Here is a 57671-nt window from a genome sequence, read left to right as displayed (position 1 = left end):
CCGAGGGTCTCGTCACGCTCGTCGCCAACAGCGGGGCGCGCGTGTCGTCGCTGAGCCTGCCCGAGTGCCAGGAGATCTACCGCGTCCGCGAGCGCGTCGAGCCCCTGCTCCTGCGGATGAGCGCACCGGGTCTGGATGAGTCCGAGCTCGATCACCTCGGCGCCCTCGCCGAGGAGATGGCCGAGACGGCCGACCCCGAGGAGTTCCTGGCGCTCGACCGCGCGTTCCATCTCGCCACCTACGCCGCCGCAGAGACGGTCGTACTGAGCGATCTGGTGCACCGCCTCTGGAACCGGACGCAGGCGTACCGGCGCATCTATACGGCCCTGATGGATGAACGAGCGCGGCAGACCGTGCACGACGAGCATCGGCTGATCGTCGCCGCGATCCGTGACGGCGACCTCGACAGCGCGGAGAGCCTGCTCGCCGGACATATCCGCCGCACCCGCCGCCAGCTGGCGAGTCACCCGGAGGTCTTCGCCACGCACCCCACCACGTCGAACGCATCAGCAGCGAGGAGATCAGCATGACCCACGTCGGATTCATCGGCATCGGCCGCATGGGCGCGGCGATCGCCGGCCGCCTCGCCGCGGCCGGCGTGCCGCTCACCGTGTGGAATCGCAGTCGGTCCGCCGCCGAGCACCAGCTGGTGGACGCCGGAGCCACGCGCGCCGCATCCGCCGCCGATGCGCTCGCGGCGCCGGTGTCCTTCTCGATGCTCGCCGACGATGCCGCCGTCGACACCGTGCTGAGCACGGAGAACCTGGGGCGCTCCGACGCACCGCGCATCCACGTCAACATGGCCTCGATCAGCGCAGCGATGGCCGACATCCTCGCCGCCCGGTTCGCGGATGCGGGGGTGCGCTATGTCTCGGCGCCCGTGCTCGGCCGCCCCGAGGTCGCCGCGCAGGGCAAGCTCAACGTGCTGCTCGCGGGCCCGGCCGAGGCGCTCGATGTCGTGGATCCCTACCTCGCGCACTGCAGCGTGCGGCGCTGGCGATTCGGCGACACACCGCGGCAGGCCAACGCGGTCAAGATCGCCGTGAACTTCATGATCCTGCAGTCGCTGGAATCCCTCGGCGAGTCCATCGCGCTGGTCGAGTCTCAGGACGTGGATGCCACGCAGTTCGTCGAACTCATCGGCGCGAGCCTGTTCGGCGGCGCGGTGCACACCGGGTACGGCTCGATCATCGCTGAGCGCCGCTACAGCCCTCCGGGATTCACCGTCTCCCTGGGCCGGAAGGACCTCGGCCTCGCCGAGCAGCTGGCCGCTGAGGGCCGCGTCGACGTGCCGATGGCCGCGGTGCTGCGAGACCGCTTCGAGACCGCGCTGGCAGACCCCGAACTCGCCGACCTGGACTGGTCGGCGGTGGCCGAGGTCAGCCGCCGCAGCGTGGGCGGCGCCTGAACGGAGCCGCGCGGCTCAGTCGTCCTCGTCCTGGTAGGTGTACGGGTTGGGGATCTCCTCGTCCACCGGGATCTGCGGGTGCATCCACTCGTCCCAGGCCGCGTCGCCCAGTTCGCCGCGGACGTAGTCGACGGATGCCGCCACCTTGTCGCGCACCGGCGCCAACGGCAATCCGATGCGTTTCCCGTCGTACTTCACGACCTTGCCGTTGACGACGACCGTATGCACGTCGGCCGTCCCCGCCTGATAGACGACGTGGGCATACGGGTTCAGGATGGGCGTCATCGCCGGCGACTCGTCGTTCTTCAGCAGTACGACGTCGGCCTTCTTGCCGGGGGTGAGCGAGCCGATCTTGTCGGTCATGCCGAGCGTCGTCGCGCCGCCCATCGTCGCCTGCCAGACGACGTCCTCCGCCCGTAGCCGGTTGACGTTGACGGTCTCTCCCTGAGACTGCGCCTCGAGGTGGTCGCGCGAGCGGAAGGCGCTCAGCGTCGATCGCATCGCCGAGAAGAAGTCGGCGCTCCACCACACGCTGGTGTCCATCGAGAGCGACGCCGGGATACCGAACTTGCGGATCTTCCATGTCGACGGGTAGCCCTGGCCGGCGCTCTGCTCGCTCTCGGTCGCCACCGAGACGGTCCCGCCGGTGGCCGCGATCCTCTGGTAGCTGTCGTCGCTCAGCGAGGCGGCATGCACGTAAGTGATCCGGTCGGTCATCCACCCGCCGTCGTACATCTGCCCGATGCTCATGTCGGTCGTCACGCCCCACACCCCGGCGTGCGTGGTCACCCGCAGGTCGAGTTCCCGGGCGGCGCGGAAGGCGCCCTCGGCCTGGAAGTCCGGGTCGTCGGGAACGTCGAATGCCAGCTGCAGCCCCATCATGTCGTCCGGGGCGTTGAAGTTCCGCACGACGAAGTCTCGGAACTCCGGAGAGTTGGACCACTCCCAGGGGGCACCGAGGTAGTTGCCGTAGGCCAGCACGAACCGGCCCGGGATCTCGCGCATGGCCTGCAATGCCGCCTCGCCGTACTCGGGGGTGCGCAGGCCGTGCGACCAGTCGAGGGTGGTGGTCACACCCTGGTCGACGGACTCGAGCGCGCTGAGCAGGTTGCCGGCGTAGATGTCCTCGGGGCGGAACACATGCCCCCAGGTCAGGTAGTAGAAGACGAAGTACTGGCTCAGGGCCCAGTCGCCGCCGTAGCCGCGCAGTGCGGTCTGCCACATGTGCCGGTGCGTGTCGATCATGCCGGGCATCACGATGCCCCCGCGCGCGTCGATCTCGAGGGCGCCCTCGGGTACGTCGAGCTGAGGGCCGACCGCCCGGATGGTGTCGCCGATGATCAGGACGTCGGCGTTCTCGAGCACTCCGGCGCTGTCGACCGTGATGACGGTGCCGTTTCGGAACACGATCGGCCGGTCGCCGGCGAAGTCCTCCGCGTGCGGCGTGACGGGATTGGTCATGGGGTCCTCCTCGTTGAGTGACTGGATCGTGAGGTGACGGATGCGGCTCAGGTCAGGCGCCAGCCCCTGTCGACGTGAATGCTCGTTCCCGACATGCCGTGGTTGTCGAGCAGGAACGTGGTCGCCGCGACGATGTCGCCCATGGTCGCCAGCTCTCCGCCGGGCGTCCGCGATTCGTAGCCGTCGATGGCGGCGGTCTTGCCTGCCCAGAACGGGCTGTTGCCGATGATGCCGGGATGGATGGCGTTGACGCGCATCGGTGCGAGTTCGAGCGCCATCGTACGGGTGAGTCCGTCGACGCCGCCGTTGATCGTCGAGACCGTGGTCGAGCCCGGGTACGGCGCATCCTTCGCGCGCCCTCCGAACAGCACGATGCCGGTGTCGCGCGACTCGACGAGGCGGCCGAGCAGCACGTGCACGGCCTCGGTGTACCCGATGAGCTTGAGGGTGACGAGCCGCCGCGCCCGTGCGATGTCGTAGTCGCGCACCGTGTTGGCGTCGCGCTCGACGGCGGCGAGCACGAGTCCGTTCACCTCGCCGATGCTCTGCAACTGTGCGGCGAGTCCTTCCGGCTCCGAGAGGTCGACCGCGATCCCGGACGCCCGGTCGCCGAACTCTGCGGCGACGGATGCCGCCCTGCCGGCATCCCGGCCCGACAGGATCACGCGGTCCCCGCGGGCGACGAGGGATCCCGCCAGCTCGCGCCCGATGCCGGAGGTGCCTCCGACGACGACGATGGTGCGTTCAGTCATGGCGCTCCTCATCGAGGGCTTCTTGCAGGTAGTCCCAGTCCCGGGCGAACCGGTAGGCGTGCCGCGCGGGCATCTGAGGTGACTGGGTCTCGACCCAGCGCACCGGGGCTCCGGTGGCACGGAACGAGTGCACGCATCCGGCCCCCGCCCAGGCGAAGTCGCCTGCCTGCAGGCGGTACTGCGTCCCATCGAAGGTCGCGTCGACCTCGCCCTCGGTGATCAGATACGCCTCTTCGAGCGGGTGATCATGGGGACCTGCGACGCCGTCGGGCTCGTACTGGACCATGAACATCGTGTGCAGGACGGCCCCGAGCTCGGAGTCGACCATCATCTTCAGCGATATGCCGCTGTACACCAGCAGTGCCGTCCGCATGCTGGCCGAAACGGCGAGCAGCTCTTGCGACTGACGGCCGGGATTCATGTGCTCCGCCGTGATGTTGCCGAACGAGCGGGTCCGCGGGTCACGGGGATCAACCGGCATGGGCTCTCTCGAGGGGAGCGCCGGCGCGTGATAGGTGTCCCAGTCGTGCGCGGGTCTCGGGGGTGGCGACAGCACGTCGGTCCACACCGCCTCGGCCTCGGTGCCGTGCCACGAATGCGGGACACCGATCGGGATGACGCCGTAGTCGCCGCCGACCAGACGGACGGTTGCTTCGGGGGTCGTCAGGACCACTTCGCCCCTGAGGACGTGGAACGATTCCTCGAACGAGTGCAGGTGCGAGGGGATCGTCCCGCCCGGCTGGAGCCGAGTGATACCGAAGTCGGTGTGGGACGAGCCGTCCTCGACGCCGACCGCCCGCCATCTGCCGAACCCCGTCGCACCGGGCGCTATCCCGTCGGTGGACGAGAATTCCGCGTCGTCCGCGCGGCGAACCACATATCGGGCGGTCACTGGGCCTCCATCCAACGCGAACAGCCTTGTTCACCTTGACTTAACAGACATGGTTAGTCCTGCATGACCGACTCTGTCAACCAGAAAGTGGAGGCGGCCGGTTCCCCGAGTCGCGCACCGGCCCCGTAGGATCACTCCACGGTGACTGCTGCGGCATGCACCTTCTGCGCGTGCTCCCAGAGTCGGGCACAGCACTGCCGCCCATCAGCCCACCCCGTCGGGAAGGAGACGCCCATGTCCCGTCGCATCACCGCGGCCGCACTGCTTGTGGTTGCGCTCCTCACCGGATGCGCCGCCGCCCCACCGGCCGAGGCGGGACACACCACCGCACCAACGAGCGCACCGACGGCATCGGCATCACCGACACCGTTGCCGGACGGGTTCGTCCACCTCGCCGACGCGGTCCCCGACGCGATCCAGGAGATCCGGTACGCCAGCACCTACAATTTCGTCGGCGAGCGCATCGACGGATACGAGGCGTCCGCTGCGATCCTCACGACTGAGGCTGCGGCGGCGCTCCGTGAGGCCGGCGACATCCTGCGCACGCAGGGGTATGTGCTGAAGGTCTTCGACGCGTATCGCCCGCAGCGCGCCGTCGACCACTTCGTCCGTTGGGCGGCCGACCCCGGGGACGAGGGGATGAAGCAGGCGTTCTACCCCGACGTCGACACGAGCCGACTGTTCGCCGACGGGTACATCGCGGAGCATTCGGGGCACTCGCGCGGCAGCACCGTCGACGTCACCCTGGTGGAGGCGGCCACCGGGCGCGAAATCTGGATGGGCACGCCGTTCGACTTCTTCGGCCTTCCCTCGCACCACGGCGCCGGCGACGCCGAAGGCGTCAGTGCGGATGCGGCCGCGAACCGCCTCATCCTGCGCGACGCGATGACCGCCGCCGGTTTCGTTCCACTGCCCGAGGAGTGGTGGCACTACCGGCTCGCGGACGAACCTCATCCCGAGACGTACTTCGATTTCCCGGTGCGCTGAGGCCGGGCCCCGCGGGGCGGGGGCCGTACCGCCCACGGTTCGGTGATCGTCGGCTCACACAGCGATGCTTCACGACAGCTTCATCAGGGACGGACAACACCCCGTCAATGAGCCCCAACTTCTTTGAGATGGTTTCTGCGTTCTCTAGCGCTTGTGGCAGCGCGGGAGCATCTGGGTAGCGGGCCAGTACTCGGCCGACCGTCGACCGGGGAACGTGCAGGTGATAGCCGATGCGGTGCGGTCGCTGGCGAGCACTGGAACCGTTCCGCAGCGCGGCGTACCGTCCAGCCGTCGACGACGATGAGTCGGGCCAGGCGTGCCCTGCCCTCGGGAGTAAATGGCGCGTTAGCGTGAGTCACGAAGACCTCCGTGGAAACGATCTGAGTGTGGTTACCCACATCGTTCCCGGAGGTCTTCGCTCACCTCACGTGATCACAACGTGTCGGGGAAGAACAGCTAGGCGGACGTGAGGAGTGCCGGCAGCTCGGCTTCCAGCCTCGCCGCAGCGGTTTCGAGCCGTCCGAGCAGATCGCGGACCTCGTCGGCCGTGATCACGAGCGGCGGGGAGAGGATGATCGCGCTGCTGCGCCCCGGAGCGCCGGCCGGGTAGACGATCAGCCCCGCCTCCATACACAGCTCAACGAATCGCCCGGACACGTTGGCCTCCGCCGACGGCGGGGAGATGTGGCCGGGATCCGTCGTGAACTCGAAGCCCCACAGGAGCCCCCGCCCTCGCACGTCCGCGATCATCGGATGGCGGGCTGCGATCTCTGACAGCCCGGATGCCAGTTCGGCTCCGCGCGACCGCACGTTGGCGAGCACGTCCTCGCGCTCGATGTAGTCCAGGACCGCGACGCAGACGGCCGCGCCGACGGGGTTCGCGGAGAACGTGTGGGCGAAGGGAGCAAGACCGCTGCCGCGTTTGAGCGTCTCGACGACCCGATCGCGGAAGAGGACGGCAGCGACGGGTGCATAGCCGCCGGAGAGGCCTTTTCCGCACAGCAACATGTCCGGGATGACGTCCTCGTCGAGGCTCGCGAACCAGTTCCCCGTGCGCCCCACGCCCGTGATCACTTCATCCAGGATCAGGAGGACCCCGTACCGATCGCACATCTCTCGCAGTCGAGCGAAGTATCCCCGCGGCGGCACCAGCACCCCGCCGGCGGCGCCGACGATGGGCTCCGCGATGATGGCTGCGACCGTCTCCGGTCCATTCGCCAGAATCGTGGCCTCGAAGCCCTCCGCAGCACGACGCGCGTACTCGTCCTCGCTCTCGCCCGGCCTCGCGTATCCGACGTGGACATCGGGCGCCTGCGCGAAGGGCTGGATCAGGTTCCCGTAGTCGCGGCGGCGAACAGGCTGACCCGACAAGGACAGGGACCCGAGCGTCATGCCGTGGTAACTGGTCTGGCGCCCCAGGACCTTGGTGCGCTCGGGTTCACCGCGCTCGCGCCAGTACATGACCGCTGCCCGGATCGCCATCTCGGAGGCTTCGGACCCCGACGAAACGAAGTACGCCCAATCGAGTTCGGCGGGAGCGCGCGACGTGAGCTTCGACGCCAGGATCTCAGCGGGTTCACTCGTGAACTGCGTGCGATAGACGAACGCCACCCGCCGCGCCTGCGCGCTCATCGCATCGGCGATCTCATCGAGCCCGTGACCGAGGGAAGCGGTCATCGCTCCGCTCGAGCCGTCGAGGTACTCCCTCCCCTCGGTGTCGTAGAGATACACGCCTCGTCCGTGCGTGACGGTCGGGTACGTCGATTCAATCGCCTGCTTCAGGAGTGCGCTCACGGGTGCTTCTTCTCTCGATCGATGCTCTGGATCGGGATATCGCGGAGGACCCGCCCGATCGTGGACGGGGCCCGCTCAGTGAGCGGGCCCCGCGGGGAATGCCGATGCTGCTCAGGCAGCAGCATCCTCTTCCTCGGTGAGTTGCGCGTACACGTCCGGACGGCGGGCGCGCAGCGTGAGCGCCCAGGCGGCTCCGCCGGCGATGGCGAGCGCGAGGACCACGACGAACACCCCGGCGAGCCACGCCGAACCGATGAGGAACTCGAAGTTCGCGAGAACCAGCACGAGTGCCGTGAGCAGTCCGGCAAGCGCGAGTGCCGGAGCCACGCGCGTGCGCCACACCGAGAAGCCCAGCCTGCCTTGCCTGCCGAAGAACACGAGCACCGCGAGGCTGGTCGCAGCCATCAGCACGATGAGACCGAGCGTCGCCGCGCCGGACAGCCACGTGTAGATCTCCACCACCGGGTCCAGCCCGGGGAGGGTGAACACGAGCAGCAGGACGCCGGTGAACGCCGCGGTGATCGCGGATGCCCGGTACGGCGAGGAGTACTTCGGATGCACCGCCGCGATGGACTGCGGGAGCGCACCGAATCGGCCCAACGTGAACAGATACCTCGACACGACGTTGTGGAACGTCAGCACGCACGCGAAGAAGCTCGTCGCGAGGAGTACCTGCATGGCATCGTGCACGAAGGCGCCCGCGTAGCGCGTGCCCAGGTCGGTGATGAGATTGACGGGGTCCGCGGTGGCCGCATCGACGGCCTTGTCGACCCCGAGCCCGACGATCGCCGCCCAGGACGAGAAGGCGTAGAAGAGGGCGATGATCGAAACGGCGATGTACGTCGCCCGCGGAATGGTGCGGTCCGGATCCTTCGCCTCGGACCGGAACGCGGCGGTCGCCTCGAAGCCGATGAAACCGAAGATCGCGAACATCACGCCCGTGCCGAGGTTGGCCGAGAAGACGTTCTCCGGGAAGAAGGGGTCAGCGCGCAGGCCGTTGTCGCCTCCGCTGAAGATGATCGCGAAGTCCACGATCGCCACGATCGCCAGTTCCGCGACCAGCAGGATCCCGAGCACTCGCGCGCTCATCTCGACATTGCGGTGACCCAGGAACGCGATCAGCAACAGGCCCCCGGCGGTGAAGAGCCACCAGGGCACGTCCGCCCCCGTGAACGTCTGCACGACGTTGCTGGATGCTTCACCGAAGTACGCGAAGACCGCGACCAGCAGCAGCAAGTAGGTGACGAGCGCCAGTGCTGCCGCGGACAGTCCCCCGACGCGTCCGAGGCCCTTCTGGATGTAGGCGTAGAACGCTCCGCCGTTCTTGATGTGGTGGCTCATGGTCGTGAATCCGACCGCGAACAGGATCAGGATCGCGCCGGCGAACAGGTAGTCGGCGGGCGCTCCGATGCCGTTTCCGACAAGCAGGATGAGGGGAACGATTCCGGCGACGACGGTGAGCGGTGCCGCACCCGCGATGACCATGAACACGATGCTCGTCGTGCCCAGTGTGCGTTTGAGCGGGAGCTCGGCGCGGGCACGGCGCGTGGGCGCGTGCTGTGCTTCAGTAGACACTGTGTTCCTTCGGGTAAGGGTGGGCGGGTGCGCGTGCTGCGGACTACTCGTACTCGACGACGGCGCGGATGCCGACACCGCGTGACATCTCCTCGAAGGCGTCATCGATCTCATCGAGGGTGATCCGGCGCGTGACCAGCGGGCTCAGCTGCACGCGGCCCTCCATGTGGAGATCGGCGATGCGCGGGAAATCGATCGCGGGTCGGGAGGAACCGTAGTTGGACCCCCGGAGCACCTTCTCCTGATCGGACATCTCGAACGGATCGATCGAGATCGTCACGCCCTCCGGCACCTGCCCGGCGACCGTTGCCGTGCCGCCGCGCGCGGTGGCCTGATACGCGAGCTCGATCGTCTTGCTCAGGCCGATGGCTTCGAAGGCGAACTCGACTCCGCGACCATCCGTCAGCCTCCTGACCTCATCGAGCAGATCCGTCGTTCCGCTGTTGATGGTGTGGGTTGCCCCGAGCGCACGCGCCGAATCCAGCTTCGCGTCCGAGAGGTCGGCGGCGATGACGGTCCGCGCGCCGGCGAGTGCCGCCCCCTGGATGATGTTGAGCCCGACGCCTCCGCATCCGATCACGAGCACCGTCGAACCGGCGCGCACGCCGGCCGTGTTCACCGCGGCTCCGATCCCGGTCGTCACCGCACAGCCGATGAGCGCGGCCTCAGCGAAGGGGATGTCGCGTCGCACGGCCACCGCGGCAGACTCGGGCACCATCGCGTACTCCCCGAAGGTGCCCAGTGCGACGAAGCTGAAGACCTCCTCGTTCCCGACGGTGCGCACGCGCGTGGTCCCGTCCGGGGAGCGGTGCTGGGCACCGGTCTCATTGAATCGATCGCAGAGCACCGGACGTCCCGCGATGCAGTACTGACACTTCCCGCACGACGGCGTCCAGCACAGGACGACATGGTCACCCACCTCCACCGTGGTGACGCCCTCGCCGATCGCCTCGACGATGCCCGCGCCCTCGTGTCCGAGGACCATGGGCGTCGGCATGGTCCATTCCCCGATGCGGCCGTGATAGTCGCTGTGGCAGACGCCGCTGGCTTTGAGCCTCACGAGCACCTCGCCCGGGCGCGGGTCGGCGTCGAGAACCACAGTCTCGATCCGCATCGGCTCTTGGCTGGAGCGGAGAACGGCGGCGCGGAAGGTGAGATCTGTCATGGCAACTCCAAAATGCGTTTCGGTCGATCGTCGGCGTCGCTCAGCGAGCGTCGAAGAGGGTGCGGTGCCATTCCTTGCTGGCACTGCCGGTGATGTCGGCCATGACGTGACGCACGACGGTGTACTCGTCGAGCGAGTACTTGCTCATGTCCTTGCCGAAGCCGGATGCCCCGACGCCGCCCTGCGGCATCTCGCTCGCGAGCGGCAGATGGTCGTTGATCCAGACGCAACCGGCGTTGATCTCGCGCGAAGCCCGCATCGCGCGAGTGAAGTCGGTCGTCCAGGCAGAGGCCACGAGGCCGTACGCGGTGTCGTTGGCCAGTGCGATCGCTTCGTCATCCGTCGAGAAGGGAAGCACCGCCAGCACGGGACCGAAGATCTCCGTCTGAACCAACTGCGAGTCCTGAGCAGCTCCGGTGATGAGCGTCGGCTGGAAGAAGTTCGCTCGCTCGGGAAGTCCTGGTGCGCGTCCTCCGCCGGTCACCACGGTCGCGCCGTCGGCCCGCGCGCGGTCGACCGCGTACTGGACGCTCGCGAACTGCTTCGCAGAGACGAGAGGTCCCATTTCGGTCGCAGGATCGAGCGGGTCGCCCATCCGGATCGTGGAGAGGATCGCGGCGACGCCATCGACGAACTCATCGATGCGCGACTCATGCACGTACGCGCGGGTGGCAGCGGCACAGTCCTGTCCCGCGTTCGTGATCGTTCCTGCGACCGCACCCTGAATCGCGGCATCCAGATCCGCATCGTCGAAGACGACGAAGGGCGCCTTGCCGCCGAGTTCCATGAGCACGCGCGTATTGTGGCCGGATGCAGCCCGCATCACCTCACGGCCCCCTGCGGTGGACCCCGTGAAGGACACGACCGCGACGTCGGAGTGCGACGCGAGCGCATGACCCGCCGTTCGCCCGGTTCCCGTCACGACGTTCAGGAGTCCAGCGGGCAACCCGGCCTCGATGGCGAGTTCCGCGAGCCGGAGAGTGGTGCCCGGAGTCATCTCCGAAGGCTTGAGGACGACGGCGTTGCCGGCAGCGAGCGGCGCGAACGCCTTCCAGGCCGCCATCAGGAGCGGGAAGTTCCACGGGGCGATTCCCGCGACGACGCCGACGGGGTCGCGCCGGATCCACGACGTGTAACCAGGGACATACTCCCCGCTCGCCGCACCCTCAAGGTGCCGGGCCTCTCCCGCGAAGAATCGCGCGACATCGACGACCATGGGCAGGTCGGACTCGCGCGACATACGGATCGGCTTTCCGACCTCGCGCGATTCCGCCTGTGCGAGTTCTTCCAGATTCTCCTCTACGAGGTCGGCGAGACGGTGCAGGACCGCGGCCCGCTCACCCGGGGTCGCTCGTCCCCACTCGCGCTGCGCGGACCGCGCGGACTTCACCGCCCGTTCCACGTCTTCGGGCCCCGCGAGGGGGACGTTCGCTCGTGCAACGTTACCGGTGGCCGGATCGATCAGATCGATCGTTTCGGGGCCGGTCGGTTCGTGGCGTTCGCCGTCGATGAAAAGAGACACGGATCACCTTTGGAACTCGTTGGGGGGAGGGACGCGGTCGGTGCCGCTCGGGTTCTCTCACGCTATCGGACAGTCTCGTCAAGGCATATCTGCACTTCCGACGCTTTTCGCCTCCGGAACGTTACATTGTGTAAATGGCTACGCGACTCGATGATCAGTCCCTGACGTTGAGCGAGGTCCTTGATCTCCCCGCCGTGCGCTTGGCGCAGCCCCGCGTGCTGACCAGCATGTCGCGTGTCGCCACGACGCCCGTGAGCTGGGTGCACGTGTGCGAGCAACCCGACATGACCGACTTCGTGGACGCGGACCACCTCGTGCTCACAAGCGGGATCGCTCTGGGGCGAGACGAGTCCGGGTGGGAGCACATGGTGGACGTCCTCGGCGCGAAACGCGCGAGCGGCATCGTGGTCGAACTCCGTGTTGCGATCGACGCCGTTCCCGAGACGTTGGTGGCGCGAGCGGAGGCGATGGGTCTGACGTTCATCGTTCTCGATCGCCCTGCCCGATTCGTCGATGTCACGCAGTCCGTGCACCGGGAGATCGCTCTGCGCCAAGTGCTCGAGTTGGAGCGAACCGCCGTTGCACATGAGACCTTCACCCGGCTCACGGTCGAAAGCGCAAGCAGCCAGGACATCGTGGATGCGGTCTCCCGGCTGACGGAGGCGCCGGTGGTCCTGGAGGATGTGAATCGTCGCGTGCTCGCCTTCCGCTCGTTGCACGCACCCCAGGCCTTCCTCGCGGAATGGGATCGGGCGGACAAGCCCACCGGCGGCTCGGGCCGATTCCGATCCATCTCGATCCGAGCAGACGGCGCTGCCTGGGGGCGTCTGTTCATCGGCGAGACCGCGCTTCCCGAGGCCTTCGTCTCCATGGTCGCCGAACGAGCCGCCGCCGCGATCGCCTTCTCGTACTCTCAAGCGACGGGACGCCGCCTGATGGGCCAGGACGCGCAGCAGCGATTGATGAGCGAGATCTTGGCGGGCGGTGCGCATGGCGACATCCACGCGTCCCTCGAGGCCTACGACATCCCGGTCGACGGAGCGGCGCTCATCCCCGGCATCGTCGGTGTCGCCCCAGATCAGTCGGCCATGTCGATGACCATCGGCTGGGAGAACGCCATCTCGGAGGTCGGGGTCTCGGGAATCATCGCGGAGAGACGACCCGGGACGCGCCATTTCCTGGTCTCCGCCCCCGCCGGTCGGCCGGCGTCCGACGTGCTGCGGAGCCTCGCGACCGCACTTCGCGCGCAGGGCATCGTGAACGCGGTGGCGTATGGCGACGTGGTCAGCGACATCAAATCGTTGCTGGGCGCGTTCGAGAGTGCCGAGTACGCGTTCGCCGAGGCACCGTTTCAGTCTGGGCACTCGTACCTGACTCCGGGCGACATGGGCGCGGGAGCGCTCTTCTCATTGCTCGGCACCGATCCCCGGCTGCGCGCGTTCGTGCAGCGGCGCCTCGGGCCTCTCCTCGAATTGGCCGCGAGCGATCGCGACCGACTGCTGGCGAGTCTGCGCAGCTATCTCGAAGCGGGGCGCAACATCGCGGCGGCATCCCGCGAACTGCACGTCAGCCGGCCGGCCCTCTACGCGAGGCTGCGCCGGATCGAGGATCTCCTCGACGTGGACGTCGAGCGAAGAGATGATGCCGTGGCGCTGCATATCGCCCTGCGAGCACACGAGGTGATCGAGCGAGTGCACCCCTAGCAATCGGGGCCACATGGCAGGCCTGGCTGCCTAGGAACGTCGGAGGAAACGACGAACGTCGGAGAATCCTCGCGGAATCCTCCGACGTTCGTGCGATTCTCCGACGTCGCGGCGGCGTGGTCGGACTCTAGAAGTCCCAGTCGTCGTCTTCGGTCGCCTCGGCCTTGCCGATGACGTACGACGAGCCCGACCCGCTGAAGAAGTCGTGGTTCTCGTCGGCGTTCGGCGACAGGGCCGACAGGATGGCGGGGTTCACGTTCGTGACCGTGGCCGGGAACATCGCCTCGTAGCCGAGGTTCATGAGCGCCTTGTTCGCGTTGTAGTGCAGGAACTTCTTGACGTCCTCGGTGAGGCCGACGGCGTCGTACAGGTCCTGCGTGTACTGCACCTCGTTGTCGTAGAGCTCGTACATCAACGAGAAGGTGTAATCCTTGATCTCCTCGCGCTCGGCCTGTGTGGCCTGCTCGAGACCCTTCTGGAACTTGTACCCGATGTAGTAGCCGTGCACTGCCTCGTCACGGATGATCAGCCGGATGATGTCCGCCGTGTTCGTGAGCTTCGCCTTGGCCGACCAGTGCAGCGGCAGGTAGAAGCCGGAGTAGAAGAGGAACGACTCCAGCAGGGTCGAGGCGACCTTGCGCTTGAGCGGCTCGTCGCCACGGTAGTAGTCCATGACGATGTGGGCCTTCTTCTGAAGGTTCTCGTTCTCGACCGACCACCGGAACGCGTCGTCGATCTCGGGCGTCGAGCACAGCGTCGAGAAGATCGACGAGTAGCTCTTCGCGTGCACCGACTCCATGAACGCGATGTTGGTGTACACCGCCTCCTCGTGCGGGGTGATCGCATCCGGGATCAGCGAGACGGCGCCCACCGTGCCCTGGATCGTGTCCAGCAGGGTGAGGCCGGTGAACACGCGCATCGTGAGGGTCTGCTCGTCGGGGGTCAGCGTGTTCCACGACTGGATGTCGTTGGACAGTGGCACCTTCTCGGGCAGCCAGAAGTTGTTCACGAGGCGGTTCCAGACCTCGAGGTCTTTGTCGTCCTGGATGCGGTTCCAGTTGATCGCCTGGACGGCGGTCAGCAGCTTCAGCTTCTCGGTCATCGTTCCTTCTCGAATGTTCGCAGTGCCGTCGTCACAGCATGCAGCTGACGCACTCGGACATGTCGGTGCCCTCGAGCGCCATCTGGCGCAGACGGATGTAGTAGATCGTCTTGATGCCCTTGCGCCAGGCGTAGATCTGCGCCTTGTTGATGTCGCGCGTGGTGGCGGTGTCCTTGAAGAACAGCGTCAACGACAGGCCCTGGTCGACGTGCTGGGTGGCAGCGGCGTACGTGTCGATGACCTTCTCGTAGCCGATCTCGTATGCATCCTGGTAGTACTCCAGGTTGTCGTTCGTCATGAACGGCGCCGGGTAGTAGACGCGACCGAGCTTGCCTTCCTTGCGGATCTCGATCTTCGACGCGATCGGGTGGATGGAGCTCGTCGAGTTGTTGATGTACGAGATCGACCCGGTCGGCGGCACGGCCTGCAGGTTCTGGTTGTAGATGCCGTGCTTCTGGATGGACTCCTTGAGCGCCACCCAGTCGGCCTGCGTCGGGATGTCGATGCCGGCGAACAGCTCACGGGCCTTCTCGGTCTCGGGCACCCAGGGGCGCTCGATGTACTTGTCGAAGAACTCCCCCGACGCGTAGGTCGAGTCCTCGAACCCGTCGAACGCGGTACCGCGCTCGATGGCGAGGTTGTTCGACGCGCGCAGCGCGTGGAACAACACCGTGTAGAAGTAGATGTTCGTGAAGTCGATCGCCTCGGGCGAGCCGTAGTACACGTGCTCGCGGGCGAGGTACCCGTGCAGGTTCATCTGGCCGAGGCCGATCGCGTGCGACCGGTCGTTGCCGTCCTCGATGGAGCGCACCGAGGCGATGTGGCTCTGCGTGCTGACCGCGGTGAGGGCACGGATGGCGGTCTCCACCGTCTGACCGAGGTCCTTGCCGTCCATCGCCAGCGCGATGTTCATCGAGCCGAGGTTGCACGAGATGTCCTTGCCGATCTCGGCGTAGGAGAGATCCTCGTTGTAGGTCGTCGGGGTGTTCACCTGGAGGATCTCGCTGCACAGGTTCGACATGTTGATGCGGCCCTTGATCGGGTTCGCCTTGTTCACGGTGTCCTCGAACATGATGTACGGGTAACCGGACTCGAACTGGATCTCGGCGATCGTCTGGAAGAACTCGCGCGCGTTGATCTTGGTCTTCTTGATGCGGGCGTCGTCGACCATCTCGCGGTACTTCTCGGTGACCGAGATGTCGCCGAACGGCACGCCGTAGACGCGCTCGACGTCGTACGGCGAGAAGAGGTACATGTCCTCGTCGTTCTTGGCGAGCTCGAACGTGATGTCGGGCACGACCACGCCGAGCGACAGGGTCTTGATGCGGATCTTCTCGTCGGCGTTCTCACGCTTGGTGTCGAGGAAGCGCATGATGTCGGGGTGGTGCGCGGACAGGTAGACCGCACCGGCCCCCTGACGGGCGCCGAGCTGGTTGGCGTAGCTGAAGCTGTCTTCGAGCAGCTTCATGACGGGGATGATGCCGCTGGACTGGTTCTCGATCTGCTTGATCGGGGCGCCGGCCTCGCGGATGTTGGAGAGCAGCAGCGCCACGCCGCCGCCGCGCTTGGACAGCTGCAGCGCGGAGTTGATGCCGCGGGCGATCGACTCCATGTTGTCCTCGATGCGCAGGAGGAAGCAGGACACGAGTTCGCCGCGCTGCGCCTTCCCGGCGTTGAGGAAGGTGGGGGTCGCAGGCTGGAAGCGGCCGGACAGGATCTCATCGACGAGCTTGAGCGCGAGGCCCTGGTCGCCGTCGGCGAGCGCGAGGCCGGTCATGACGACGCGGTCCTCGAAGCGCTCGAGGTAGCGCTTTCCGTCGAACGTCTTCAGCGTGTAGCTGGTGTAGTACTTGAACGCCCCGAGGAACGTCTCGAAGCGGAACTTCTTGCCGTAGGCGAAGTCGTGGATCTGCTGGATGAACTCGGCGGGGTACTTGGCCAGCACGCTGGGCTCGTAGTACTCCTTCTCGACCAGGTACTCGAGCTTCTCCTGCAGGGAGTGGAAGAACACCGTGTTCTGGTTGACGTGCTGCAGGAAGTACTCCCGCGCCGCACGCTTGTCGGCGTCGAACTGGATCTTCCCGTTCGCGTCGTACAGGTTGAGCATCGCGTTGAGGGCGTGGTAATCCAGCCCTTCATATGCGGGGTTGTGCTTGAAGGCCTGAGCCTCGGTCGCTACTGCTTCCACCATCGTTCCAATCCTTCGCTGACGCGATCGACGTCTTCTGGCGTGCCGAAAAGCTCGAGCCGGTACAAGTGCGGCACACGGCACTTTCGGCTGATGATGTCTCCGGCAGCGCAGTACGCGTCACCGAAATTGGTGTTTCCCGCGGAGATGACTCCGCGCAGCAGTCGCCGGTTGCCCTCGTCGTTGAGGAACCGGATCACCTGCTTGGGGACGGCGCCCTTCTCGTCACCGCGGCCCTGGCCGCCCCCGTAGGTGGGGGTGACGAGGACGTACGGCTCATCGATGACGGGCATCGACTGCGAAGAGAGGAGCGGGAGTCGGACGGCCCGCATCCCGAGCTTCTCGATGAAACGTGCGGTGTTACCCGACACGCTCGAGAAATAGACCAGGAGCGGGATGGTGGGAGCGGCGCCCCCGCCGGAGGAGGCAACCGCGCCGAGCTTGTCTGCGACAGCGGTTGCCATCTGTCAGACCAGTCGGGAGGCCAGCTCGTCGATCTTGTCGGGACGGAAGCCGGACCAGTGGTCCTCGTCCGTGATCACGACCGGCGCCTGGAGGTAGCCGAGGGCCTTGACCTGCTCGAGCGCATCGGCGTCCTGGGAGAGGTCGAGGATGTCGTATTCGATGCCCTTGGAATCCAGCGCACGATAGGTCGCGGTGCACTGCACGCAGGAAGGCTTGGTGTAGACGGTGATTGCCATATCGACCGATCTTCTCCCCTCAAATCAGGTGGGTGCCCGGCAGGGTGCCGCCGGGACCTCAATACTACATATGGGTACGGACATCAGGAAGCACCACAAGGGCTAGTAGTTACATCTCTGTGATTTTCCACCGTTCTCCCCATGTACAACACAGGTTCTCCACCATTTCATCCACAGGCCGCGGCGCGTCGGACGAGCCGAAAAGGCCGGGATCATGCGGCCCGCCGAGCGCCCGTCGGAAGTCATCCACAGGGGCGACGTTAGGACGGGCCACCGACATCGGATTCGCCCCCTCCACGCCCTCCCGGCGTGTCGCGACGTGCGCACCGCGATCCGATACAGCGCTCTCGGGATCCGGGGTTACCGTTGATCGGTGGGCGCTTATCGGGATCTGCTGCGGACGCCGGGCGTCGGCCGCATCATCGCCGCGCAGCTGACGGCACGCTTCCCGAACGGGATGACCAGCCTCGCCATCCTGCTGCACGTCGAGCAGGCCACCGGCTCTTACGGCGCCGCGGGACTCGTCCTCGCCGCGACCTCGGTCGGCCAGGCCATCGCCGGCCCGATCACGAGCCGCTGGATGGGCCTGTGGGGCATGCGCAAGGTCATCACCCTGACGATGGTGGTCTGCGCGATCGCCATCACCACGATCGCCCTGGTCGAGATGACCCTCCCGGCGTACATGGTCCTGGGCCTCATCGCCGGCCTGTCCACGCCGCCGATCCAGTCCGCCGTGCGCACCATCTATCCGAAGATGGTGAACTCCCGCCAGCTCACCCCGCTCTACTCGCTGGACGCGTCGCTGCAGGAGATCATCTGGATCCTCGCCCCGGTGGTCATCACCTTCGTGGCCACCCAGGTCGGCACCTGGGAAGCGCTCATCCTGATCGTCGTCATCCTCCTCGGCGGCGGCACCTGGTTCATCCTCTCCCCCGAGCTCGGCCGCGTCCGCATCCCGCGCAGCAAGCGCCGGCTCGGCAAGGTGCTCGCACGCCCCACGGTGCTCCTGGCCACGGTCATCGGGTTCCTCCTCATCGGTGCGTGCGCCGCGGTCGAGGCCGGGGTCGTCGCGACGTTCGGGCACGGCGGGCTGGAGGCCGGGCTCGTGCTGGCCGTCTTCTCGGTCGGATCCCTCGCCGGCGGCCTCTCCTTCGGCCACATCCCGATCGGCCCGTGGGCCATGGCCCGCCGGATGGGGATCGTCGCGGCGGGGCTCTGCCTCACCATGTTCTCCCTCAACGTGTGGTGGCTCGGCGGCACGCTCCTGCTCGCCGGCATCGGCATCGCCCCGGCCCTCGCCGTGCTCTTCGCGATCACCTCCGCCAGCGTCAAGTTCAGCGACACCGCCGAGGCGTATGGCTGGGTCGGCACCGGCCAGCTCATCGGCGCCGCGGCCGGCTCCGCGGTGGCCGGGTTCCTCATCGACGGGGTGGGCCCGCAGGGCGCCTACGTCGCCGCCGCCATCTTCGCGGTGGCCGGCGCGATCGTCGCGGTGGCCTGCGTCCGCGCCTTCCCCGACCTCCGGCATCGCGACCCCAGCCCGCTGCCGGACACCGAGCCGACCCGGATCATCACCTGACCCGGCGCGGTCGTCATCCGGGGAAAAGGGACGGCGCGAGCGTCACCGTTCGGGCCTAATCTCGACGTATGCCCGCAACCGTCGTGCTCCCCCGCCTCTCCTGGGGAGATCCCGCCGCACACCGTCACGCGCTGCTGATCCACGGTCTGGGCTCCTCCGGCGCGCTCATGTGGCGCTTCGGCACGGCCCTCGCGGAGGCGGGATGGCACGCCGTCGCCGTCGACCTGCGCGGCCACGGCTCCGCCCCGCGGGCACTGGACTACACTCTCGCCGCGTACGCGGCGGACGTCGGCGCCGTCGCCCCCGCGCAGGGCGGATCGTGGGATGCGGTGGTCGGGCATTCGCTCGGCGGCGCCGCGGCCACCCTCGCCGCCGCGGACCGCGCCGAGTGGACGCAGCGACTCGTCCTCATCGACCCGGCGCTGCACCTGCTCCCCGCCGACCGGGAGACGGTCCGCAGCAGCCAGGAGGCCGCGTTCGCGGACACGTCCATCGAGGCGGTGCGCCGGCAGCATCCGCGCTGGCATCCGCAGGACGTGGAGCTGAAGGCGCAGGCCGCCCAGCTGGCGAGCGTCTGGGCGGTCGAGCAGACCAGCAGTCAGAACCCCGCCTGGGACGTGCGCGCAGCGGCGCGGCGAGTGTCGATCCCCACCCACGTGATCGGGTCCGACCCGGAGGTCTACAGCCTCTTCACCGGCCCCACCGCGGCGGAGGTCCTCGCGGCGAACCCGCGGATCACGATGTCGGTCGTACCGCGCGCCGGCCACTCCCCCCACCGCGACCGGCCGGAGGCCACCATCGCCGCCCTGCACGAGGCGCTGCTGTGACCTTCGACCCGCAGGAGCATCTGCCGGATGCGCTGCTCGAGCGCATCCGCGCACGGGCGGCGGAGATCGATCGCGACAACGTCTTCCCCCACGAGGACCTCGCCGAGCTCCGCGCCGCCGGTTACCTGTCGATCCTGGTGCCGGTCGACCGCGGCGGCAGCGGCCTGGGCCTCGCGGAGGCCTCCCTCCTGCAGCAACGTCTCGCCGGCGCCGCCCCCGCGACCGCTCTGGCGGTGAACATGCACCTGGTGTGGACCGGCGTCGCCAAGGTCCTGCGGGATCGCGGAATGGACGACCTCGCCTTCGTGCAGACCGGCTCGGTCGCCGGGGAGATCTTCGCCTTCGGCATCAGCGAGGCCGGCAACGACCTCGTGCTCTTCGGGAGCGGGACGGATGCGGTCCCCTCCCCGGACGGCTCGTACACCTTCACCGGGACGAAGATCTTCACCTCGCTCGCCCCCGTGTGGACGCAGCTGGGACTCCACGGGCTCGACCGGACCTCCCCGGACGCCCCGCAGATCGTGTACGCGTTCGTCCCGCGCAGCGAAGCCGTGGAGACGCTCGACGACTGGGACACCGTGGGCATGCGCGGGACGCAGTCGCGGACGACACGGCTCCACGGCGCCGTCGCCGCCCCGGACCGGGTCGTGCGCCGCGTCGCCCCGGGTCCTCAGCCGGACCCGCTCGTCTTCGCGATCTTCAGCGTGTTCGAGATCCTGCTCGCTTCCGTCTACACGGGCGTGGCGCGCCGGGCGCTCGATCTGGCCGTGCAGGCGGCACAGCACCGCCGCTCGGCCAAGACCGGTCGCATGTACAGCCAGGACCCCGACATCCGCCGGCGCATCGCCGACATGGCGATCGCCTACGACGCGCTCGGCCCCCAGCTGAGCGCGCTGGCGACGGACGTCGACGCGCAGACGGATCACGGCGGACGGTGGTTCTCCCTGCTGGCCGGGCTCAAGCACCGCGCCACGACGACCGCGAAGCACGTCGTGGATCAGGCCGTGCTCGTCGCCGGCGGGTCCTCCTACTCCGCCGGCAGCGAGCTGGGACGGCTGTACCGCGACGTGCTGGCAGGGCTGTTCCATCCCTCCGATCCGGAGTCCGCCCACGCGGCGGCCGCGAGCGCCTGGCTCGGTCCGCTCGAGGACTGAGCCGGGATCCCGCCGACCGGCGCCCGGAGAGGCCGAACGCCTTCGCGCGTTCCCGTGCAGGCCGTGCGAGGATGACGGGATGGCCCGCACTCCGATGGCTCTGCTCAGCGCCGCCGACCAGGAACGGCTCCGCGGCCTCCGCGTCATGAAGGGCATCGCCCTGGGCGCCCTCGTCCTGCTGACGATCGTGTTCATCGTGGCGTTCGCCCTGCAGGCGCGGTACCCCTGGCTCGCGTACGTGCGCGCCGCGGCGGAGGGCGGCATGGTCGGCGCGCTGGCGGACTGGTTCGCGGTCACGGCGCTGTTCCGCCGCCCGCTCGGTCTCCCCATCCCGCACACCGCCATCATCCCCACCCGGAAGGACGAGATCGGCCGCACCCTGGGGGAGTTCGTGGAGACGAACTTCCTCTCCGGCGACATCATCCGCACCAAGCTCGCCGCCACGCGGATCTCCGCACGACTGGGCGAGTGGCTCCGCAATCCCGACCACGCCGAACGTGTCGCCACCGAGGGCGCCGCGATGGCGGCCGGGGTACTCGAAGCGCTGAGCGACGACGACGTCCAGGACGTGATCGCCGACCTCGCCCGCGAGCATCTCATCGTCCCGGAATGGGGCCCGCCCCTGGGCGGGTGGCTGGAACGACTCGTGCAGTCAGGCGCGCATCACGAGGCGGTCGACCTCGCCGCAGACAGCGTGGCCTCCTGGCTCACCGCCAACCGCGAGGCGTTCTCCGGCCTGCTCTCCCGTCGCCTGCCGGGGTGGGTGCCGTCGATGGTCCACAACCTCATCGACGAGGCCGCGTACCACGAGGCCGTGAAGTTCATCGGCGCGGTCCGCTCGGATCCCGCTCACCCTGCGCGCGACGCCATCGACGGCTACCTCGCGCGCCTGGCGGAGAACCTGCAGCACGACCCGGCCACGATCGGCCGCTTCGAGGATGCCAAGACGACGGTGTTCGACTCGCCGCGCGTGCGCGAGCTCGCGGCCGAGGCATGGACGACGGCCAAGAACGGGCTGGTCTCCGCCCTCCGGGATCCCGAGAGCGGCCTGCGGCGCCGCGCGGCGACCGCACTGGCCGAGATCGGGGACCGGCTGGTGACCGACGCCACGCTCCAGCAGCGCGTCGACGGATGGGTCACGGATGCGGCGGTGTTCCTGGTCGACCGCTACCGCCACGACATCGCCTCCATCATCACGGACACGGTGGAGCGGTGGGATGCGGACGAGACCACCGAGAAGATCGAGCTCATGGTCGGACGGGATCTGCAGTACATCCGGTTGAACGGCACGATCGTCGGGTCGCTGGCGGGTCTACTCATCTTCACGATCGCGCATGCCGTCTTCGGGGTGTAACCGATAGCCTGACGCCGTGACCGGCTCATCCCCCGACCAGTGGCTGTTCGCCTATGGCGCGCTGCAGGATCCGCACGTCCAGCTGGACACGTTCGGCAGGCTCGTGCAGGCGGAGGACGACATCCTCCTGCGGCACACGCTCGACTACGCCGACACGGAGGACACCCGGGACGCGAATCCCGCCGGCACGACCGTGCTGCCGGTGCTGCGACGCACGGGCAACGCGTTCGACAGGGTGATCGGGAAGGTGCTGGCGGTCACCGCGGAGGAGGTGGACGCCGCGGACGAGTACCAGATGTCCCTCTACCTGCGGACGGCCGTCACCCTCGAAAGCGGCCGCCGGGCATGGATCTACGTCGGCGAGCACGGCGGGGGGCGCGCGTGACCACGCTCGTGATCGTGCGGCATGCGGCGGCGGAGGGTGGGCGTCCCGGGCTACCCGATCACGAACGCCCATTGAGCGAGCGCGGACGACACGATGCACCGCGGATGGCGCGACGGCTCGCGGAGCGGGGGTTCCGACCGGGCCGCATCCTCTCCAGCACCGCCGAACGGGCGCGCAGCACCGCCGCGGCGTTCGCGGCCGAACTGGGCGGCCGGGTCGAGCTCCTCCCGGAGCTGTACGGCGCGGATCCGGAGACCCTGCTCGAGGTCGCGGCGACGAGCGACGCTGCGGAGGTCCTGCTCGTGGCGCACGATCCCGGGGTCAGCGCACTCGCCTATGAGCTCAGCGAGGAGATCGGACACCTACCCACCTGTGCGGTGGCCACCTTCACCTGGGATGCGGACGATCCGGACGCGATGGCATCCGCGCGCCCCGCCTCCTGGCACCTGGATGTACCGCGCTGACCGGCTTCAGTCCGCGTCGACCTTCGCGACGGTACCGCCGGTGAGGGCGACGAGCTCGGCGAAGGTGAGGGGGAAGACGGTGTGCGGCGTCCCCGCGGCCGCCCACAGCTCGTCGAATCCGGCGAGTGCCTCGTCGACGACGGTGGGCACCGGCGCCGGGTGCCCGGTGGGCGCCACTCCGCCGATCGCCTGCCCGGTCGCCGCGCGCACCTGATCGACGGTTGCCCGGACGATGCGTGCCCGTCCCAGGCGACGGGCGAGGGCGGCCGTATCGACCCGATGCGCGCCGCTGGTCATGACCAGCAACGGTTCGTCGTCGGACCAGAACACGAGGCTGTTCGCGATCGCGCCGACCTCGATGCCGAGGGCGTCGGCGGCCGCGGCCGCTGTCGCTGCCGCATCGGGGAGCACGCGGATCTCGCCCTGGATGCCCGCCGCCCGCAGTGCGTCGCGCACGAGGACGCTGCGGGGATGGAGGACCTCGGTCACGCCGTCAGCCTACCCGCGGGCGACGATCTCGCCGTGCGGCATGAGGAGCCACCCGTCGGACGCATCCGCCCAGGCCCGCCACCCGGCCGCGATCCGCTCCAGCCCGTCGCGGTCGGTCTCGCCGAGGTCGATCGCGTGCTGGGCGAAGGAGGACTCGACCGCGCGCTCGGCCCATGCTCCGCCCCACCATTTCCGGTCCTCATCCGATTCGAACAACCACAGGGACGCGGAGCAGCTGATCTCGCGGAAGCCCGCCTCGCGCGCCCAGGACTTGAGCTTGCGGCCGGCCGCGGGATCGCCGGCCACCCGCCGATGCACGCGCAGGTAGACGTCGTGCCACTCCGCGAGCGCGGGCAGGAGCGGGTACCAGATCACGCCTTCGTAGTCGACGTCGCGCGCGGCGACGACGCCGTCGGCGGCCACCCGCCGGAACTCCCGCAGCGCATCGACGGGACGGTCCAGGTGCTGCAGCACCTGGTGGGCGTGCACGACGTCGAACGCCCCGTCCGGCCGGCGGAGGGCGTAGGCGTCGTCGACCACGAACTCGACGTTGGTCGCGCCCTCCGACGCCGCATAGGCGCGCGCCCGGTCGAGGACGTCCGCCGCCGCATCGACCCCGACGACCCCGGCGGGCGCCACCCGGCCGGCGATGTCGACCGTGATCGTGCCCGGCCCCGCCCCGACATCGAGGACGGTCGTCCCCGGCTGCAGATACGGGAGGAGGTACGCCGCGGAGTTCTCGACGGTGCGCCACTCGTGTGCGCGGAGCACGCTGGCGTGATGCCCATGGGTGTAGCTGTCGGCCATGGAACGAGCGTAGACGGCGGGAGTCGGCCCCGGGCCCATGTGACGATGCGCCGCGGTCGCGCCCGGGCTCGTTCCCCGGGGCCTCTTCTGCGACCTCCTGACCGGGTGTTCTTCCGCAATCCCCTTCATTACGCCGGGAGGAGCGGCCAGAATGGGCGGCGGATGCGGCGACTCGGCCGGATCCGTTCGGCACAGCCCACAAGGCTCCGCGAAAGAGGTACGCAATGACGCACGCCCCGACCCTGCCCGACTTCGCCCATGAACGCGTGGAGGTGACGACGGGTTCCCGCAGCGGTCTCGTGATCACCGTCGCCCTGCACTCCTCCGCGCTGGGACCCGCACTCGGCGGCGCCCGACTCTGGACCTATCCGCACTGGAGCGACGCCGTCGCCGACGCGCTCCGTCTCTCCAGCGCGATGACGCTCAAGAACGCCGTCGCGGGATTGGATTCCGGCGGCGGCAAGGCCGTGATCGCGATTCCCGAGGGCACCCAGCTCGACGCGGCACGACGGCGCGCGGCGTTCCTCGACCTCGGCGATGCAGTGGAGGCGTTCGACGGCTCGTACCGGACCGCAGAGGACGTCGGTTCGACGACCGACGACATGCTGGCTGTCCGCGAACGCACCACCCATGTCGTGGGGCTCCCCGACCGCGTGGGCGGGTCCGGCGAACCCGCCGGCCCGACGAGCATGGGCGTCTACGCCGCGATCGGCGCCACCCTGGAACGGGTGCACGGAACGGCATCCCTGGAGGGGCGACGGATCACGATTTCCGGCCTCGGACAGGTGGGAGGCCGTCTCGCCATCCGCCTGGGTACGGAAGGCGCGCTGCTGACCGTCACCGATGTCAACCCGGCCAAGCGCGCCCTCGCCGAACAGCTCGGCGCCATCTGGGTGGAACCGGGTACCGAGCACCTGGTGCCGGCCGACGTGTTCGTCCCGGCCGGCATCGGCGGAGTCCTCACGGAGAGCGTCATCGACGCCCTCGAGGCGAGGGCGGTCTGCGGTCCCGCGAACAACCCGCTGGCTACCCGTGCGGATGCGGATCGGCTCGCCGCCCGCGGAATCCTGTTCACACCGGATTTCGTCGCCAACGCCGGCGGCGTCATCTATCTGGACCTCGAGGAGCGGGGGGCCGACCGCGAGGAGACGATGCGGCGGGTCAACGCCATCGGCGACACCGTCCGTCATCTCCTCGACGACGCCGAGGAGCACGGGATCACCCCGCTCGCGGCCGCCGAGGCCTACGCCGCACGGCGTCTTGACTCCGCCGCACGGGTGAGCGAATCCGTCTAGAACCACGGAAAGGGGCACGTGCCTCCCGAAGGAGGGCACGTGCCCCTTTCCTGTCGATACACGCTCGACCTCCGTCGGGAGGATCGTGCCCGTAAACCAGAAATGGCCACCCAGCGTTGGGTGGCCATTTCTATTGAAAAGAAGTCCGGCGGTGTCCTACTCTCCCACAGGGTCCCCCCTGCAGTACCATCGGCGCTGTGAGGCTTAGCTTCCGGGTTCGGAATGTAACCGGGCGTTTCCCTCACGCTATGGCCGCCGAAACACTATTGATGTTTCAGTCTGCATAACAACTCAATTGTTATGCGGTTCTCGACCGTACATCGAGAACCACTCAGTGGACGCGTAGCACCAAAAAACGGTGTGTTATCAAGTCATCGGCTTATTAGTACCAGTCAGCTGCACACGTTACCGTGCTTCCACATCTGGCCTATCAACCCAGTAGTCTGGCTGGGAGCCTCTCGCCCGAAGGCATGGAAGTCTCATCTTGAGGCCGGCTTCCCGCTTAGATGCTTTCAGCGGTTATCCATCCCGAACGTAGCTAATCAGCGGTGCTCCTGGCGGAACAACTGACACACCAGAGGTTCGTCCAACCCGGTCCTCTCGTACTAGGGTCAGATCCTCTCAAACTTCCTACGCGCGCAGCGGATAGGGACCGAACTGTCTCACGACGTTCTAAACCCAGCTCGCGTACCGCTTTAATGGGCGAACAGCCCAACCCTTGGGACCTACTCCAGCCCCAGGATGCGACGAGCCGACATCGAGGTGCCAAACCATGCCGTCGATATGGACTCTTGGGCAAGATCAGCCTGTTATCCCCGAGGTACCTTTTATCCGTTGAGCGACAGCGCTTCCACAAGCCACTGCCGGATCACTAGTCCCGACTTTCGTCCCTGCTCGACCTGTCAGTCTCACAGTCAAGCTCCCTTGTGCACTTACACTCGCCACCTGATTGCCAACCAGGTTGAGGGAACCTTTGGGCGCCTCCGTTACTTTTTGGGAGGCAACCGCCCCAGTTAAACTACCCACCATGCACTGTCCCTGAACCGGATTACGGTTCGAAGTTAGATATCCAGAGTGACCAGAGTGGTATTTCAACAACGACTCCACCTGAACTAGCGTCCAAGCTTCAAAGTCTCCCACCTATCCTACACAAGCCACACCGAACACCAATACAAAGCTATAGTAAAGGTCACGGGGTCTTTCCGTCCTGCTGCGCGTAACGAGCATCTTTACTCGTAATGCAATTTCGCCGAGTTCGCGGTTGAGACAGTTGGGAAGTCGTTACGCCATTCGTGCAGGTCGGAACTTACCCGACAAGGAATTTCGCTACCTTAGGATGGTTATAGTTACCACCGCCGTTTACTGGGGCTTAAATTCAAAGCTTCGCCGAAGCTAACCTCTCCTCTTAACCTTCCAGCACCGGGCAGGCGTCAGTCCGTATACATCGTCTTGCGACTTGGCACGGACCTGTGTTTTTAGTAAACAGTCGCTACCCACTAGTCTCTGCGGCCTCCAAACGCTTTCGGAGCAAGTCCTAATACGTCGAAGGCCCCCCTTCTCCCGAAGTTACGGGGGCATTTTGCCGAGTTCCTTAACCACGATTCTCTCGATCTCCTTGGTATTCTCTACCTGACCACCTGAGTCGGTTTGGGGTACGGGCGGCTAGAACCTCGCGTCGATGCTTTTCTTGGCAGCATAGGATCACCCACTTTTTATCCGCATCGTGTCTCAGCCTTAATGAGTGACGGATTTGCCTATCACTCGGCCTACGCACTTGCACCAGGACAACCATCGCCTGGCTTGGGCTACCTTCCTGCGTCACACCTGTTAATACGCTAACCGCACCAGAACGGGTTCGTGCGCTAGGCCCAGAGCGTCACCCCGAAGGGATCAGTCACTGGGATTCAGACACTTAGCACTACTGGATTAGCTTGGGCGGTTCTTCGCCGGTACGGGAATATCAACCCGTTGTCCATCGACTACGCCTGTCGGCCTCGCCTTAGGTCCCGACTTACCCAGGGAAGATTAGCTTGACCCTGGAACCCTTGGTCTTTCGGAGGACGTGTTTCTCACACGTCTTTCGCTACTCATGCCTGCATTCTCACTCGTGTAGCCTCCACGGCTGGTTCACACCGCCGCTTCGCTGGCCACACGACGCTCTCCTACCCATCAACACGGCTGGACCACGAAGGCCTACCTATAATGCTAATGCCACAGCTTCGGTGGCGTGCTTGAGCCCCGTTACATTGTCGGCGCGGAATCACTTGACCAGTGAGCTATTACGCACTCTTTCAAGGGTGGCTGCTTCTAAGCCAACCTCCTGGTTGTCAAGGCAACTCCACATCCTTTCCCACTTAGCACGCGCTTAGGGACCTTAGATGGTGGTCTGGGTTGTTTCCCTCTCGACTATGAAGCTTATCCCCCACAGTCTCACTGCTGCGCTCTCACTTACCGGCATTCGGAGTTTGGCTGACGTCAGTAACCTTGTAGGGCCCATCGGCCATCCAGTAGCTCTACCTCCGGCAAGAAACACGCAACGCTGCACCTAAATGCATTTCGGAGAGAACCAGCTATCACGAAGTTTGATTGGCCTTTCACCCCTATCCACAGCTCATCCCCTCAGTTTTCAACCTAAGTGGGTTCGGTCCTCCACGACGTCTTACCGTCGCTTCAACCTGGCCATGGATAGATCACTTCGCTTCGGGTCTAGGACACGCGACTGAATCGCCCTATTCAGACTCGCTTTCGCTACGGCTACCCCTCACGGGTTAACCTCGCCACGTATCGCTAACTCGCAGGCTCATTCTTCAAAAGGCACGCTGTCACCCCTACTAAGGAGGCTCCAACGGTTTGTAAGCAAACGGTTTCAGGTACTATTTCACTCCCCTCCCGGGGTACTTTTCACCTTTCCCTCACGGTACTTGTCCGCTATCGGTCATCTGGGAGTATTTAGGCTTATCAGGTGGTCCTGACAGATTCACACGGGATTTCTCGGGCCCCGTGCTACTTGGGATACTCTTCGCGTCAAGAGAGGCATTTCGACTACGGGGTTCGCACCCTCTATGACTGGCCATTCAAAGCCATTCGTCTATACCTTCTTGTAACGCCGACAGATCGGCAGAACTGTCTGAAAAGTCCCACAACCCCGAATACGCAACTCCTGCCGGATATCACACGTACTCGGTTTAGCCTGTTCCGGTTTCGCTCGCCACTACTAACGGAATCGCGGTTGCTTTCTCTTCCTGTGGGTACTGAGATGTTTCACTTCCCCACGTTCCCTCTACCCGCCCTATATATTCAGGCGGGAGTCACTAGGTCGGCACGCCGCCCAGCGGGGTTTCCCCATTCGGACACCCTCGGATCAAAACTTGCTTATCAGTTCCCCGAGGCTTATCGCAGATTGCTACGTCCTTCTTCGGCTCCAGATGCCAAGGCATTCACCGTTTGCTCTTAAAGACTTGAAATCACATGAGTTCATCAAAGAATCGGACCAGATCCGAAGATCTGACTCGAAATTGACTAATGATCTTTAAGATCATCAATACGAGATGCTCCCCTAAAGGATCATCTCGAAGATGCTCGCGTCCACTGTGTAGTTCTCAAAGTACGGGCGGTACCCTCCCCGCATGCCAACCCGAAGGCGACACCAGAAAGGGCCCAGAGGTTCGTCAACGCTCAACTTCCGTCAAGCGCATCCGGTCCCTCAGGACCCAACAGCGTGCATGCCCCAGGCGACTCCCCCAGACCCGTTCCGACCATGACCGAAGCCACGATGTACTGAGTTCCAGGATCATCCCCTGAAGCCTTGTCAAATGTTCCACCCATGAGCTACCAGTCGAGAACGTGTGTCTCGAATCTGGCGCCTGGAAGACCGAAGTCTCCAGATGCTCCTTAGAAAGGAGGTGATCCAGCCGCACCTTCCGGTACGGCTACCTTGTTACGACTTAGTCCTAATTACCGATCCCACCTTCGACGGCTCCCTCCACAAGGGTTAGGCCACCGGCTTCAGGTGTTACCGACTTTCATGACTTGACGGGCGGTGTGTACAAGACCCGGGAACGTATTCACCGCAGCGTTGCTGATCTGCGATTACTAGCGACTCCGACTTCATGAGGTCGAGTTGCAGACCTCAATCCGAACTGGGACCGGCTTTTTGGGATTCGCTCCACCTTACGGTATTGCAGCCCTTTGTACCGGCCATTGTAGCATGCGTGAAGCCCAAGACATAAGGGGCATGATGATTTGACGTCATCCCCACCTTCCTCCGAGTTGACCCCGGCAGTATCCCATGAGTTCCCACCATTACGTGCTGGCAACATAGAACGAGGGTTGCGCTCGTTGCGGGACTTAACCCAACATCTCACGACACGAGCTGACGACAACCATGCACCACCTGTTTACGAGTGTCCAAAGAGTTGACCATTTCTGGCCCGTTCTCGTATATGTCAAGCCTTGGTAAGGTTCTTCGCGTTGCATCGAATTAATCCGCATGCTCCGCCGCTTGTGCGGGTCCCCGTCAATTCCTTTGAGTTTTAGCCTTGCGGCCGTACTCCCCAGGCGGGGAACTTAATGCGTTAGCTGCGTCACGGAATCCGTGGAATGGACCCCACAACTAGTTCCCAACGTTTACGGGGTGGACTACCAGGGTATCTAAGCCTGTTTGCTCCCCACCCTTTCGCTCCTCAGCGTCAGTTACGGCCCAGAGATCTGCCTTCGCCATCGGTGTTCCTCCTGATATCTGCGCATTCCACCGCTACACCAGGAATTCCAATCTCCCCTACCGCACTCTAGTCTGCCCGTACCCACTGCAGGCCCGAGGTTGAGCCTCGGGATTTCACAGCAGACGCGACAAACCGCCTACGAGCTCTTTACGCCCAATAATTCCGGATAACGCTTGCGCCCTACGTATTACCGCGGCTGCTGGCACGTAGTTAGCCGGCGCTTTTTCTGCAGGTACCGTCACTTTCGCTTCTTCCCTGCTAAAAGAGGTTTACAACCCGAAGGCCGTCATCCCTCACGCGGCGTTGCTGCATCAGGCTTCCGCCCATTGTGCAATATTCCCCACTGCTGCCTCCCGTAGGAGTCTGGGCCGTGTCTCAGTCCCAGTGTGGCCGGTCACCCTCTCAGGCCGGCTACCCGTCGACGCCTTGGTGAGCCATTACCTCACCAACAAGCTGATAGGCCGCGAGCTCATCCCTGACCGAAATTCTTTCCAACTGCCGACCATGCGGTCGCAGCTCGTATCCGGTATTAGCAGCTGTTTCCAACTGTTATCCCAGAGTCAGGGGCAGATTGCTCACGTGTTACTCACCCGTTCGCCACTGATCCACAGAGCAAGCTCTGCTTCACCGTTCGACTTGCATGTGTTAAGCACGCCGCCAGCGTTCATCCTGAGCCAGGATCAAACTCTCCGTAAAAGAAAAATACTGAACCAACCGGAATAAGGTCGGGACAGCGAGTTTGAACTGACCAAAATGGATGTCATTACTGACTTATCCGTCGCCAACACCCCGAAGGATGCTGGACTTTTGATCCAAAGGAATCTCTTACCCGGCCGAAGCCGAGTCGAGGTTATTTGGCATTTGACAAGTGCACGCTGTTGAGTTCTCAAGGATCGGATGCTCCCGCTACTCAGCCTCTCAGCCTTGCCCGCGGGGCAACTTCACTATCGTATATCCGGTATCTCGTCGCTGTCAAATCGGCGTTTCGGTCGATCCGAGTCCGACACCGTGGTGTCGAGCGCTCCGAGAGTTCGGATCACCCCACGAGGACGCGCACCGAGGTGCGATGTTCTGTGGGGTTGTTCTCCACTTGAGGGGAACGGGGCTTCAGCCTCTCCGTTCTTCCCTGTGGGGCGAACAAGTAAGAATTTACGCGGATCGGCCGGACCCGGCAAATCATGCCCGCCCCCGGGCGTGTCGCGCGCCCTCACCCGGCGTGCGACCGCATCCCGGGGTCACGAGACCTGGGACCCCTCGACCCACCGCAGGTACTCCTCCGACACCGTTCCGGTGACGTAGCGGCCGTCGAAGCAGCTCATGTCGAGGTCGTCGATGTCCGACCCCTCCAGGATCGCGGCCTTCAGGTCCTCGACCTCCTGGTAGACCATGTAGTCCGCGCCGAGCTCCTCGGCGATCTCCGGGATGGTGCGCCCGTGCGCGACGAGCTCATGGCGCGAGGGCATGTTGATCCCGTACACGTGCGGGTAGCGCACGGGCGGAGCCGCGGACGCGAACGTCACGGACTTCGCGCCGGCGTCACGCGCCATCTGGATGATCTCCTTGCTCGTCGTGCCGCGCACGATCGAGTCGTCGATGAGCAGCACGTTCTTGCCCTGGAACTCGCTCGACATGGCGTTGAGCTTCTGCCGCACGCTCTTCTTGCGCACCGCCTGCCCGGGCATGATGAACGTCCGGCCGACGTAGCGGTTCTTGTAGAACCCCTCGCGGTATTCGATCCCGAGCTTGCGGGCGACCTGCATGGCCGCCGGCCGCGCGGAGTCGGGGATGGGCATCACGACGTCGATGGCCTCGCGCGGCGTGTGCTTGGCGATCGTGTCGGCCAGTCGCTCCCCCATCCGCAGCCGCGCCTCGTACACGGAGATCCCGTTCATGATCGAGTCGGGCCGGGCCAGGTACACGTATTCGAACGAGCACGGCGCGAGCCTCGTCTCCGCGGCGCACTGCCGGGAGTGCAGACGACCCTCGAGGTCGATGAAGATCGCCTCCCCGGGGTGCACGTCCCGCACCACCTGGAAACCACCGTTCTCGAGGACCAGCGACTCGGACGCGACGATCCACTCCTCGGTGCCGTTGGCATCCACCCGGCGGCCGAGGATCAGCGGACGGATGCCGAACGGATCACGGAAGGCGAGCAGCCCGTATCCGGCGATCAGGGCGATCGCCGCATACGACCCCTCGACGCGCTCGTGCACGCGGGTGACGGACTGGAAGACCTGGTCGGCATCCAGTTCGGGACCGGAGATCACGTGCTGCAGTTCGTTGGCCAGCACGTTGACCAGCAGTTCCGTGTCGGAACTGGTGTTCAGGTGCCGGCGGTCGGTGTGGAACAGCTCGCTGGTGAGCTCACGCGTGTTGGTGAGATTCCCGTTGTGCACCAGGACGATGCCGTAGGGCGCGTTCACGTAGAACGGCTGAGCCTCCTCCTCGTTGGAAGCGGTGCCCTTGGTCGCGTACCGCACGTGGCCGAGACCGATCTCGCCCAGCAGCGAGCGCATGTCCCGGGTACGGAAACCCTCCCGGACCTGTCCCTTGGCCTTCGCGATGTGGAAGACGCCGCTGCGTTCCGCGGTCGCGATGCCGGTGGAGTCCTGTCCGCGGTGCTGCAGCAGCAGCAGCGAGTCATAGATGTCCTGGTTGACCAGGCCCTGCCCGACCATTCCGACGATGCCGCACATGTGGTGTTACTTCGCTCCTCGTGTGGCGTACGTGCCGACCAGCCGCACGGCACCGCCGTCGACGCCCTTGGCACCCTGCTCGAAGTCCCCCGCGGGCGCGGTGCCGGAGCCGACGACGCCGACCTGCCAGGCGTCGATCCCGTGCTCGCGCATGACGGAAGCGACCGCATCCGTCCGGTCCGAAGCGACGACGGCCAGGAAACCGATCCCCAGGTTCCACGTGCCCTCGGTGGCCATCAGATCCAGTCCGCCGAGGTCGGCGAGCACCTGGAAGACCGGTGGCGGTGACCAGGTGGAGCGGTCCACCTCCACCCATGCGTCCCGCGGGAGGACGCGCGCCAGGTTGGCGGCGATGCCCCCGCCGGTGACATGGCTGAGGGAGTGCACCCCGTCGCCCAGCGCGTCGATGAGCGCGAGGATCGGGGTCGTGTAGAGGCGGGTGGGCTCGAGGAGCACCTCGCCCCAGGTCGCGCCGAAGTCCACGGCGAAGTCGCCGTACTGGATACCGGCGCCGGCGACGATGTGGCGCACGAGCGAGTAGCCGTTGGAATGCAGGCCGCTCGAGGAGATCGCGATGACCGCGTCACCGGGACGGACGCGCTCGGCGCCCAGCATCCGGTCCGCCTCGACGACACCCGTCGCCGCTCCCGCGACGTCGTAGTCGGCCGGTCCGAGAAGACCCGGATGCTCGGCGGTCTCGCCGCCGACCAGGGCGGTGCCCGTCGCCGCGCACCCGTCCGCGATGCCCTTCACGATCGCTGCGATGCGCTCGGGGTAGACCTTGCCGCACGCGATGTAGTCCGTCATGAACAGCGGCTTCGCCCCGACCACGACGATGTCGTCCACGACCATGCCGACGAGGTCCTGCCCGATCGTGTCGTGCTTGTCGATGGCCTGCGCGATGGCGACCTTCGTGCCGACACCGTCGGTACTGCTCGCGAGCAGCGGCCGGCGGTAGCCGAGGAGGGCGCTCGCGTCGAAGAGACCGGCGAAGCCGCCCACTCCGCCCAGGACCTCGGGTCCATGGGTGCGTCGGACGGCGGACTTCATCAGCTCGACGGCCAGATCGCCGGCAGCGGTGTCGACACCTGCTGCGGCGTAGGGGTCGTGGGAGGGTGCGGCCACGGCAACAGCCTACCTGCGCGGGAGGGTGTCGATGCCCGTCCGGATTCGGGGCGCTTCGCTCGCCCTCCGAGGGCTCCCGCCGACGTGTGCGCGACGAGCGGAGGAGATCCCGTCCGCGTGTGCGCGACGAGCGGAGGAGATCCCACGAGCGGAGGAGGTAGAGGGAGGTGACGCCCTCCGCTGAGCGCATCTCCTCCGCTGGGTGCGTCCTGCGCCCCCTCCCTGCGCCCGCGCACATCACCCCGCGCCGGCGACCCGCGCAGATGCGGCCCGGACACGATGCACCGGTGCTCAGCGGGAACGGTGCAGGCCCTGAGCGACCGCGCGCATGATGTCGTGCTGCACCGAGGGCCAATCGTGCACGACCTGGGCGTACCCGACGCGGAGGACATGGAAACCCATGAGCGTGAGCCGCGCGTCATGCCGGATGTCGGCCTCGCGCTGAGCGCCCACGTGATGTCCGCCATCGATCTGGAGCACGAGGCGATCGCCGATGAGGAAGTCCACGCGATGACCGGCAATCCAGGCCTGCGGCACGATGCGGAGCCGGAGCCACCGCAACCGCGGCACGACGAGTGTTTCGAGGCCTGAGTCGGAGAAGGGCGACGCCGCTTCCAGCACGGACCTCGCGGTGGCGGTCAACGGAAGGCGGGCGAACGCCTCGGCGTCGATCATCTGCATCCGCAGCGCCGACTCGAACACGACGAGCGCGGCTTCACGCGGCCGGCATGCCGCGACGAGAGCGAGGACGTTCTCCACCGGGTCGTCGAGGGCATCAGGATGGCGCGGAACCAGCGGAATCGCCCTGTGCACCCGAGTCCCGTCCGCCACGAGGATCCGTCCCGCGTGCGGAGGAGCCGCGACGTGCGAGACCGGCTCATCGAACGTCCACAGTCCGAGCCGAGCGGCCTGGGTGATGCAGGACACGACCACGCCCGACTTCGCCGCGGCACGCAGGTGGGGGTCCGCATCCGGCACGGCCACCCATCGACGGCGTATCCGGACGAGCTCGCCGCAGGCCACCGCATCCGTGACCGCGGAGACGGCGAAGCCGAGCTCCCGAAGGCGTCCGCTGCGCACGACACCGCCCTGGGTACGCACGAACGCCAGCATCCGCGACGATCGGTCGACCTGCGAAGTGCTCATGGACTCAGCCTCGGCACGGACGCCCCCGCGGTGTCCTGCTCTGCGGGAATCGGGCACGGATGCCGGCCGACCGGGGGATGGGGAGGAGACGAGGGGAGGATGACGGACCCCTTGCCCGGTCGAGCGGAGGATGAGGGGCCACGGGAGGACGTGTCAGCCCTTTCCTCTCCTCCGGTCGGCTGATCTCCTCCGCCCGCGGGACCGCATCCCCGCCGGCGACGGCACGCGACCGACGTTCGCAAGGGGCGGCTCGTGTCCGTGGAGCCGCATCTACAATGGCGCCATGCCGGGCAGTGGAGGGCCGCAGTGGCTGGTTCGCGAGGACGCGAGTCCGGCCGTGCTGGCCGCGCTCTACCTTCGGCAGGCGCTCGGGATCCGCTCCCCGGAAGAACTGCCCTCACTCCGGGGGATCCCGCCGGCTGATCCGCTCCGGGACAGCCAGGCGCACGCCCTGCTGGAGCGGCAGTGGCGCGAGTACTGGGCCATGACCGTGGAACCGCAGGCGCATCCGTCCCCCGTTCCGCTCGACCTGGTCGAAGGGTTCGACACGTTCGTCGCGCTACCGATCGAGGGCGCGGACGAGCTGCGGGCCGCGATCATGCCCCACGCGCCCGACGCCATCGACTTCGCACGCTCCGCGAACGACATGTACACGCGCCGGGATGCGGGCCGCGCCGGTACGGCATACCGCGCCTACGCCAGTGCCATCGCGGTGCATGAACGACAGGTGGGACGCCGCGCGCACTCGTTCGAGCTGAACGTCCAGGTGCTCCCGCTCGCGCAGCGCGGACTGTGGTGGATCGGGTCACTGACGATCGCCGTGACCGACAGTCTGCGTGGCGACGTGGTCGCGTTCGACCGGGCCATCCACCCGATCATCGCCGAGCTGGCCTGAGCGGACTCAGTCCTCTTCGACGCGGGAGATCTCGTGGTCCACGGACACGTCGCGGGCCCGCTTGGACAGGACGCGGTCGAACACGAGCGCGACGAGTCCGCCGACGGCGAGACCCACGGCGACGCCGATCAGCGCGAGGAACCCGAACACCTGGCTCTGGGAGTACTCGATGCCTGCGGCGCTCGCCTCATCCGTCCCGTTGAAGGCGAACGTGAGGATCATCGCGACGAAGACGCCGAGGGCCGCGCCCAGCACGAGGAAGACGCCGTACTTGGGCGCACGACGCACCCGCACGGTCTCGATCCGGTCACCGACGACGATGCGGGGGGTTTCGGGGTACTGCGGCTCTTCGGCCATACGCCCATTGTCTCATCCGTCCGGGGGTGCGGTCTGCGCCGACGACGAAGCGCCGGCCCCGAGGACATCGGGACCGGCGCTTCAGAGTCGACGCCGGATGCGGCGCCGGCGGGATCAGGCGTTCGCGCGGCGGCGACGCATGACGACCAGCAGGAGACCGAGGCCGAACAGTCCGGCACCGATCCACAGGACGTCCGCGGAGCTCTCGGCACCCGTGGCGGCGAGGTTGCCGTCCGTGGTGCTGTCGCACTCCACCTCAGCACCCAGCGGGAAGCTGAAGGACACCGGGTCCAGCGCCGCGCCGGCGTCGTAGAAGCCGGCGAAGGCAGCGGCACCCGCGGAGGTCAGGGTGGCCGAGGCGCCCGACCAGCTGATGCGGTCAGCCGTCCTGTTCGCAGTGGGCAGCGAGAGGCTTGCGAACGCTACCCCGTTCGCATTGACCGCTGGCGTGCCGTCGGGCTTCGTCGCGTTCACGTTCAGGATCAACGTCGCCGACGTGGCGCTGTTGATCTGGATGCGCGGGTTGCTGAGGCTGACCTGCAGGAGACCGCCGTGACCTTCGAAATACGCCGAACCCCCGTAGGAGACGCGACCGCGGTTGGTGTCCGTGCTGTACGCCCCCGAACCCGAGCCCCAGTTGATCGATTTCGTGCCGCTGGCGATCGGGCCTTCCACGTAGGCGACGAAGCTCTGCTTGACACCCCACTGGATACTGGCGCCGGAGACGGCGTGGGCCACGCAGCTGGCCACCTGAGGTGCCTCCGGGGCGACCGGCGACGGCGTTCCTGCCGCGACGACCGTTACGGGGACCGAAGCGACCACCGCGCCGTCCACGCTCAGGGTGACCGTGTGAGCCCCGACAGCGAAGTCAGTCGGGACGTTCCAACGGTACGACACCGAGCCGGAGGCGTCGGCCACCTGCGTGCCGATCGTGATCGGGTCCGAGTGGATGACCGCGGTGACCGAAGTCTTATCGCGGAAGCCCGACCCGGAGATCTGCAGCACTCCACCCTGGACGACGCTGGCGTGCCCGTTCAGCACGGTCGCCGCCGGGGTCGGCTCGGTCCAGGCGACCTTGAGAGCCGCCGGGCTCTTACGGACGTCTCCGCCGGCGCCGCTGGCGTAGTAGAAGGACTTGATCTCGGCCGGCAGCGCCAGGACGAATTCGTTCGTCCACGCGTCGGTGAAGCCCACCCCCGAGGCGCTGGTCGCCCAGGTGCCCGCCGCGGTCGTCCCGGCGTAGTCGAACGTGAGCGACTCGTCGACGGACGCTGCAGAGAAGTCGGGAACGTCGGCGGCGGCGATCGTCGCGATGACCAGTTCCTCGGTGGGCGAAGGCGTGTAGTCGCCGATTCCGGAGCGGACGCCGGCCGTCCATGTGCCACGGCCGTCCGCGATCGTGAGCATCGGGTCCACGAGCTCGATCCACTGACCGTTGGCGGGGAAGAACGTGGCGTACGCCTCGACGCGCATCGTGCCGGTGAAGTCGATGACCGCGGCATCCGCGGTGACGATGCCGGTGCCTCCGGTGAGGACGAAGTCCTCACCGTCGAGCGTGACGTTTCCGCTGACGATCTTGGTCCAGTCGTCGGAGTATGCCGACCATCCCCACGTCGCCGATACGTTGCTGACACGCTCGCCGGTCGTCGGCGCCGCCACGGTCTGTACGGCGGGGTCGACGATGCCGTAGTACGCGGGCGTGGTGGTCCCGCGGCTCGTCGTCTCGTAGGTCCCGGTCGAGCCGTCGTAGCCGTTCGAGGAGGTGAAGACGGCCTCAAGACCGTGTCCGCCGGCCGGCAACGTCGCGGTCGAGAAGGTGGCGGCGCCGTCGATCACGTCCGCGGACCCGAGCGAGATCGTGGTGCCGGTGACGACGGAGGTGCCGAAGAACTCAACGGTTCCCTGGGCCTGCGCCGGGACCACGGATGCGGTGAGGGTCACCGAATTCCCGAGCTCGGTTCGAGTCGCGGGTGCAACGGCGAGCGTGGTCTCCGTGGTCGCCGGCCATTCGAACTCGAGGTTCAGGGGGGACGCCGGCTTCTGCAGGTTCGCTGCGGAGGGGCCGGACTGGTAGAAGTACGCCTGGATGCTTGCGGGTGTGTTCCAGATGAGGGCGTTCGGCCACGCGTTGGCGTAGTCCTTGTTCCACGTGCCCTGTGCGACCGTGCCGGCGTACGCGAAGGTCACGGACCCGTCGAACACGTTGCCCGGGCCGAAGCCTGTGGCTCCGCTGAAGGCGCCGATCGGCAGGTTCTGCGCGGTGGCGTTCGAGCTGGTGGTGACGTCAGCGGTCCAGACACCCGCACCGGCGGCAGTCACGCGCAGCACCGGGTTGGTGAACTCCATCCACACGCCCGCGTGCGGCTCGATCTTGAACGAGCCGTCGAAGACGATCGAGGCGCAGTGTGCGTCAGCCGTGACCTCTCCACCGGAGAAGACGAAGTCGCTGCCGGAGACGCCGATGTCGCCCGTGGCCGTCTTCTTCCACTGGTTGTACCCGGCGTAGCTGTACTCCGAGAACTTCCAGGTCGCCGATGCTTCGGTGCCGCTCGTGGCGGAGCCCGGTCCGGGGGTGCAGGCGGCGGGAACGGCCAGGTCGACGATGCCGTAGTTGCCGGATGCCGCCGAGGCTGATCCTTCGAACGCGCTGGTTGCGGGGACGAACTCCGCGACGAAGCTGTGACCGCCCGCGGCGAGGTTCGTCGAGGTGAAGGCCGCTGAGCCATTCGCGACCGGGGTCTCGCCGAGCAGAGTGCGCTCTGCGCCCCCCGCTGCGATGCTGAAGAACCTGACACTACCGACGGGAGCCTCGGCCCCTTCGCTGTTCGTGACGGACGCATCGAGCGTGACCGACTCGCCCTTCGGCGCACGGGTCGCGGGCGAAACGGTGAGCACGGTTTCGGTGCTGTCCGCATCCGGCGCCGGTACCGCCGTGATGACATAGGCGAGTGCGGCGGCGGACGAGGGTGAGTACGTTGCGGCCGAAGGGGTGAACGTCGCGCTGAGCTGGTGGGAGCCGACCGCGAGCGCGGAGGTCGAGAGCTGCGCCGAGCCGTTGACGACCGCCGCCGTACCGAGAGAGGTCGTGCCGTCGAAGAACTCCATGGAGCCGTCGACGGCGGGCGTCACCGCAGCGGTCAGCTGAACGGGATCTCCCGCCGTGGCGGTACCCGAGGGGCTGGCCGTGAGGGTCGTCGAGGTGGCGGTGACCGGGATGGTGAACGGCGCCGAGAAGGTCATCGGGTCCGCATACGGATCTGCGTTGTACAACCCGCCGAAAACAGCGAGCGCCTGCGCGGTCAGTACGCCCCGCCCGGTCGTCCAGGTCGCGACGTCGCCGTTGATGCTGGGGGCGCTGAGCGTGAACGTGGCGAAGGGCATCCCGGTGACGTTGGTCGCCGGGAAATTGTTGTACGGGGCGCTCGTCACATCGAAGTAGACCGTGGCCGAGGTGGCGCTGGTGATCTCGACGCGGGCATTGGAAGTCGTCAGATCGAGCGCGCCCTGGTGGCCCAGGTAGCGCGCGTTGCCGCTGAAGCTCACGGATCCCGTGCGGTTCTCGCTCAGTGTGCCGGAGCCGGAGCTCCAGTTGGCCACACCATCGGCGCCGATCGTCGTCGGCGAGGAGCTCGTGATCGTCCCGGCGGCGATCGGGCTGGAGATGTAGTTGCGCCAGCTGTCGCGCACACCCCAGCTCAGCGTTGCCGTACCGCCGTCTGCGGCCGAGGCGGGAATGGCGACCCCGAGGGCCGCTCCTGAAGCGATCAGCGCGCCGGTCAGCACGCTCGCGAGCACTCGCCGGAGCGAGGCCCTCCTGGTTTTCTGCACGGGTGTACTCCTCGGAAGAGCCGATCGCATCGCGGCGCGATGCGGAAAGTGGGGCCGTCGGATGTCGACCATTGGTAAGCCTAGCCTTACCTGAGGGCGAACTGTGAATCGTGTCGGCTGGGGTCAGCGCGAGCGCCGCGGCAGGACGATGGGGCGACCCGTGTCCGGATCGGCCAGCACCCGCACCGGCGTGCCGTAGACCTCCGCCACCCGCTGCTCGGTGAGCACGTCCTCGGGCGCACCGAATGCCTGCAGACGTCCGCCGGCCAGCATGGCGACGTCGTCGGCGTAGGCCGCTGCCAGCGACAGGTCGTGGAGCACGACGATCACCGCCCGTCCCCGGGCCGCAAGCTCCCGAGCGATGCGGAGGACGTCCTCCTGGTGACGCAGATCCAGCGCCGCCGTGGGTTCGTCGAGCATGACGATCGGCGTGTCCTGGGCCAGCACGCGCGCCAGGGAGACGCGGGCCCGCTCGCCGCCGGAGAGCGACGAGAACACCCGCGTCGCGAGATGCGCGACGTCCGCACGCTCGAGTGAGGCGCGGATCGCCCGCTCGTCGTCACCGTGGTCGTATCCGATCCACGGCGCGCGACCCATCTCCACGACCTCGTACGCCGTGTACGCGAAGGAGACCTGGTTGTCCTGCAGCAGGACGGCGCGCCGACGGGACAGGTCGCTGCTGCGGAACTCCGACAGCGGACGCCCCTCCAGGGTCACCGTCCCGCTGGTGGCCGTGGCATCGCCGGTGAGCAGTCCCAGGAGAGTGGACTTGCCGGCGCCGTTCGGGCCCACCAGGGCGAGCACCCGGCCGTACCCGACCTCGAAGCTCACGTCCTGGAGGATCTCGACCGCGCCGATCCGGTAGCCGACGCCCTCCAGCGCGAACGCCGTCTCCGCATCCCCGTTCACGACCAGCCCCCCGCCCGGCGCCGCGTCCTGCGGATGAGCCAGTAGAAGAAGGGACCGCCGATGAGCGAGGTCAGGATGCCGATCGGCAGGTCCGCGGACGGCATGAGGGTCCGCGCCAGCACGTCCGCGAAGACGAGCAGCGCCCCTCCCCCGAGGAACGACGCGATGATCAGCGGCCGGTTGGCGGGACCGATCAGCATCCGCACGAGATGCGGCACGACCAGACCCACGAAGGAGATGATCCCGACGAAGGCCACGGCGACCCCGGTGAGCAGCGCCACCAGAACGATCGAGAGGATGCGGAGGCGTTCCACGTTCACGCCGAGATGGGTCGCGGTGCGGTCGCCGAGCGCCAGCAGGTCGTAGCGTCGCGCGAGCACGATGGTGACGGCGAAGGCGGCGAGGCCGACGACCGTCACGAGCCCGACCTCCTGCCAGCGCGACGCGTTCATGGAGCCCAGCTGCCAGAACACGATCTGCTCGCGGGAGGCGTTGTCGCCCAGGAACATGAGGATGGCGAGACCCGCCCCGCCGAACGCGTTCACCGCGATACCGGTCAGGATCAGGGTCACCGATTCCGTGCGCCCCTGTGAACGCGCCGCTCCGTAGACGATGAGCGTCGCGCCCAGGCCACCCGCGAAGGCGAGGAGGGCGGTGGTCCAGGAACCGAAGAGGGTCAGGCCGAACGTGATCGCGAGCGCCGCGCCCAGCGCCGCACCCGATGAGACGCCGACGACACCGGGCTCCGCCAGCGGATTGCCGAAGATGGCCTGCATGACGGCACCGGCGACGGCCAGCAGCGCACCGACCAGCAGGGACATCGCGATCCGGGGGAAGCGGATCTTCCACAGGGTCTGCTCGACGATCGGATCGGTCGGCGCCCACGCGGTGTCGATGCCCACCGCACGCAGCAGCGATCCGATCACCTCGGTCGGTGCGATCGCCACCTGCCCGAGCCCCGCAGAGAGCCCCACCCCGATCGCCAGGAGCACGACACCGCCCGCATAGACCGCGAGCCGGCGTCGGCGGCCGGTGCGTGCACCGCCGGTGGGCGCCACCGTACTCACGAGGTCGGCCCGGACGACTCCGGGGCGTAGATGGCGCGGGCGAGGGCGTCCAGCACCAGCGCCGAACGTGGACCGAACGAGAGCACCTGCCCGTCGTTCATGTCCACGAACCGACGGTGCTCCCCCGCGGTCGTCAAGGCGATCGCGGGCTTGTCCTCGAGCAGTCCGTCCACCCCGCCGACGGAGGTGAACCCGTGCGACATCACCAGGATCAGATCCGGATCGGCGGCGATCATCGCCTCATCCGTCATCGGCTTCATCCCGTCCCAGCCGAGCTCGCCCGCCACGTCGATACCGCCCAGGCCCTCGATGAGCTCGTCGGCGCCCGATTCCTCGCCGAAGAGGTAGTAGACCCCGGCGGTGCCGCGCAGGTAGAGGAAGAGCATGCGCAGCCTGTCACCGGGTTCGGCGGGCGCGATGGCCTCGATCTGGGCCAGGGTGACGGCGAGGTCCGTCGAGACGCGCTCCGCCAGGAGGTCGCCCGCCTCCGGGGCACCGAACACGGCGGCGACCTCGTGGGCCAAGTGGACGGCCCCCTCGAACGAGGGCTCGTTCTCGACGAACACGACCGTGATGCCGACGTCGCGCAGCTGCTCGACGACATCGCGCGGACCGATCCCGCCATCCGTGATGACGAGGGTGGGGCGCAGGTCGATCACGGCCTCGGCGTTGACGGTGTGCCCGCTTCCGGTGACAACGGGGAGGTGCTCGGTCCCGGGGAAGGTCGTCGTCTGGTCCACCCCGACGAGGGTGTCGCCGAAGCCGAGACCCCACACGGTCGCCGCGATCGAGCCGGCCATGTCCATGGCCACCACGCGGGAGGTGTCGACGACCTCGACCTCGACGTCGCCGCCGCGGTCGTGCGAGACGACCGTGGCGGGCAGGCTCTGCGCCGGGTCGCTCATGACCGGCTCCACGACCGCGTCGGCCATGACCGCGGTCGACTCCCCGACGTAGGCGCGCGGGTCGTCGAGGACCTCGATCTGATCGAGCGGCGCGCGATCAGCCACGGTCACCGCGGCGGTGTCCGACGCTGCAGACGACGCGGCACACCCGCTGACGAGCAGCGCCGACACCGCGAGGAGCGCCAGCATCCGGACCGAACGCATCAGGCTGCACCGCTTCCGGGTGTCGTGTCCGGGCTTCCCGAGTCGCCGCCGGGACGGCTCTTCCGGCGGACGATCCAGACGACGACGCCGGCCACGACGGCGACGCCCACGACGCCGGCGACGACACCCACCCAGGCGAAGTCGCCATCCGACTCGGCGGAGATCGGAACGGGGGTGGCGTCCACCGTCTCCTCGTCCGTGGCCGAGGGCTCCGGCTCGGGCTCGGCCGCGGCGCACTCGACGGTCAGGCTGAACGACACCGGGTCGAAGCCGGTGCCGGCCTCGTAGTTGCCGAACGCCTCGAACCCCTCCGCCGTGATGGCGGCCGGGACGGCGGTCCCCGTGACGACCGTCTGATCCTCGGAGACCTGCAGCGGTGCGGCGGCGAGGTCGAGCGCCACCAGCGGCACCTGCGTCCCGGAACGGACGTTCTCCGCGTTCCCGGCCAGGGCGTCTTCCATGCTCAGGCTGGAGATGTCCATCAGGATGGCGGCCGTGCCGTCACCGGGGAAGCTCAGGGTGGGGTCGGTGATCGTCGTCTCGAGCAGGCCGTCGTGGCCGGTGAAGCGCACGCCGCCAGGGAAGTGCGCGTCGCCCGCGAGAGTGGCGGGATCGAACGTGCCGGTCGCGCCGGACCAGCCGAAGTCCGGGGTCGTGTACGTCGCGCCCTCGATCGGCTCCCAGGAGCCGTTGGCGATCCGCCCGGAGATGTAGGAGCGGAACGATTCCTTCACGCCCCAGGTGAGGGTCCCGTCGACGATCGTGCACGCCCCGGGGTCCACGGCCGCCGAGGCGGCGCGGGCCGGCGTCTGCGCGGCACCGAGCAGGGGGGCGGCGGCGAGCGCGAGCGCCGCGACGACCGCGGCGACACGGGCGGAGGAACGATGACGGGCGAACCGCTCGGACACGGGGGCACCTCTTCGCAGACAGTGGCGTGCAGCCCGCGACCGATCAGCGCAACATTGTCGCGGCGCGGTTCGGGTGCTGCGCGCGGGCAGTGCACGGGACGGGTTAGGAATGCCTAACCTTCTCAAAGGTACTTCACCCCGGGCGGGGACACAAAACCGGGACGCGGTCAGGGACGCAGCGGAAGCAGGTGCGAGATGTCCGCACGGGTGCCGGAGGCCATGATGCGGCCGTCGGCATCCGCATCCGACCACGCCGTCCGCCCGGTGGCGAGGGCGACCCATGTCGCCGGGTCGGTCTCGACCACGTTGGGAGGTGTGCCACGGGTATGGCGGGGTCCCTCGATCACCTGGACGGCGCCGAAGGGAGGCACGCGCACCTCCACGGTCTGCCCCGGAGCCTTCTCGACCAGGAGCTGCAGCAGGTACCGCACGGCGGTCGCGAGGTCGGTGCGGGCGGGCTTGTCCGCCTCGGCGACGGCCGCCAGAGCCGCCCGGCCGTCCTCTGTGGAGATTCGGCGGACCATGCCCCCACGGTACCCCGACACAACTCCTGCAGATCGGTGCGCGGCGCCGAGCGGATGAGGTTCATCCGCGGTTCTGCAGGAGTTGTGCGGGGGTGAAGGCGGGGATGGCCGGACAGGCGGGGCCGGGAGAGGCAGGCCGGGCGGGCGCCGAGCGGTCGGCGTCGCTAGGCTGGCGGCGTGAGAATCCTGGTCCTCGGTTCGGGCGCGCGCGAGCACGCCATCATCCTGGCGCTCCGGGCGGAGGACACGGCGCACGACGTCTTCGCCGCCCCCGGGAACGCCGGCATCGCGCGCGACGCCACCATCGTCGACCTCGACCCGAACGACCCGGCCGCCGTCACCGTGTTCGCGGGCGAGCACGCGATCGACCTGGTCGTCATCGGACCGGAGGCCCCGCTCGTCGCCGGCGTCGCCGATGCCCTGCGCGAGCGAGGCATCCCCGCCTTCGGGCCGAGCAAAGCCGCCGCGCAGCTCGAGGGGTCGAAGGCCTTCGCCAAGCGGATCATGGAGTCCGCCGGCGTGCCGACCGGTCGCGCTGTCCGCGCACACACCCTCGAAGAGGTGACCGCAGCCCTCGCCAGCCTGGGCGCCCCGCACGTCGTCAAGGCCGACGGACTCGCCGCGGGCAAGGGCGTCATCGTCACGCCGGACCGGGATGCAGCCCTGGCACATGCCGAGAGCTTCCTGCAGAGCGGTCCGGTGCTGGTCGAGGAGTTCCTCGACGGCCCCGAGGTCTCCCTCTTCTTCCTCAGCGACGGCGACACCGTGCGTCCCCTCAGCCCGGCACAGGACTACAAGCGTCTCGGCGACGGCGACGACGGCCCGAACACGGGCGGCATGGGCGCATACTCCCCCCTCCCCTGGCTGAGCGAACGCTTCGGCGGGGAGGAAGAGTTCGTGGATCTCGTCACCCGGACGGTGGCGGAACCGGTGATCCGGCAGCTGGATGCGGACGGCACCCCCTTCATCGGGCTGCTCTACGCGGGCCTCATCCTCACCGATCGCGGAATCAAGGTGATCGAGTTCAACGCCCGGTTCGGTGACCCGGAGACGCAGGTCGTCCTGCCTCGCCTGATCGACCCGCTGTCCCGGCTCCTGCTGTCCGCGGCATCCGGGACCCTCGAGCAGGAGCCGCGGCCGGCATTCGCCGAGGCGACGGCCGTCACGGTGGTGCTCGCGAGCGAGGGGTACCCCGCCGCGCCGATCACCGGACGCACGATCGCCGGTCTGGAAGCGGCCGAGGCGGTCGAGGGCGTGCACCTGGCGCACGCAGCCACAGCCGAACGCGACGGCACCCTCGTGGCCACCGGCGGACGGGTGCTCAACGTCGTCGCCCTGGGTTCCACCTTCCGCGAGTCCCGCGATCGCGCCTACCAGGCGATGGACCGGATCGAGCTCGAGGGCGGGCAGCACCGTACCGACATCGCCGCGCGGGTAGTCGAGGGCTGACCCTCACCAGCGCCGGGTCCGCCACAGCGCACACGGCTGGATCGTACGCGGCGTGACGCCCCGACAGACAGGGCGCGCGTCGTCGGGGAACGGGACCGCTTCGCGCACCGTGTTGTACAGCACCTCGCAGTCGCAGAAGCCGCCCGCATCCTGCAGTCTTCGCTCCAGCGCACGCGCGCGCGGCATCCGCGCGTCACGGAACCCGGCAGCGAAGCGCAGCGTGCCCGCGCAGCCGAACTCCTCCAGCATCCGCCACACGTAGCAGGCGAGGCATTCGTCCGGCTCGGGTTGCAACCAACGGCGGGCGATATCGCGTACGAGCAGCTCCGCGTGGGAACCGGACGCGGGGTCAGCGCACAGCGGCACCGGCGGCGGGGCGCCGGAGGAACAGCACCGCGACCAGGCCGATGAGCGTCGCGGCGGCGGGCAGGATCACGGCCTGCGCCATCGCCTGCGCGAACGGTCCGGCGACGGAGGGGGCCAGCACACCCCCCGCGAACTCGGCACCCGTCGCCCCCGGCAGGTTCGCCTGGAGCCGCGCCTGCATGAGCGCGGCGATCGCGGCCGTCCCGATGACCGAGCCGATCGTGCGGGTCGTGCTGTACACCCCCGCCCCCGCGCCCGCATCGCGGGGCCGCAGGTTCCGGGTCGCCGTCGTGGCGAGGGGTCCCCACATCGCCGCCTGCCCCATCCCCATCAGCCCGGCCGGGAACAGCATCCACCACGTCGGGGTGTCGACATCCATGAGGGAGGCGTACCAGAGCAGCGCGCCGGCGGAGGCGAGCATGCCGGGGATGAGGAGGAAGCGCGCATCCGTCCGGTCCAGGATCCGTCCGGCCACCGGGGAGAGGAACCCGGCGGCGAGCGCCATGGGCACGAGCAGCAGTCCGGACTCGGCCGGGGTGAGACCGCGCGCGAGCTGCAGATAGAACTGCAAGGGCAGCGCCACGCTCGCGACGCTGAACACCAGCGCCGCGATGGCGATGTTCGCGACGGCGAAGTTGCGGTCGCGGAAGAGCCCCATCGGCACGAGCGGTTCCCGGCGCGTGCGGAACTGCTGCCAGACGAAGCAACCGAGCACCAGCACCCCCGAGGTCACGATCATCCAGATCGTGATGGGGCCGAAGACCGTCCCCCACTCGTAGTGGCTTCCCTCCTGCAGCCCGAAGACGATGAGGAGGAGCCCGAGGCCGCTGAGCACGACGCCCACGACATCGAAACGATGCGCGTGCGTCTCGAGTCGCGGGACGACCAGCCACACCAGGACGAAGCCGACCACACCCACCGGCAGATTGACGAAGAAGATCCATTCCCATCCGAGCGCGTCGACGAGGAGTCCTCCGACGAGGGGCCCCACCAGCATGGCCAATCCGGATGTCGCCCCCCACAGCCCCATCGCCGCGCCCCGTTTCGCGGCGGGGAAGGTCCGCGTGATGACCGCCATGGTCTGCGGCGTCATGAGCGCGGCGCCCACCCCCTGCACAGCGCGCATGGCGATGAGCGTTCCCAGCGAGTCGGAGAGTCCGCATCCGAGCGACGCGAGCGTGAACACGCTCAGCCCGATCAGGTAGATGGCCTTTGGCCCGAACCGGTCCCCGAGCCGGCCCGCGAGGAGCAGCAGCGTGGCGTAGGAGAGCAGGTACGCGCTCGTCACCCACACCACGTCGTCGAGATCGGCGCTGGCCGGATCGAGCGCAGCCTTGATCGCAGGGTTCGCGACGCTCACGATCGTGGTGTCCACCAGGATCATGAAGATCCCGACGACCATCGCCCACAGCGCCGGCCAGGGACTGCGCACGGCCGAGCGAGGGAGGGAGATCGCTGACGTCATCGCCGGTCGGCCTTTCGCTGCCCGGGACTCGGGACCAGCTGGACTCTAGCCAGGTCCCGCCGGCGCCGGCGACATCCATCCCGCCGGGAGGAAGCCCGCCCCGCCCGCGCCCGCCCCGCCCGTGCCCGCCCCGCCCGTGCCCGCCCCGCCGCGCCGCCCGCGCCCCCCGCCACGCCCCGCGAGACTGCATGCGGCGCACGAGACGGACGTGCTCACGCGCAGTCTCGTGGGCCCCGTGCAGTCTCGCGGGAAAAGACGCACCGCGGGTGGACGGGAGCGCGGCCCGTCGAGCGGGATAATGGGCGGGTGACCCACGCCCAGACCCTTCCCGGATGGCGCCATGTGTACTCCGGCAAGGTGCGCGACCTGTACGTCCCGGCGGATCTTCCCGACGGCGCGACCGCCGAACGCATGCTGGTCGTCGCCAGTGACCGGGTGAGCGCGTTCGACCACGTCCTGGACCCGGGGATCCCCGGCAAGGGGGAGCTGCTGACGACGCTCAGCCTGTGGTGGTTCGACCGTCTCGACGGAGGCGACGGGCGACGCCGCATCCCGAACCATCTGGTCCCCGACCGCGTCCTCGGCGACGACGACGAAGCGCACTCCCTGATCCCGGATGCGGTCATCGGGCGCGCCATGCTCGTGCGCGGCCTCGATATGCAACCGGTCGAGTGCGTCGTGCGCGGCTACCTCACCGGTTCGGGCTGGGCGGAGTACCGGGAGACCGGCACCGTCTGCGGGATCCCCCTGGTCGAGGGTCTCCGGAACGGCGACCGCCTGCCGGAGCCGATCTTCACGCCCGCCTACAAGGCACCGATGGGTGAGCACGACGAGAACATCTCCTTCGCGCAGACCGTCGAGCTCGTCGGTGCGGACCGGGCCGAGGAGCTGCGCCGCCTCTCCCTGGAGATCTACGCCCGCGCTGCCGAGACGGCGGAGGAGCACGGCCTCATCCTCGCCGACACGAAGTTCGAGTTCGGCCTGGACGAGAACGGCGTCATGACCCTCGCCGACGAGGTCCTCACCCCGGACTCCTCCCGGTACTGGGATGCGGCGGCCTGGGCGACGGGCACCACACCCGGCGAGCGGATGGCGAGCTTCGACAAGCAGATCGTCCGCGACTGGCTCGCCGAGAACTGGACGAGCCAGGAGGGCACCCCTCCACAGCTCCCCGCCGAGATCGTCCAGCGCACCGCCGCCCGGTACGCCGAACTGCTGCAGCGGCTGACCTCGTGACCTCCGAGCACCGGGGCAACCCCCGCTGACCTGATCCGTCCCACCTCGCGGCGACGCCCGACGACGCGCGACCCGCACCCATCCTCGAGAGGAAGTCGCATGCCCACCTGGAAACTGCACGGCAACGGCCGCACCGTCGCCCCCGGCGCGGTCGTGAAGCCCGATGAACGCCTGAACTGGCCCGGAACGATCGCCATCGGGGCGCAGCACGTCGTCGCGATGTTCGGCGCGACGTTCCTCGTTCCGACCATCACCGGCTTCCCCGTCTCGACCACCCTCCTCTTCTCCGGTATCGGCACGCTCCTGTTCCTGCTGGTGACGAAGAACAAGCTGCCCAGCTACCTCGGGTCCTCGTTCGCGTTCATCGCGCCGGTGACCGCCGCCACGGCGACCGCCGGGATGGGTTCCGCCCTCGCCGGCATCGTGGCCGTCGGCATCCTGCTCGCCCTCGTCGGTGTCATCGTGCAGGTGTCCGGGCTCGGCTGGATCGACAAGCTCATGCCGCCCGTCGTGGCCGGTTCGATCGTCGCGCTGATCGGCTTCAACCTCGCCCCCGCGGCGTGGAACAACTTCCAGCAGGCACCGCTCGTCGCCAGCATCACGCTCGGGTCGATCATCCTGTTCAGCGTGCTGTTCCGCGGGTTCCTCGGCCGGATCTCGATCTTCCTGGGCGTGCTCGTGGGGTACGTCGTCGCCGCCGTGGCCGGCGAACTCGATTTCAGCGCCGTCGCGGATGCGGACTGGATCGGCCTCCCCACCTTCCACATCGCCGACTTCACGGCGCCGGGCACGTGGTCCGCGATCGCGATGTTCCTGCCCGTCGTGCTGGTGCTCATCGCCGAGAACGTCGGCCACGTCCGCGGGGTCGCCACCATGACCGAGGACCCGTCGGTGAACAAGACGACGGGACGGGCGCTCATCGCGGACGGCGTCTCGACCACGGTCGCGGGCCTCTTCGGCGGCTCCGGCACCACCACCTACGGCGAGAACATCGGCGTCATGGCCGCCACGCGGGTCTACTCCACGGCCGCGTACTGGGTCGCCGGCATCGTCGCGGTGCTGCTCAGCCTGTCGCCGAAGATCGGGGCGATCTTCAACTCGATCCCCGGCGGTGTGCTGGGTGGGGCGACCACCGCGCTGTACGGCCTGATCGGCATCATCGGCATCAAGATCTGGGTCGACAACCGCGTCGACTTCTCCCGTCCGGTCAACCAGTACACCGCCGCGGTGGCGCTGGTCATGGCGGTGGCGGGCTTCACCATGAGCTGGGGCGCCTTCGAGCTCGGCGCGATCGTCCTCGCCTCGGCCGCGGCGCTCGTAATCTACCACCTGGGCAACGCGGTCGCCCGGGCGCGCAAGACCGGCGCCGACGACGGCGGGCCCATCCCGGCGGTCGGGCAGCTCGGCGGCGACCCGCAGTAACCCGCACCGCTCCCTCGGGGCCGGTCACACCCGCGCCCCGAGACCATCTCCGGCTCACCTGTCACGAACGCACGGTCGCATCCGCGCGTCGTGACAGGTGAGCCGTTTCGTGCGCGGTCAGGCGGACTCGCGCACGATCAGCTCGGCGGGCATGATCGTCGCGTGCGGAGGCTTGCCGCCCTCGAGCACGTCCAGCAGCACCCGCGCCATCCGCTCGCCCTGCTCGTGCGAGGGCTGACGCATGGTCGTGAGCATCGGGGCGACGCCGGTGGCCACGGGCGAATCGTCGAACCCGATCACGGCGATGTCCTCCGGCACGCGCAGACCCGCGCTCTGCAGCACCCCGATCGCGCCGCGTGCCATGAGATCGCTCGCCACGAACACCGCGTCCGGCCGCTTCCCGGTCAGGATGCTGCGCATCGCCGCCGCACCACCCTCGGCGGTGAAGTCGCCGTCGGCGACGGCCCCCGGTCGCAGCCGAGCGGCCGCCAGCGCCTGCCGGTACCCCTCGAGCCGGTCGACGCTCGCCGCCATCGTCATCGGCCCTGTGATGGTCGCGATCGACCGGTGCCCCTGCCCGATCAGGTACTCGACGGCGTCGCGGGCTCCCTGCGCGTTGTCGATGTCGACGTAGTAGGCGTCCGTGGCGCCGCTGGCCGGGCGCCCGCCGTACACCACCGGCACGGCGGCCGCGATGCGCTCCACGAACGTGTCGTTCGCGTGGTGCGACACCACGATCGCGCCGTCTATGGATCCGCTGCGGACGTAGCCGATCATCTTGTCATCCGGGTCGTTGCTCGCGATCGCGAGCGTCAGCACGTACTCGGATGCCGCGATCGCGGCGTTGATCCCGGACACCGTGGACGCGAAGAACGGGTCTCCGAAGAACCTGTGCAGATCCTCCGGGATGATCACCGCGATGGCCAGCGCCCGGCTGCTCGCGAGCGAACGCGCGGCACGGTTGGGCACGTAGTTGAGCGACTCGATGGCCTGACGGACCGCCTCGGATGCCTCCGGGCTCACCGCCGGGGACCCGTTGACCACGCGGGACACCGTCGATCGGGACACCCCCGCGATACGGGCGACCTCTTCGATCGTCACCGAGCCCACCATTGCGCCACACTCCCCGCGTCATCGCCCGACCGCGACCGGGCGCCTGGACCAGCGCGCCCGGGGGACCTCAGAGGGTCACAGCTCCCGCGCGCGGATGATCCGACTGTACTCGCGAGCACTGTCCTTCGGCGTCCGCTCCTGAGTGTGGTAATCGACCCGGACGATGCCGAAGCGCTTCTCGTACCCCCAGGCCCACTCGTAGTTGTCGAGGAAGGACCAGTAGAAGTACCCGCCGACGTCGACGCCGGCCTCGATGGCGTCCTGGACGGCGGAGAGGTGCGCCGTGAGGAAGTGCGTCCGGGCGTGGTCGTGCACGCGCGGCTCGCCGTCCTCGACGACCAGGATGTCGTCGTAGGCAGCGCCGTTCTCGGTGACGAACAGGCGGGTGCCGGCAGGACGCGCGTACTCGTCGGAAACCCGGCTGAGCAGGCGCGTCAGGGTCGGCGCGTCCACCTCCCAGTGCATCGCGGTCCGCGGAAGACCGCGATCGTGCCAGTGGATGTCGTAGGAGAGGGGGAAGGGCGACTCCGCACGGCGGTCGGTGGGCGCGTCCCCGCTGGCCGGCGGGTTCGCGGGGGCCGTGCCGCCCACGTACTCGCCGTGGTAGTAGTTCACCCCGAGGGTGTCGATCGGGGTGGAGATGATGTCGAGATCCCCGGGCCGGATGGCGGATTCGAGTGCCGCCGCGGCCTCCGGCAGGTGCGTCGCGATGTCGTCCACGATGTCGGCCGGGTACGCCCCGAGGAACACCGGGTCCAGGAACCAGCGGTTGAACTGCCCGTCGATGCGGCGGGCGGCATCCGCATCCGCTGCGTTGTCGGGGTCCACCGGATCGGCGACCGTGAGGTTCAGCGTGATGCCGAGGTTCAGCTCGGAGTCCCGCTCCCGCAGCGCGTTCACGGTCTGGCCGTGCCCGAGCAGCAGGTGGTGCGCCGCGAGGTAGCCCTCGGTCGGCGAGTAGTGGCCGGGGGCGTGGATGCCGGCGGTGTAGCTCAGGAAGGACGAGCACCACGGCTCGTTGAGCGTCGTCCACACCCCGACCCGATCACCCAGCGCGTCGTGCATGTCGAGCGCGTACTCGGTGAACAGGTCCGCCGTGTCGCGGTTGGTCCATCCGCCGCGCTCCTGCAGGGCCTGCGGGAGGTCCCAGTGGTAGAGCGTCAGCCAGGGGAGGATGTCGGCATCCAGCAGTGAATCGACCAGGCGCTTATAGAAGTCGACGCCCTTCTGGTTCAGCGGACCGCCGTCGGGGCGCACGCGCGACCACGAGGTGGAGAACCGGTAGGTCTGCAGTCCGAGCTGCTTCATCAGCGCCACATCGTCGCCGAAGCGGTGGTAGTGGTCGCAGGCGACGTCGCCGTTGTCACCGTTGATGACGGCACCGGGCACGCGGCTGAAAGCGTCCCAGATCGAGTCGCGGCGGCCGTCCTCATGGGCGGCGCCTTCGATCTGGTAGGCCGCCGTCGCGGCGCCGAAGAGGAAGTCCTGGGGGAACGTACGGGGTGTGGAGGGCATGTCGTCGTCCTTTCACTGCACTGTATGGGAGCGCTCTCACGGCTGTCAAGGAGAACACCGGGGACCACTAGACTGGGCAGGCCACGACTCCCGCACCCACTCGGAGCTTCTCATGCCTACGATCGTCGTCGACGTCATGCCCAAGTCCGAACTTCTGGACCCGCAGGGGAAGGCTGTCTCCGGTGCGCTCGCTCGTCTCGGCGTCGAGAGCTTCTCCGCCGTCCGCATCGGCAAGCGATTCGAACTCACCGTGGACGGCGAGGTCGACGAGACGGTGCTGGACGCCGCCCGCCGGATCGCGGACGAGGTGCTCTCGAACTCGGTCATCGAGGACGTGGTCGGCATCGAGGTCGTGGAATGACGATCCGCATCGGCGTCATCACGTTCCCGGGCTCGCTCGACGACCGCGACGCGCAGCGCGCCATCCGCATCGCCGGCGCCGAGCCCGTCGCGCTGTGGCACGGGTCGCACGACCTGGACGGCGTGGATGCGCTGGTGCTGCCCGGAGGATTCAGCTACGGCGACTACCTCCGCGCGGGAGCCATCGCCGCGCTGGCCCCGATCATGTCCGAGGTGAAGGACGCCGCCGAGGCCGGCATGCCGATCCTCGGGATCTGCAACGGCTTCCAGATGCTGGTCGAGGCGCACCTGCTCCCCGGCGGGCTGATCCGCAACGCCAATCAGCAGTTCATCCGGCGCGACCAGCGCCTGCGCGTCGAGAACGCCGACACGGCGTGGACGAACGACTTCCGCCGAGGGCAGGAGATCGTCATCCCGCTCAAGAACGCGGACGGCGGGTTCACGGCGGATGCGGAGACGCTCGCCCGTGTCGAGGGGGAGGGCCTCGTGGCCCTGCGCTACGTCGGGGTGAACCCGAACGGGTCGCTCGACGACATCGCGGGCCTCACCAACGAGCGCGGGAACGTGGTCGGTCTGATGCCGCATCCCGAGCACGCCGTCGAAGCGGGATTCGGTCCCGACACCGCCCAGGCGATGCGTTCCGGCGTCGACGGGCTGGGCTTCTTCACCTCCGCGATCGCCGCCGTCGTCGGCGCCGCGGCCTGACGCCGCACGCGCCGCACGCACGAACCGGGTGACCGGGCCCGAGCCCGTCGCTGCGCGCGGACGCACCCGCGCGGAACCACCGGATTCGGTGGGTGCGCGGGGTTCCCCGGCGGATCGGCCGCTGCCACGATCGGCAGACGCGGTCCCGGATCGCAGTGTGCTCGACCGCGACTACCGGCCGTGGTTCCTGGTGACCACACCGCGAACGAGGGGTGTCCACGTCCACCGGAGTCCTTTCCGGAGCGTGGACACCCCCCGGTTGCGCCGGAGCCCGGCGGACTACCCTCGAGCGGGTGACCAGCCTCGTCGTCTCCGTCCCCACCCCCGAGCTCGCCGCGGACATCGGCCCCGTCCCCGACGGCGTCGAGGTCGTCGTGTGGCCGATGACCGACCCCGCGCCACGCGAGCGCATCGACATGGTCGTCACGCCCTACATGAGCGCCCGCGATGTCGTCGCGGCCCTGGACGGCGTGCGGACGCGTCTCGTGCAGAGCCAGTCGATCGGCTACGAGGACATCGCCGGCCTCCTGCCGCGGGGCACGGTCCTGGCGAACGCCGCGACGGTGCACGAGACGTCCACGGCCGAGCTCGCGGTGGGCCTCGCCCTGGCCGTGCAGCGACACCTCGACCGGTTCGCGCACGACAGGGAATGGTCACGGGTCTTCGCCGACAGCCTCGCCGACCGCCGGGTCACCATCCTCGGCTTCGGCGGGGTGGGCAAGGCCATCGCGGCACGGCTGCTCCCCTTCGAGGTGGAGCTGCGGGCGGTGGCATCGCGGGAGCGGGTGGAGGACGGCGTGCCCGTCGCCGCCATCGACGATCTGCACCAGGTGCTCGCCGAGACCGACATCCTCTTCGTCGCGCTCCCCGGCTCCGACTCGACCCCCCGGATCATCGGCGACGCGGAGCTCTCCGCCCTCCCGGACGGAGCGCTCGTGATCAACGTCGGGCGCGGGTCCCTCATCGACACGGAGGCGCTCGTCGAGCACGTCTCCCGGGGACGCATCCGCGCCGGGCTCGATGTCACGGACCCCGAGCCGCTGCCGGCCGATCACCCGCTCTGGTCGCTCCCGGGTGTGCTGATCTCCCCGCATGTCGGCGGAGCGACGAGCGCCATGCGTCCGCGGATCGCCCGTCTCGTCCGCCGCCAGATCGAGCACCTCGTGCGCGGGGAAGAGCCTGAGAACGTGGTGCTGACCACCTGAGCGTCCTCAGCGCGCTCCGGGGATGTCCCCCTCGTCCACGAGGACCGCGTCGCCTCGGCGCTCGAATCGGATGACCGCGCCGTCCGGGACGTGACGGGTCAGCTCCTGCGGGTAGTCCGACCGCGCGCTGGTGTATCCGGGCGCACCGGTCGCGGGCACGTACACATCCACGATGGGGGAGAGACCGCCGCCCGCACAGTCGGTGAACATCGGGCCGCGCTCGCTGTTCAGCACCACGTGCAGGCAGTACTGCGTCGCGAACACCTCGAGGCCGTGGTACTCGCCGAACGCCCGCACCGTGCCCACCTCCGCCGCCCCCAGCCTGCGGATGAGATCCGGTGAGGCCTCCCCCTCCACGACCGCCATCTGCGCGTCGTGGTGCTGGTCGTCACGGACCCCGAACGGGAGGCTCCAGGCGGTGAGGGTCGTCGCGACCGCCGCCACCGCGATGAGACTCGCGATCCACCCCGCCCGGACACGGGGAGCCAGGACGAGCCCCTGTCGGTGGGTCGGCCGCTCGGCGCCATCCCGATCCCGGGACGGCTCACCCGGGCCTTCGCGTCGGCCTGGCCGGGCCGAAGGATCCCCCGCTTCCGGCCGGGCATGACCATGGGGGCTTCTGCGCGTATCCGGGACGACCCGCGCGCGGGTCCCGCCGAGCGCATGCCCCGGCTCCTCCGGCGACTCTTCCTCGCCGTCCTCGATCCGTTCGAGTTGGCGCAGTCGTGCCAGCGCTTCGGGGTCGGCGTCGATGTCCGCATCCGGACCGTACGCACGGGCTCGAAGCGCTGCCAGTTCGTCATCGGCGACGCCCGCCATGACACCATTGTGCACCGCGCCGGGCATCTCGGGCAGGGGACGACGACCGCCCGGGGTCAGCGGCTGTCGATGTCCTCGCCCGACCAGAGGTCGCCGCACTCGACGCGCTGCGCGCCGTGCTCTGCGAGGTACGTTCCCGCCCCGCGGTCGCCGCGGACGGATGCGGCCACGGCGGCGATGCGGGTCCGCCCGAGGACGACCGGGTGTCCCGGCCGCCCGCCGTAGACGGCCTGCACCAGGGCATGCGGGAGGGGTCCCGCCACCGCCAGTACGCGGCGCACGGCGGCCGCCGGCAGATCGGGGGTGTCGACCGTGATGACGACGACGGCATCCGCTCCGGAGGCATCCGCTCCGGAGACCGCGATGAGTCCGGCGCGGAGCGACGCGGAGAGCCCGTCCGCCCAGTCCGCGACCGGCACGACCTCCGCCTCGCGGGGCACGAGGGCGGCCACCTCGTCTCCCGCGGCCCCCACCGCCACCAGGATCCGGTCGCAGCCGGCGGCGCGCAGCATCCGCACCGCGATGGCGACCCACGACTCCCCCGCAGCGGTCCGCGTGAGACCCTTGGGCTGACCGAAACGCGTCCCCGCACCGGCGGCGAGCACGAGACCGGTGACGGATGCCTCGGCGGCGGTGGGGCGCATGATCACGCCAGCGTAGCCTGCACGAAACACGCGCCGACTACCGTGCTGGCATGCTCGAACTCGCCACCGATCTGCTTCCGCTGCTTCGCGCGGGGGAGACGGTCGCGACCGTGACCGTCTCCGGCGTCGCCCGGAGCGCACCGCGTGGCGTGGGTTCCGCGATGGCCGTCACCCGTGAGGGACGCGTGATCGGTTCCATCTCCGGCGGGTGCGTGGAGGCGGACGCGGTGGCACTGTCCCTCGCCGCGCTGGCGTCCGGTTGCGGGTCGTCCGCCCGCTTCGGCTTCAGCGACGAACAGGCGTTCGCCGCGGGGCTGGCCTGCGGCGGCTCCGTCGACGCGGTCGTCGCGCTCGTCCGTCCCGACGACGAGGTGGCGATCGCCGCCCTGGAACACGCGGCCGCGGACCGCAGGGCACGGATCGGGATCGTGCTGAACGGACCGCGCGCCGGCCGCGTCGTGGACGTCGACCCCACGACGAACG

Annotated in this window: 48 protein-coding genes, 3 rRNA genes and 1 pseudogene (2 of these 52 running past the window's edge); 19 read left to right on the top strand and 33 right to left on the bottom strand. The window is 68.0% G+C overall.

From position 1 onward, the window contains the following. Together F6J84_RS00765 and F6J84_RS00760 are read left to right on the top strand one after the other, a co-directional pair. Positions 1 to 530 carry the 3' portion of a GntR family transcriptional regulator gene (locus F6J84_RS00765; RefSeq protein ID WP_150970574.1) on the top strand. Its footprint begins 178 nt before the window's first position, so only the last 530 of its 708 coding nucleotides appear in the window; its start codon lies beyond the left edge, outside the window; the stop codon is at positions 528 to 530. Further along, the gene (locus tag F6J84_RS00760; RefSeq protein ID WP_150970571.1) at positions 527 to 1408 is read left to right on the top strand and encodes an NAD(P)-dependent oxidoreductase; all 882 of its coding nucleotides are present in this window, start codon (positions 527 to 529) and stop codon (positions 1406 to 1408) included. Before F6J84_RS00765 ends, F6J84_RS00760 begins: the two co-directional genes overlap by 4 nt. 15 nt (positions 1409 to 1423) lie before the next feature. Here F6J84_RS00760 and F6J84_RS00755 read toward each other — a convergent pair whose 3' ends face one another. The 3 genes from F6J84_RS00755 to F6J84_RS00745 are packed head-to-tail and all read right to left on the bottom strand — an operon-like array spanning position 1424 to position 4513. Beyond that, positions 1424 to 2869 (bottom strand): amidohydrolase family protein, encoded by a 1446-nt coding sequence (locus tag F6J84_RS00755; RefSeq protein ID WP_150970569.1) that lies wholly within the window; start codon positions 2867 to 2869, stop codon positions 1424 to 1426. A 47-nt stretch (positions 2870 to 2916) separates the two neighbouring features. Beyond that, a complete protein-coding gene (locus tag F6J84_RS00750; protein ID WP_150970567.1) occupies positions 2917 to 3621 on the bottom strand; it encodes an SDR family NAD(P)-dependent oxidoreductase in 705 nt (234 codons plus the stop codon). Beyond that, positions 3614 to 4513: a cupin domain-containing protein gene (locus F6J84_RS00745; protein ID WP_202980463.1), complete on the bottom strand. Its 900-nt coding sequence runs from the start codon at positions 4511 to 4513 to the stop codon at positions 3614 to 3616. Before F6J84_RS00745 ends, F6J84_RS00750 begins: the two co-directional genes overlap by 8 nt. A gap of 234 nt (positions 4514 to 4747) precedes the next feature. On the opposite strand from F6J84_RS00745, the gene F6J84_RS00740 reads away from it, so the two are divergent. After that, complete coding sequence (locus F6J84_RS00740) at positions 4748 to 5500, top strand: M15 family metallopeptidase (RefSeq protein WP_150970565.1); 753 nt, start codon at positions 4748 to 4750, stop codon at positions 5498 to 5500. Between the two features lie 175 nt (positions 5501 to 5675). Here the strand turns inward: F6J84_RS00740 and F6J84_RS00735 are convergent. The 5 genes and pseudogenes from F6J84_RS00735 to F6J84_RS00715 all read right to left on the bottom strand — a co-directional run. Next, positions 5676 to 5859: pseudogene (locus tag F6J84_RS00735) on the bottom strand (IS481 family transposase); the annotation flags it as partial. Between the two features lie 97 nt (positions 5860 to 5956). Continuing rightward, on the bottom strand, positions 5957 to 7294 hold the full coding sequence (locus F6J84_RS00730; protein ID WP_150970563.1) for an aminotransferase family protein: 1338 nt from the start codon (positions 7292 to 7294) through the stop codon (positions 5957 to 5959). Positions 7295 to 7405: 111 nt separating this feature from the next. Next, the gene (locus F6J84_RS00725) at positions 7406 to 8869 is read right to left on the bottom strand and encodes an APC family permease (RefSeq protein ID WP_202980462.1); all 1464 of its coding nucleotides are present in this window, start codon (positions 8867 to 8869) and stop codon (positions 7406 to 7408) included. Positions 8870 to 8912: 43 nt separating this feature from the next. After that, a complete protein-coding gene (locus F6J84_RS00720) occupies positions 8913 to 10034 on the bottom strand; it encodes a Zn-dependent alcohol dehydrogenase (RefSeq protein ID WP_150970559.1) in 1122 nt (373 codons plus the stop codon). A 40-nt stretch (positions 10035 to 10074) separates the two neighbouring features. Next, positions 10075 to 11556, bottom strand: a complete 1482-nt coding sequence (locus F6J84_RS00715; protein ID WP_150970557.1) for an aminobutyraldehyde dehydrogenase — start codon at positions 11554 to 11556, stop codon at positions 10075 to 10077. A 134-nt stretch (positions 11557 to 11690) separates the two neighbouring features. Here F6J84_RS00715 and F6J84_RS00710 point away from each other — a divergent pair, with 134 nt between their 5' ends. Next, positions 11691 to 13259 (top strand): PucR family transcriptional regulator, encoded by a 1569-nt coding sequence (locus tag F6J84_RS00710; RefSeq protein ID WP_150970555.1) that lies wholly within the window; start codon positions 11691 to 11693, stop codon positions 13257 to 13259. A 127-nt stretch (positions 13260 to 13386) separates the two neighbouring features. Here the strand turns inward: F6J84_RS00710 and nrdF are convergent, their stop codons facing one another. From nrdF to nrdH, 4 genes are read right to left on the bottom strand one after another with little or no spacing between them, the layout of a single operon-like run. Then, positions 13387 to 14361, bottom strand: a complete 975-nt coding sequence (gene nrdF, locus F6J84_RS00705; RefSeq protein ID WP_150970553.1) for a class 1b ribonucleoside-diphosphate reductase subunit beta — start codon at positions 14359 to 14361, stop codon at positions 13387 to 13389. A gap of 31 nt (positions 14362 to 14392) precedes the next feature. After that, positions 14393 to 16552 carry a class 1b ribonucleoside-diphosphate reductase subunit alpha gene (gene nrdE / locus F6J84_RS00700; RefSeq protein ID WP_150894459.1) on the bottom strand — a complete coding sequence of 720 codons (2160 nt, stop codon included), beginning with the start codon at positions 16550 to 16552 and terminating at the stop codon, positions 14393 to 14395. Further along, complete coding sequence (gene nrdI / locus F6J84_RS00695) at positions 16537 to 17013, bottom strand: class Ib ribonucleoside-diphosphate reductase assembly flavoprotein NrdI (protein ID WP_150970551.1); 477 nt, start codon at positions 17011 to 17013, stop codon at positions 16537 to 16539. The genes nrdE and nrdI overlap by 16 nt, the downstream gene beginning before the upstream one ends. A gap of 3 nt (positions 17014 to 17016) precedes the next feature. Further along, entirely contained in the window at positions 17017 to 17250 is a 234-nt protein-coding gene (gene nrdH, locus F6J84_RS00690; protein WP_150894463.1) for a glutaredoxin-like protein NrdH, read from the bottom strand. Positions 17251 to 17623: 373 nt separating this feature from the next. On the opposite strand from nrdH, the gene F6J84_RS00685 reads away from it, so the two are divergent. The 6 genes from F6J84_RS00685 (at position 17624) to F6J84_RS00660 (ending at position 23013) form a co-directional block, all read left to right on the top strand. After that, positions 17624 to 18829, top strand: a complete 1206-nt coding sequence (locus F6J84_RS00685; RefSeq protein ID WP_191905708.1) for an MFS transporter — start codon at positions 17624 to 17626, stop codon at positions 18827 to 18829. 68 nt (positions 18830 to 18897) lie between these two features. Next, complete coding sequence (locus F6J84_RS00680; protein ID WP_150970549.1) at positions 18898 to 19656, top strand: alpha/beta fold hydrolase; 759 nt, start codon at positions 18898 to 18900, stop codon at positions 19654 to 19656. Then, on the top strand, positions 19653 to 20810 hold the full coding sequence (locus F6J84_RS00675) for an acyl-CoA dehydrogenase family protein (protein ID WP_150970547.1): 1158 nt from the start codon (positions 19653 to 19655) through the stop codon (positions 20808 to 20810). The genes F6J84_RS00680 and F6J84_RS00675 overlap by 4 nt, the downstream gene beginning before the upstream one ends. Positions 20811 to 20889: 79 nt before the next feature. Next, positions 20890 to 22164, top strand: a complete 1275-nt coding sequence (locus tag F6J84_RS00670; RefSeq protein ID WP_150970545.1) for a DUF445 domain-containing protein — start codon at positions 20890 to 20892, stop codon at positions 22162 to 22164. 16 nt (positions 22165 to 22180) lie between these two features. Continuing rightward, positions 22181 to 22549 (top strand): gamma-glutamylcyclotransferase family protein, encoded by a 369-nt coding sequence (locus F6J84_RS00665; RefSeq protein ID WP_150970543.1) that lies wholly within the window; start codon positions 22181 to 22183, stop codon positions 22547 to 22549. Next, the gene (locus F6J84_RS00660) at positions 22510 to 23013 is read left to right on the top strand and encodes a SixA phosphatase family protein (protein WP_238702548.1); all 504 of its coding nucleotides are present in this window, start codon (positions 22510 to 22512) and stop codon (positions 23011 to 23013) included. The genes F6J84_RS00665 and F6J84_RS00660 overlap by 40 nt, the downstream gene beginning before the upstream one ends. A 6-nt stretch (positions 23014 to 23019) precedes the next feature. On the opposite strand, the gene F6J84_RS00655 is transcribed toward F6J84_RS00660, so the two are convergent. Both F6J84_RS00655 and F6J84_RS00650 read right to left on the bottom strand, forming a co-directional pair. Next, entirely contained in the window at positions 23020 to 23502 is a 483-nt protein-coding gene (locus F6J84_RS00655) for a YbaK/EbsC family protein (protein ID WP_150970539.1), read from the bottom strand. 9 nt (positions 23503 to 23511) lie between these two features. After that, a complete protein-coding gene (locus F6J84_RS00650; protein ID WP_150970538.1) occupies positions 23512 to 24309 on the bottom strand; it encodes a methyltransferase domain-containing protein in 798 nt (265 codons plus the stop codon). Between the two features lie 224 nt (positions 24310 to 24533). On the opposite strand from F6J84_RS00650, the gene F6J84_RS00645 reads away from it, so the two are divergent. After that, complete coding sequence (locus tag F6J84_RS00645) at positions 24534 to 25604, top strand: Glu/Leu/Phe/Val dehydrogenase family protein (protein WP_150970536.1); 1071 nt, start codon at positions 24534 to 24536, stop codon at positions 25602 to 25604. A gap of 143 nt (positions 25605 to 25747) precedes the next feature. Here the strand turns inward: F6J84_RS00645 and rrf are convergent. The 6 genes from rrf to F6J84_RS00615 all read right to left on the bottom strand — a co-directional run bounded on the left by rrf (position 25748) and on the right by F6J84_RS00615 (position 35292). Then, positions 25748 to 25864, bottom strand: a 5S ribosomal RNA gene (gene rrf / locus F6J84_RS00640). A 102-nt stretch (positions 25865 to 25966) separates the two neighbouring features. Beyond that, a 23S ribosomal RNA gene (locus F6J84_RS00635) occupies positions 25967 to 29068 on the bottom strand. A gap of 431 nt (positions 29069 to 29499) precedes the next feature. Then, positions 29500 to 31021, bottom strand: a 16S ribosomal RNA gene (locus F6J84_RS00630). The 16S, 23S and 5S rRNA genes sit together here, the layout of an rRNA operon. Before the next feature lie 539 nt (positions 31022 to 31560). Next, the gene (gene purF / locus F6J84_RS00625) at positions 31561 to 33021 is read right to left on the bottom strand and encodes an amidophosphoribosyltransferase (RefSeq protein WP_150970534.1); all 1461 of its coding nucleotides are present in this window, start codon (positions 33019 to 33021) and stop codon (positions 31561 to 31563) included. Between the two features lie 6 nt (positions 33022 to 33027). After that, positions 33028 to 34146, bottom strand: a complete 1119-nt coding sequence (gene purM, locus F6J84_RS00620; protein ID WP_150970532.1) for a phosphoribosylformylglycinamidine cyclo-ligase — start codon at positions 34144 to 34146, stop codon at positions 33028 to 33030. 291 nt (positions 34147 to 34437) lie between these two features. Continuing rightward, positions 34438 to 35292 (bottom strand): endonuclease domain-containing protein, encoded by an 855-nt coding sequence (locus F6J84_RS00615; RefSeq protein WP_191905707.1) that lies wholly within the window; start codon positions 35290 to 35292, stop codon positions 34438 to 34440. 283 nt (positions 35293 to 35575) lie between these two features. Here F6J84_RS00615 and F6J84_RS00610 point away from each other — a divergent pair, with 283 nt between their 5' ends. Then, positions 35576 to 36187 carry a zinc-binding alcohol dehydrogenase gene (locus tag F6J84_RS00610; RefSeq protein ID WP_150970530.1) on the top strand — a complete coding sequence of 204 codons (612 nt, stop codon included), beginning with the start codon at positions 35576 to 35578 and terminating at the stop codon, positions 36185 to 36187. A gap of 6 nt (positions 36188 to 36193) precedes the next feature. Here F6J84_RS00610 and F6J84_RS00605 read toward each other — a convergent pair whose 3' ends face one another. From F6J84_RS00605 to F6J84_RS00575, 7 genes are all read right to left on the bottom strand, one after another. Then, the gene (locus tag F6J84_RS00605) at positions 36194 to 36544 is read right to left on the bottom strand and encodes a potassium transporter Trk (protein WP_150970528.1); all 351 of its coding nucleotides are present in this window, start codon (positions 36542 to 36544) and stop codon (positions 36194 to 36196) included. A 114-nt stretch (positions 36545 to 36658) separates the two neighbouring features. Then, positions 36659 to 40372: an HtaA domain-containing protein gene (locus tag F6J84_RS00600; protein WP_191905706.1), complete on the bottom strand. Its 3714-nt coding sequence runs from the start codon at positions 40370 to 40372 to the stop codon at positions 36659 to 36661. Positions 40373 to 40495: 123 nt separating this feature from the next. Then, on the bottom strand, positions 40496 to 41281 hold the full coding sequence (locus F6J84_RS00595; RefSeq protein WP_150970525.1) for a heme ABC transporter ATP-binding protein: 786 nt from the start codon (positions 41279 to 41281) through the stop codon (positions 40496 to 40498). Next, positions 41278 to 42348, bottom strand: coding sequence for a FecCD family ABC transporter permease (locus tag F6J84_RS00590; protein WP_238702547.1), 1071 nt, complete (start codon positions 42346 to 42348; stop codon positions 41278 to 41280). Before F6J84_RS00590 ends, F6J84_RS00595 begins: the two co-directional genes overlap by 4 nt. Then, positions 42345 to 43457, bottom strand: a complete 1113-nt coding sequence (locus tag F6J84_RS00585) for a heme/hemin ABC transporter substrate-binding protein (RefSeq protein WP_150970523.1) — start codon at positions 43455 to 43457, stop codon at positions 42345 to 42347. The genes F6J84_RS00590 and F6J84_RS00585 overlap by 4 nt, the downstream gene beginning before the upstream one ends. After that, positions 43457 to 44365 carry an HtaA domain-containing protein gene (locus tag F6J84_RS00580; RefSeq protein WP_191905705.1) on the bottom strand — a complete coding sequence of 303 codons (909 nt, stop codon included), beginning with the start codon at positions 44363 to 44365 and terminating at the stop codon, positions 43457 to 43459. Before F6J84_RS00580 ends, F6J84_RS00585 begins: the two co-directional genes overlap by 1 nt. 167 nt (positions 44366 to 44532) lie before the next feature. Then, entirely contained in the window at positions 44533 to 44889 is a 357-nt protein-coding gene (locus tag F6J84_RS00575; RefSeq protein ID WP_150970520.1) for a sterol carrier family protein, read from the bottom strand. Positions 44890 to 45066: 177 nt separating this feature from the next. On the opposite strand from F6J84_RS00575, the gene purD reads away from it, so the two are divergent. Beyond that, positions 45067 to 46338 carry a phosphoribosylamine--glycine ligase gene (gene purD, locus F6J84_RS00570; protein WP_150970518.1) on the top strand — a complete coding sequence of 424 codons (1272 nt, stop codon included), beginning with the start codon at positions 45067 to 45069 and terminating at the stop codon, positions 46336 to 46338. Between the two features lie 3 nt (positions 46339 to 46341). Here purD and F6J84_RS00565 read toward each other — a convergent pair whose 3' ends face one another. Then, a complete protein-coding gene (locus tag F6J84_RS00565) occupies positions 46342 to 46596 on the bottom strand; it encodes a DUF2695 domain-containing protein (RefSeq protein ID WP_275094036.1) in 255 nt (84 codons plus the stop codon). 91 nt (positions 46597 to 46687) lie between these two features. After that, positions 46688 to 48169, bottom strand: a complete 1482-nt coding sequence (locus F6J84_RS00560) for a DHA2 family efflux MFS transporter permease subunit (protein ID WP_150970514.1) — start codon at positions 48167 to 48169, stop codon at positions 46688 to 46690. A 306-nt stretch (positions 48170 to 48475) separates the two neighbouring features. Here F6J84_RS00560 and F6J84_RS00555 point away from each other — a divergent pair, with 306 nt between their 5' ends. Further along, positions 48476 to 49405: a phosphoribosylaminoimidazolesuccinocarboxamide synthase gene (locus F6J84_RS00555; RefSeq protein WP_150970512.1), complete on the top strand. Its 930-nt coding sequence runs from the start codon at positions 48476 to 48478 to the stop codon at positions 49403 to 49405. A 99-nt stretch (positions 49406 to 49504) separates the two neighbouring features. Further along, positions 49505 to 50827, top strand: a complete 1323-nt coding sequence (locus F6J84_RS00550; RefSeq protein WP_150970510.1) for a uracil-xanthine permease family protein — start codon at positions 49505 to 49507, stop codon at positions 50825 to 50827. A 117-nt stretch (positions 50828 to 50944) separates the two neighbouring features. Here the strand turns inward: F6J84_RS00550 and F6J84_RS00545 are convergent, their stop codons facing one another. Together F6J84_RS00545 and F6J84_RS00540 are read right to left on the bottom strand one after the other, a co-directional pair. Next, the gene (locus F6J84_RS00545) at positions 50945 to 51940 is read right to left on the bottom strand and encodes a LacI family DNA-binding transcriptional regulator (RefSeq protein ID WP_150970508.1); all 996 of its coding nucleotides are present in this window, start codon (positions 51938 to 51940) and stop codon (positions 50945 to 50947) included. Between the two features lie 75 nt (positions 51941 to 52015). Then, positions 52016 to 53455, bottom strand: a complete 1440-nt coding sequence (locus tag F6J84_RS00540) for a GH1 family beta-glucosidase (protein ID WP_150970506.1) — start codon at positions 53453 to 53455, stop codon at positions 52016 to 52018. A 112-nt stretch (positions 53456 to 53567) separates the two neighbouring features. On the opposite strand from F6J84_RS00540, the gene purS reads away from it, so the two are divergent. The 3 genes from purS to F6J84_RS00525 all read left to right on the top strand — a co-directional run bounded on the left by purS (position 53568) and on the right by F6J84_RS00525 (position 55725). Continuing rightward, the gene (gene purS / locus F6J84_RS00535) at positions 53568 to 53816 is read left to right on the top strand and encodes a phosphoribosylformylglycinamidine synthase subunit PurS (RefSeq protein ID WP_150892884.1); all 249 of its coding nucleotides are present in this window, start codon (positions 53568 to 53570) and stop codon (positions 53814 to 53816) included. Continuing rightward, on the top strand, positions 53813 to 54520 hold the full coding sequence (gene purQ, locus F6J84_RS00530) for a phosphoribosylformylglycinamidine synthase subunit PurQ (RefSeq protein WP_150970504.1): 708 nt from the start codon (positions 53813 to 53815) through the stop codon (positions 54518 to 54520). Before purS ends, purQ begins: the two co-directional genes overlap by 4 nt. Positions 54521 to 54813: 293 nt before the next feature. Beyond that, on the top strand, positions 54814 to 55725 hold the full coding sequence (locus tag F6J84_RS00525; protein WP_150970502.1) for a 2-hydroxyacid dehydrogenase: 912 nt from the start codon (positions 54814 to 54816) through the stop codon (positions 55723 to 55725). Between the two features lie 6 nt (positions 55726 to 55731). Here F6J84_RS00525 and F6J84_RS00520 read toward each other — a convergent pair whose 3' ends face one another. Both F6J84_RS00520 and F6J84_RS00515 read right to left on the bottom strand, forming a co-directional pair. After that, positions 55732 to 56544, bottom strand: coding sequence for a hypothetical protein (locus F6J84_RS00520; protein WP_150970500.1), 813 nt, complete (start codon positions 56542 to 56544; stop codon positions 55732 to 55734). A gap of 56 nt (positions 56545 to 56600) precedes the next feature. Then, positions 56601 to 57188: a nucleotidyltransferase family protein gene (locus F6J84_RS00515; RefSeq protein ID WP_150970498.1), complete on the bottom strand. Its 588-nt coding sequence runs from the start codon at positions 57186 to 57188 to the stop codon at positions 56601 to 56603. Between the two features lie 50 nt (positions 57189 to 57238). Here F6J84_RS00515 and F6J84_RS00510 point away from each other — a divergent pair, with 50 nt between their 5' ends. Next, a protein-coding gene (locus F6J84_RS00510) for an XdhC family protein (RefSeq protein ID WP_150970496.1) crosses the window boundary here: on the top strand, positions 57239 to 57671 show its 5' portion. It continues 659 nt past the right edge of the window; only the first 433 of its 1092 coding nucleotides appear in the window; its start codon is at positions 57239 to 57241; the stop codon falls past the right edge of the window.

Source organism: Microbacterium caowuchunii (genome assembly GCF_008727755.1).
Taxonomy (GTDB): Bacteria; Actinomycetota; Actinomycetes; order Actinomycetales; family Microbacteriaceae; genus Microbacterium; species Microbacterium caowuchunii.
This window is presented reverse-complemented; position numbering and strand designations above follow the sequence as displayed.

Coding starts and splice junctions, on each gene's coding strand:
- F6J84_RS00760 (WP_150970571.1), top strand. CDS start 527: ATGACCCACGTCGGATTCATCGGCATCGGCCGCATGGGCGCGGCGATC.
- F6J84_RS00755 (WP_150970569.1), bottom strand. CDS start 2,869: ATGACCAATCCCGTCACGCCGCACGCGGAGGACTTCGCCGGCGACCGG.
- F6J84_RS00750 (WP_150970567.1), bottom strand. CDS start 3,621: ATGACTGAACGCACCATCGTCGTCGTCGGAGGCACCTCCGGCATCGGG.
- F6J84_RS00740 (WP_150970565.1), top strand. CDS start 4,748: ATGTCCCGTCGCATCACCGCGGCCGCACTGCTTGTGGTTGCGCTCCTC.
- F6J84_RS00720 (WP_150970559.1), bottom strand. CDS start 10,034: ATGACAGATCTCACCTTCCGCGCCGCCGTTCTCCGCTCCAGCCAAGAG.
- F6J84_RS00710 (WP_150970555.1), top strand. CDS start 11,691: ATGGCTACGCGACTCGATGATCAGTCCCTGACGTTGAGCGAGGTCCTT.
- nrdF (WP_150970553.1), bottom strand. CDS start 14,361: ATGACCGAGAAGCTGAAGCTGCTGACCGCCGTCCAGGCGATCAACTGG.
- nrdE (WP_150894459.1), bottom strand. CDS start 16,552: ATGGTGGAAGCAGTAGCGACCGAGGCTCAGGCCTTCAAGCACAACCCC.
- nrdI (WP_150970551.1), bottom strand. CDS start 17,013: ATGGCAACCGCTGTCGCAGACAAGCTCGGCGCGGTTGCCTCCTCCGGC.
- nrdH (WP_150894463.1), bottom strand. CDS start 17,250: ATGGCAATCACCGTCTACACCAAGCCTTCCTGCGTGCAGTGCACCGCG.
- F6J84_RS00680 (WP_150970549.1), top strand. CDS start 18,898: ATGCCCGCAACCGTCGTGCTCCCCCGCCTCTCCTGGGGAGATCCCGCC.
- F6J84_RS00670 (WP_150970545.1), top strand. CDS start 20,890: ATGGCCCGCACTCCGATGGCTCTGCTCAGCGCCGCCGACCAGGAACGG.
- F6J84_RS00660 (WP_238702548.1), top strand. CDS start 22,510: ATGGATCTACGTCGGCGAGCACGGCGGGGGGCGCGCGTGACCACGCTC.
- F6J84_RS00650 (WP_150970538.1), bottom strand. CDS start 24,309: ATGGCCGACAGCTACACCCATGGGCATCACGCCAGCGTGCTCCGCGCA.
- F6J84_RS00645 (WP_150970536.1), top strand. CDS start 24,534: ATGACGCACGCCCCGACCCTGCCCGACTTCGCCCATGAACGCGTGGAG.
- purF (WP_150970534.1), bottom strand. CDS start 33,021: ATGTGCGGCATCGTCGGAATGGTCGGGCAGGGCCTGGTCAACCAGGAC.
- F6J84_RS00615 (WP_191905707.1), bottom strand. CDS start 35,292: ATGAGCACTTCGCAGGTCGACCGATCGTCGCGGATGCTGGCGTTCGTG.
- F6J84_RS00610 (WP_150970530.1), top strand. CDS start 35,576: ATGCCGGGCAGTGGAGGGCCGCAGTGGCTGGTTCGCGAGGACGCGAGT.
- F6J84_RS00605 (WP_150970528.1), bottom strand. CDS start 36,544: ATGGCCGAAGAGCCGCAGTACCCCGAAACCCCCCGCATCGTCGTCGGT.
- F6J84_RS00585 (WP_150970523.1), bottom strand. CDS start 43,457: ATGCGTTCGGTCCGGATGCTGGCGCTCCTCGCGGTGTCGGCGCTGCTC.
- F6J84_RS00575 (WP_150970520.1), bottom strand. CDS start 44,889: ATGGTCCGCCGAATCTCCACAGAGGACGGCCGGGCGGCTCTGGCGGCC.
- F6J84_RS00560 (WP_150970514.1), bottom strand. CDS start 48,169: ATGACGTCAGCGATCTCCCTCCCTCGCTCGGCCGTGCGCAGTCCCTGG.
- F6J84_RS00550 (WP_150970510.1), top strand. CDS start 49,505: ATGCCCACCTGGAAACTGCACGGCAACGGCCGCACCGTCGCCCCCGGC.
- F6J84_RS00545 (WP_150970508.1), bottom strand. CDS start 51,940: ATGGTGGGCTCGGTGACGATCGAAGAGGTCGCCCGTATCGCGGGGGTG.
- F6J84_RS00540 (WP_150970506.1), bottom strand. CDS start 53,455: ATGCCCTCCACACCCCGTACGTTCCCCCAGGACTTCCTCTTCGGCGCC.
- purS (WP_150892884.1), top strand. CDS start 53,568: ATGCCTACGATCGTCGTCGACGTCATGCCCAAGTCCGAACTTCTGGAC.
- purQ (WP_150970504.1), top strand. CDS start 53,813: ATGACGATCCGCATCGGCGTCATCACGTTCCCGGGCTCGCTCGACGAC.
- F6J84_RS00520 (WP_150970500.1), bottom strand. CDS start 56,544: ATGGCGGGCGTCGCCGATGACGAACTGGCAGCGCTTCGAGCCCGTGCG.
- F6J84_RS00515 (WP_150970498.1), bottom strand. CDS start 57,188: ATGCGCCCCACCGCCGCCGAGGCATCCGTCACCGGTCTCGTGCTCGCC.